We start from the raw sequence: 57,333 nt of genomic DNA on the forward strand, positions 1-57,333 counted from the left end.
GCAGTGCGCACTGCCCAAGATGGACCGACCCTCATTGGAGTAACCCTTTCGTGAAGACCTACCGACACCCGGACGCCACGGCGCCGGGCGCCCGGGCTTGCATGCGCGCCTGCCCCACCCCTTCCCTTGCCGTTCTCCTGCCGCTGGCGGCGGCGCTCGGTCTGGCCGCGTTGTCCGCCAGCCCGACGACTGCGCGCGCTCAGACAGCGCCCGCCGCAAACGCGCCCTCTGCCGCGTCGCGCGCCTATGCGATCGCGCCGGGTCCGTTGAATGACACGCTGGCGGAATTCGCCAGGCAGGCCGGGATTTCGCTGGCGTATTCGTCCGCGCAGTTGAACGGTGCGCGTAGCGCGGGCCTGAACGGCCAGTATGGCGTGGCAGACGGTTTGCGCGCCTTGCTGTCTGGCACGGGTTATCGCGCCGTCAATGTGGATGGCGGCATCCGCATCGAGGCCGAGCCGCAGTCCGCGGCCAGCACGCTGGCGCCGGTGCTGGTGACGGGCGTCTTCAATGCGACCACCGAGAACACGAACTCCTACGCGGCCCGGGCGGCGACCATCGGCAAGACGGAAGAGGCGCTCAAGGACATTCCGCAGTCGGTCACGGTGATCACGCGCCGGCGCATGGACGACCAGAACCTGTCGACCATCAGCGAAGTGCTGGAGAACACGACGGGCGTGACGATCAGCGAAGTGGCCGACGGCGGCCGCAACTTCTATTCGCGCGGTTTCAAGATCACGAACATCCAGTACGACGGCGTGCCGCTGTCGCGCAGCTTCTACGCGGTGGGCAACAGTTTCACGGGCAGCACGGCGTATCTGGATCGCGTCGAGGTGTTGCGGGGCGCGCAAGGCCTGATGGAAGGCGCGGGCCAGCCTGGCGGATCGGTCAACCTGGTGCGCAAGCGGCCCACTGCCGAGACGCAGGTGTTGATGGAAGCGCGTGCCGGTTCGTGGGATCACGTGGGCGGCATGCTGGACGCGGGCGGCGCGTTGAACGCCGACGGCAGTCTGCGGGCGCGGGCGGTGCTGGACTACGACACCAAGGGTTCGTTCATCGACGTGGTGAAGGAACGCAACACCAACCTGTACTTTGCGCTGGACTACGACGTGTCGCCGCGCACGACCGTGGGCGCTGGCGTGCTGGTGTCGCGGGTGCGGGCCACGCCCTTCTTTGGCGGCCTGCCGCGGTACAGCGACGGTCGTTCGCTGGACCTGAAGCGTTCAACGTTTCTGGGCGCGGACTGGAACCAATGGGACCGTGACGAGACCCAGGTCTTCGCCGACCTGACGCATCGCTTCAACAACAACTGGCGCCTGAACATCGCGGGCACCTACGTGAAGGAAAGCAGCCTGACGTCGGCACTGGACGCCACGGGCGCGGTGGACCCGGTGACGTTGATGGGGCCGATGCGCAATGCCTGGAACTACGACAAGTCCGCTGAGCACTTTGGGTTTGATGCCAATGTGAACGGCCGCTTCACGACGTGGGGCATGGCGCAGGACCTGACGGTGGGTGTGAGCATGTCGCGCCTGAAATCCAGCGATCGGATCGAGTACGCGTCCAACTACCTGCCGCTGGATGTGTTCCATCCGGATCCGCATGTACCCAAGCCCGAGAGCTTTCCGGACTCGCAGCGGCTGTCCCGCTATGACCCGCATGTGCAAAAAGGCATTTATGCGCAGTTGCGCAGCAGCCTGACGGACGACCTGACGCTGGTCTCCGGCGGTCGATTCAGTTGGTTTGAAAGCCGCTACACGACGCAGGCCGCAACGTGGAGCGACGTGAGCACCGCGAAAGCCAGCGCGGAGTTCACGCCGTTCCTGGGCTTGGTCTACGCGCTGACGCCGCAGTGGTCGGCCTATGCCAGCTATGCGGATATCTTCGAGCCGCAAACCGCCATCACGCTGGACGGCAGCGTCCTCAAGCCGATCGTGGGCGCCAACTATGAGGTGGGCATCAAGGGCGAGTTGATGGACGGCAGGCTGAACACGTCGTTCGCCGTTTATCGGATCGACCAGAAGAATCGCGCGGTGCAGGACTACGAGGCCGGACCGGTCTGCAATGGCGGCTATTGCTCGCGCGCGGCGGGCAAGGTTCGCAGCCAGGGCTTCGAGGCCGAGATGAGTGGCGAACTGGCGCCGGGCCTGCAAGTGGCCGCAGGCTATACGTTCAACAGCAACAAGTATCTGAGCGACCCGGAGCGTGAGGGCCAGACCTTCAGCGAGGAAACGCCTCGGCACATGCTGCGCGTGTGGAGCGAGTACCGCCTGCCGGGGGACCTGAATCGGTTGAGCCTCGGTGCAGGCGTCAATTGGCAGAGCGCGTTGACCAACACGATCTCAAATGTGCGGCGTCCGTCCTACAGCGTCTGGAACGCGCGCGTCGCGTACGACCTGACCTCGCATTGGACTGCTGCGGTAAACGTGAACAACCTGTTCGACAAGGTCTACTACGAGTACCCGGGCTATCTGGAGAACCGCAACAACTACGGCGCGCCGCGCAGCGTGCTGCTGACGCTGCGGGGAAGGTTCTGACGCGTTCGTCACCCAATTGAAAACGGCCTGCCGGATGTCTCGGCGGGCGTTTCTCTCAAGGTGTCTGACAGCCAGGCGAGATTCGCATCATACTCAGAGCAGCTCCCAAGGGTGTCAGAAGTCGCCTGCCGCAGGGCCGACATCAATCATCATTTAAACGCCAGTGCCCGAAGGGCGGCGCGTAAAGGTCGGCGCGATTCGTCTGAGCGCGGATGACCGGGCCAACTTTGGCTCACGCGGGCCAAAGTTGGCCCGAGTTTTTTTTGTTTGTTTTCAAACCGTTGAAGAATCTCGGGCCACAAATGGCCCGAACTTTCGGTGAAAAAAACACTTTCGCTGCTTTTGCGCCGTTGAGCTCGCCATGTGTGGCGGTGAAGCACGCGTAAGCAGTTGATAAGAAAGAACAACGGAAAAGACGCTTCCAAGTTGGCACAACGTTTGCATTGAGGCGATAGGTCATCACCGACTATTGCCACACTGCGCCAAGCAAAGGAACTTATGAGCGTCAGCACGACCTTGAGTTGGGCGATCCGCCATGCTGTCCCCAATCCTACGGGCACATGCAACGCCTGCGAACGCACTGGCCTGCCAATCCTTCCGTTGCGAACGGCCTACGCGCCTAAGCCCACCGCGACATCAAAGCGGCCGCTTGCCGGCGGCGGCGATCTGGCTGCCGTGCCGTTGCGGCTCGACCAGCCGCGTACCCTACGTGAAGGGTATCTCTATGTGCTGCTCGACAAGCGAGAGTGGCAGGCTTATCAGGTGACGCCCGAAGGGGCGCTGCGTCAGTTCAACCCATTTTCCATGCCGCGGGCAGCCCCAGAGCCGCTGAGCGAAAGATGCATTCACCGGGACCACGATGTCCCCGCTTCGTTCATCAACATCGATACCGAACTGTTCACGACCGCGTGGATTGCATTCTCCAGCGATCCGTGGTCCGAAAACGTATTGAACCGATATCTTCAAAGTTTCACGGCCGAACAGTCGCCAGTGAGCGCCAGGTTTCATAGGCTGGACCTAAAGACTGCCCGCGAAGATCCCGCGAGCGTAGGCATCGCGATGACGGAGCAAAGGCTTCACGTCGATCAGCAGGTGCTGGAATACGCCACACCCACCATCGGCGATTTTGTCAGCGTGCACGGCTTTTGCTCGCGCAATCATCGCTTGAACGCGCTGCAGGGCTTCGTCCGAACTCAGACACAGCGCGAACAGTTGCCGAATGGCGTGTTGGCGCTGGTCCTGCCGGACCCAGTCGGGTTGGTCCAGGAAATCAATCATCAGCGCCTGGGTTGGCAAAGGGAGCGGCAGGCTTACGAGGCAGACCCGCTCAATAACTACAAATTTTTCACCTCCGAAAGCCTCAAACGCCTGCGTGAACTCTGCAAGGTGGCCGCGGGCGACGCCATCGCCGACAGCCCGAATGCCGCCTGGGAGATGATGCCTACCGAGTCCGGCGGCCCGCCGGTTTTCGGCGATCCCGCCCGCGAGCGAGCCGAACAGGTCGAGCACAAGGCTGAGAATCTGCTTGCGCGCCTTGACGAGCGATATGATGAAGCCGCGCGCGCCAGTTGGGAGCGGTCGTTCGAAGCGCACAAGGCGCGGTTGCAGACGCAAGTGGATAGGCTGGCCGCGCTCTACACAGACCAGATCCTCAACAACCCGATGTTCCGTGTGGCTGAGCGCCATGACTACGATGCGCAAAACGCGTACTCAGTATTGGGTTACATCCGCACCATGGAGCTGTGCCTGAGCGGCGGCATCACCGAAGCAACGCCTAAACCAGATTCCGAGGGCAACATTCAAGCCGTCAACGGGCCGTCGGCGCGGGCTTGGGAAGCGTGGATCAAGGATGGTCAGAGCATCGTCTTCAAAACCTTGCTCGCGCTCGACAAGAACCTTATGCAAAGCCTCGTTCCCACGTTCAGCAATCAGGGCGAACTGGATTGGAACGACTTCGGCAAGCTCTATGCCCCGATCACCAAGATCATTACCAGTAGCGACCTGGGCGACAAACTTATTTGGCCGAATGTCCAGGACGCAATCGCGAGTGTGCTGGCAGCTTACAACAGTGCGGTGAGCCGACTGGAACTGAAGGTTGATGCCGGCGTGCGCAACGTCGCCACGCGCGTGAACAGCGCATCGGTCCTGCTGTATTCGCGGACGTACATGACCCAGGTCGCCGTTCAGATGAAGCTGGGCGAGTTTTACACATTGATGTGCAAGCAGATCGGGGAAGACCGCAACAGGCTTGCTGCTGCCATCGCGCAGGCGACCGGAAAGGCGCACAAGCAGGTGCGGTCGGTGCTGACTGCCGGTGTCCTCAGTCTTGCCTTAAGTGACCCCAAACTCGCGGAACAGATGGTTGAAGTGGTGCTCTGGGTCGAAGGAAACGCGAATGACTTGCGAAAGCGCTTTGGCGACGTCGTCAAGGATGCCACCCAGCAAACAGGGGAGGTTATCGGAGACGCCACGCGCCGGGCCGGCGGAGCGCTAAGCGAACTCAAAGTGCTCGCCGGCACGCTGGAGCCGGGGGCGCGCAAGGCCTTGGCCGGTCTTCAGCTAAACGTGGCGCGGGCCGCCGACCTCGCGCAGACCGGATTGAGGGGCGCGCGCAGTGCTGCCGCGATTGCCCGCGGCACGGTCGGAAGCGCTGAACTGCTGCTTGCTGTTGGCTCCACGTACCTGTTATCGCAGGGCTTGCGTAAATCGGTTGAAGCCGTGGATGCCACCTTTGGAGCCAAACACGAGGAAGCCGTGCTGGCGGTGTACTCGGCCTCGATCGGGGTGTTGGGGGGAAGTATTGAGGTGGCGGGAATGACGATGAGGGCCAGCGCTGAGCAAGCGAGGAAAGTTCTCCGCGCGCATGCGTCGAGTGTCGGTGCCATCAGTCAGCTCGCGGATGCTGGTAAAGCACTGGCGCGGTTTGGGGCAATATTGGGCGCGGCGTCTGGGGCTGTTGACGCAGTTGCGGCTTTAGTTGCAGCTGGTCGTGCCGGTGATGCTGGCGGTAAATCAGCAAGATCTTGGTACTTCGGTGCTGCAGGATTATCCGTCACAAGCGCGGGCTTTGCGGTGTACGCCCTCTATTCCGCCTCGACGACAATATTGAGTGCCACCTGGGTGCTTGGGCCTGTCGGGTGGGCAATTCTTGCTGGAATTAGTGCGTTTGTCTTTCTGCAGCTTGGTGGGGAGGCTGAGTCGTCTCCCTTAGAACGATGGGCGTATCGTAGTCACTTTGGACTATCGGAGAGTGATAAGTTTGACGACGCGAATTCGGCAGTTTCCGCATTGAATGCGGCGGTTCTTGGGGTCGATGCGCAGGTGGTGTTTGGTTCTATAGTGCGAGCCGTCCACTACGAAGGGAAGGCTGCCGCCATGGGTGGTGCGGAGGGAGGGCCGGCGGTTATACCGCAATTGCAATATCAAATAGTCATGCCTCGCTACGATGTCTCCCGCGTAGCCTTTAAGTGGCGACTTATCGTAAAGCGGTATTCCGGCGAGCAGATTATGGCGTCCGGTATGCACCCACTCGGTGATCCCAAGTCAAGTGAACATAGCATCCCGCTACAGCGGCTGGATTATGTGCCTGAAAGTAATGCGCCGACTAGCCGCGAGCGCACGGTTACTGCAGTAGAGGAAGGAAAGGAAACCTTCCTTATTGTGGAAGGCTCGATCGAACTCAAAGTTAGTCACGATATCGATGAGGCACGAATCGTTCTAGAGTACCTACCAAACATTCACGACTCAGAGATGATCGCAATCGTGGACGTTTCGGAGGCCAAATGACAACGTCTCCGAAAGCTCTCTTGGACATTCCGACTGCTGGATGGAAAGCTGATCTTCCGCTTCCATGGGCACCACCGGATCATATTTTTCATCCAATCGGCGTCGCACCAAATTACGTGGACGAAATCTACCTTGAGTTGCATACCGCCAAAATATTGAATCGAACGGTGGTTTGCGCTTGTGGCATCTTTATTCTCACGATCGCGTTTCTAATGCTCGTAATGTTGTTGCTTGAGCTTGCAGACGGAGCATATGCATTTAAATCAAATCCATTGGCTTATGTCTTTTTATTGGGAGCAATAATGGTCAGTTTCGTCCTGGGAATAGGCATGTTACGCACAGGTATAGCCGCCCCTCGAGACGAGCCCATTCGTTTCAACCGCAAGCGAGGCAAAGTTTACGTGTACCGATTTCACAGCGGCGGACCGATCAGTCGAAAGGGTTGGGGTGTTCGCCCGGAGGCTTTCGACTGGAGAGACCTCCGAGCCGAAGCCTGGAGCCGCAAGGCGCTGACCCCCAGCGGTGTGCCGATTTTCGCGTGGGGCGTTGATATTGCTGTGGTGGCGCCGGGCACTAATCACGTCATTGACCGCTTCCAATTAGCCGGCAGCAACGCCAACGGCGAGCACATGTGGGCAATGGCGCGCGCGTTCATGAATCAGGGACCCGAGGCATTACCCCAGTATCCAATCCCGCCTCGTGATTGGAACAACGATGTGCCGCCCTACCACTTGGCCTTGCGTTTAGCGCCCAAGGTGGAGTGGCCGGCTGATATGGACGTCGAGTCGCGCACGGGACCGTAATTCGCCTTTGGTCGGTGACTTCGGCCGAGCATGCGGCCGCGGGCTATACGTTCAACAGCAACAAGTATCTGAGCGACCCCGAGCGCGAGGGCCAGACCTTCAGCGAGGAAACGCCTCGGCGCATGCTGCGCGTGTGGAGCGAATACCGCCTGCCGGGTGACTTGAATCGGGTGAGTATTAGCGGGGACGTCATTTGGCAGAGTGCGTTGGTCAACACGATTTCGAACGTGCGGCGTCCGTCCTACAGCGTCTGGAATACGAGCGTCGCGTATGACCTGACTTCGCATTGGACCGCCGCGGTGAACGTGAACAATCTGTTCGACAAGGTCTATTACGAGTACCCGGGCTATCTGGACAACCGGAACAACTACGGCGCGCCGCGCAGTGTGCTGCTGACGCTGCGAGGAAGGTTCTGACGCGTTCTTTACGCAATTGAAAACGGCCTGCCGGATGATTCGGCAGGCCGTTTGCTTTTCGCGTGATCATGCAACGTTGGCGAAGCGCTTTTCAAGGTACGCGATGATGTCGTTGGACTCGTACATCCAGCGCGTGCCGTCGGCGTCTTCGATGCGCAAGCAAGGCACCTTCACCTTGCCGCCGCCCGCCTGCAACGCGGCGCGCGCCTCGGGGTCATGCTTGGCGTCCTTCAGCGTGATCGGCACGTTGAGCCGATGCATCGCGCGGCGCGTCTTCACGCAGAACGGGCAGGCCTGGAATTGATACAGCGAGAGCGCGGCGGCATCCGCGTTGACGGCGGCCTGGCCTTGCGGCGACCGCTTCTGGGGACGCGGACGGGTCAGTGCGTCGCCCAGGACAATGATTTGACCCAGGCCGACACGCAGGGCTTTGACGAGCATGAATGGGGACTCTGAATGGTGAGAGAGGGTGTCAGTCTACTCTGTGCGGCTGCTTTGGCGGTTGTGAACCCTGGGTACGACGGAAGCACATGACCCGTCGCCCGCAAGTGGCGGAAGGCGTCCAGCAGTGCGGCCAAGACGCGGACCGGCGCGTCGCTTCTCATGAACGCTCACCGCGATATCATGCCCTGGCGTCTTCGCCCCGGGGCCCTTTTCGGCCAGATGGGCGGCGGGCGCCGATAGGCTCAACCTCCGAACTCATAAAGGAACGAAGACCGATGACGCTGTCTCGCCGCGTGCTTGCCCTTGTATGCGTGTCCGCCCTGTTCGCCCCGCTTTCCGCGTGGGCACAGTCACCCAGCGATGAAGCGCTACAGGCCGAGGCGGCAGCCATGCGGAAACGGCACGTCGCCAACACCGACGAGCTGTTCGACCAGGCCCGCAAGGACATGGCGATTGTGGTCATCCCGACCGTCAATTTCGATGCGGGAACGCCGCGCAACTTTGATGATGCGGCCACGCGGGATCAATTTACCCGCCAGCACAGCGCGCTCGTGCATTGGCAGCATAAGACCGAAAAGGGCTTTGCGATGACCGTGGGCCAAGGCAAACACAAGTTCGATGTCTCGGATACCGGTCCATTGTTCCAGACGACGCGCGGCGCGCTCGCGTATCAGGTGATTCCGGTGTGGCCTGGCGAGTATCGGCTCAATCGCATTACGTACCGTCAGCCTCGGACGGCGCTGCCGGACTCGGAGGCGCGCGCGAAAACGATGGATTATCTGAAAAACCTCGGCATGGCTACGCTGACTGAGACGATGGCTATCGACTTCAAGAAGGAAGGACCCTGGACGCCGCTCGTGCCCAGCGAGGATGGACTGGGCTCAGGGTGCGAGGTGACGTTGCGCATTGGTGAAGGCTGCAACGAGGCTGCCCGGGAGTATCGCTGGGTGGAAGGGGCCAGGCGCGCGTTCCACAATCGCGAGGCAGAGATGTTGCCCGCTGCCGGCGTTGACACGGAACTGCTCTTCACGCCGTTGGCCACGATTACGCTGGAAGCGGGCGATGTGGTGCTGATGGATGGGTACAAGATGCCGGAGGACCAGCCGGTCATTGTCGAGGATTCGTGCGGGGTGCTGGCTGGGGAATGGGTGTGTTTGCTGGAGTCGGTGACGCTGGAGCGCTTGCCCGCCAGTATTGAGGATTTTCGGAAGGCGCGTAGCGCTGCGAGTTTTGAGTTGCCGAAGCTGGATGCTGCGTTGCAGGACCTGGTTTATCGGGAGCCTAAGTATTACTTTGAGCCGGCGGCTGGGGCGGCGAATCGGTTTGAGATGCGGAAGTAGGTCCTACGTCTGCGCCACCTCATTCCCGTTCAACGTCCTAAGCCGCCTCAACTCAGGGAACCACCGCATCCACAGCGCGGCGACTGCAATCGTCCCAACCCCGCCGATCACTACGGCGGGCACCGCGCCAAACAACTGCGCAGTCAGACCCGATTCAAACTCCCCCAGCTGATTCGACGCCCCGACAAACAAGGTGTTCACCGCGCTGACTCGCCCCAGCATGTGGTCGGGCGTATTCAACTGCACTAGCGATGACCGCACGACAACGCTGACCGCATCGGCCGCGCCGAGCACGACCAGCGCGGCGATCGATAGCGGGATCGACGTCGATAGACCGAACACGGTGGTCGCCAAGCCGAACACGATGAGCGAACCGAACAGCAGCCGGCCGACGTTTTCACCGAGGCTCAATCGCGCCAGCGTCAACGACATCAGCGCCGCACCGCAAGCCGGAGCCGCGCGCAAAGCACCAAGCGCCCACGGCCCGGCATTGAGGATGTCTTTCGCAAAGATCGGCAGCAACGCCGTCGCCCCGCCCAGCAGCACAGCAAAGAGATCCAGCGACAGCGTGCCCAGCAGCAGCCGGCGCTGGAAGATGAAGGTGATCCCGCCAAACAGCGTGCGCCACGTGGTCGGTTCCTTGCGGGGTGGCGCGCGTTCGATGACGAGGGTGGCAATGGCGATGAAGGCCATCAGATACAGCGCGGCGGCGACGCAGTAGATCCACCCTGCTCCGAGGCTGTAGCCGACGCCGCCGAGCGCCGGGCCTGCGATCTGCGCGATCTGGCCGCCGGATGAGGACAGCGCGGTGGCGCGCGGGAGCCATTCGCGCGGGACGACGGCGGGGATCAGCGTGGAGAGCGTCGGCGCTTCGAAGGCGCGGGCCGAGCTCATGATGATGATGGTGGCGTAGATGAGCGTCTTGCCGCCGACGCCATGCAGCGCGGCGATGGCGAGGACCAGCGTGGCCAAGGCTTCGAGGGCCATGCAGATGGCGACGATCTTGCGGCGGTCGTAGCGGTCGGCGACGTGGCCGACGACGAGCGTCAGGGCGGCCATCGGGAGGAACTGGGCGAGGCCGATGAGGCCCAGGTCGAGCGCGCTGCCGGACAGCGCGTAGATCTGCCAGCCCACGGCGACGGAGACGATCTGGAATGCCAGCGATGCCGCGACGCGGCCGCAGAGGAAATGCAGGAACGGCGGACGGGAAAGCGGACTGGGCGTGTCGGCGGACATGGTGGGCGTGGCGCGGGGGGAAGCGCCGATTCTAGGCGAGGGGCGCTGACGGACAGCTAAACCGAGGCGGACCGCAAGAGGTGATCTTCGGTGTCGAAATGATCGGAACCGCGCGGCAATCCGTCACAACGCGCAAGAAGGATGCGCCGGCCGTCCAAGCACGCAGCCAGTACGTGACCTTGAATGCCGGCGCCTTACGCGAATTTTATGAAGCCGCATAAACAAAACGGCTCCCGGCGTTACCGCCGGAAGCCGTCGGGTACGTTCAAACCGCCGTTACTCGATCGACACGAGTTCGGCGCCTTCCGTCACCTGATCCCCCACCCCATAGAACACTTCCCCCACCGTCCCGTCGGCGGTGGCAGAAATGGTGTGCTCCATCTTCATCGCTTCCATCACCAGCAGCGGCTGGCCCTTCTCGACCTTGTCGCCCGCCTTGACCGAAATCGAGATGATCTTGCCGGGCATGGGCGCGGCCAGACCCGCGCCGTGGTCGCCCTGCGTGTCCTGCGAGTGCGTCAACGCGTCATACAGCTCCAGGACGTGCGAGCCGTCCTCGCGGAAGACGTAGGCTCGGTCGCCATGCAGGACGACGGTGCCGGCGCTTTCATGGCCTTGCAGCGTGATGCGCAGGCCATAGGCCAAATTGGGATTGGCGCTGGCGTGCGAGCGCCACAGGAAGGGCCGCGCGCCGTCGCCGGTGTCCAGTGTCCACGCGCCGCCCTGGCGGGCGACGGTGACGTGACGGGTTTCGCCGTTGTCGGTCCATTGCAGTTGACGCCGATACTGGCCGCCTAAGCGCCAGCCGTCGCGCGCGTCCCACGGGTCGGTGGGGCCTTTGCCCGCGCCTTGCGCGCCCGGCTGAGCCAGTCCTTGGCGAACCAACACGGCCGCGGTGGCAAGGGCCAGTGCGTCGGCGTCGGCGGGCTTCGGGTCAGGCAGCAGCGTGGCGCGCTGGCGCTCGATGAGGCCGGTGTCCAGATCAGCGGCCGCAAAGGCGCTGTCCTTCATCAGCCGTGCCAGGAACGCGACGTTGGTCTGCACGCCTACGGCCTGCGTCTGCGCCAGCGCTTGCAGCATGCGGGCGCGGGCCTGGTCGCGATCGGCGCCGTGCACGATGAGCTTGGCGATCATCGGGTCGTAGAACGGGGTGATGGTGTCGCCCATGCGCACGCCGCCGTCGACGCGGATGTCGCCGTTGGCAAACGCCGTGTGCGGCGGCAGGCCCAGGTAGGCGAGCGTGCCGATGGACGGCAGGAAGCCCTTCTCGGGGTTCTCGGCGTAGATGCGGGCCTCGATAGCGTGGCCGTTGATGCGCAGGTCTTCCTGGCGCGCGGGCAGCGGCTGGCCGGCGGCGACGCGCAGTTGCCATTCGACGAGGTCGTGGCCGGTGATCATTTCGGTGACCGGGTGCTCGACCTGCAGGCGCGTGTTCATTTCCATGAAGTAGAAGCGGCCGTCGGGCTCGGCGATGAACTCCACCGTGCCCGCGCCCACGTAACCCACGGCGCGCGCGGCGGAGACCGCAGCTTCGCCCATGGCGCGACGGCGTTCTTCGGTCATGCCGGGGGCGGGGGCTTCTTCGATGACCTTCTGGTGGCGGCGCTGCACGGAGCAGTCGCGCTCGAACAGGTACACGCAGTTGCCGTGCGTGTCGGCGAAGACCTGAATTTCGATGTGGCGCGGCTTTTGCAGGTAGCGCTCGATCAGCACGCGGTCGTCGCCAAAGCTTGAGGCGGCTTCGCGCTGGCACGAGGCCAGTGCATCGAGGAACGCGCCGGAGGATTCGACGATGCGCATGCCCTTGCCGCCGCCGCCCGCGCTGGCCTTGATGAGGACGGGATAGCCGATGCCGTCGGCCTGCGATTTGAGGAACTGCGGGTCCTGGTTGTCGCCGTGGTAGCCGGGCACGAGCGGCACGCCGGCTTTCTCCATGAGGGTCTTGGCGGCGGACTTGCTGCCCATCGCGGCAATGGCGGACGCGGGCGGGCCGACGAAGGCGATGCCGGCATCTTGCGCGGCCTGGGCGAAAGCTTCGTTCTCGGACAGGAAGCCGTAGCCGGGGTGAATGGCGCCGGCGCCGGTGTCGCGCGCGGCCTGCAGAATGGCGTCGGCGCGCAGGTAGCTGGCGCGCGGCTCTGAGCCGCCGATGTACACGGCCTGGTCGCAGGCGGCGACGTGACGCGAGTTGGCGTCCGCGTCGGAATAGACGGCGACGGTGCGCAGGCCCATGCGGCGGGCGGTGGCGGCGACGCGGCAGGCGATTTCGCCGCGGTTGGCAATCAGCACAGTATCGAACATTGCGTTATCCAAGCTGAGTTTGTTTGTTGACAGCGGTGCGGCGAGGGCACTGCCGCTAAATTTCTAACAACCGTTCCCCGCCTGCGCCGGCCCTATCGGGGCACCGCGGATCCGGCTCCGCCGGTCCGCCAGTGCCGCCCCTTTGAGGGGGCGCGCGAAGCGCGTAGGGGGTGGGTCCCATTCACATCCGGAAGACACCGAACTTGGTGTCTTCAATGGGCGCATTCAACGCCGCGGACAACGCCAGCCCCAACACGCGGCGCGTGTCGGCGGGGGCGATGATGCCGTCATCCCACAACCGCGCAGTCGCGTAATACGGATGGCCTTCACGCTCGTACTGTTCGCGGATCGGGGCCTTGAACGCCGTCTCTTCGTCCGCCGACCATTGCCCGCCGCGCGCTTCGATGCCGTCGCGTTTCACCGTCGCCAGCACGCTTGCCGCCTGTTCCCCGCCCATGACCGAGATGCGGGCGTTGGGCCACATGAAGAGCATGCGCGGCGAATACGCGCGGCCGCACATGCCGTAGTTGCCGGCGCCGAACGAGCCGCCGATCAGGACGGTGAACTTGGGCACGTTGGCGGTGGCGACGGCCGTCACCATCTTGGCGCCGTGGCGCGCGATGCCTTCGTTTTCGTATTTGCGGCCGACCATGAAGCCGGTGATGTTCTGCAGGAAGACCAGCGGAATCTTGCGCTGCGCGCACAGTTCGATGAAGTGCGCGCCCTTCTGCGCGGACTCGGAGAACAGGATGCCGTTGTTGGCGACGATGCCGACGGGCATGCCGTGGATGTGCGCAAAGCCGGTGACCAGCGTGGGGCCGAAGCGGGACTTGAATTCGTCGAACTCGGAACCGTCGACGATGCGCGCGATGACTTCGCGCACGTCGTAGGGCTTGCGGGTGTCGGCGGGAATGATGCCGTTCAGTTCGCTGGGATCGAAGCGCGGCTCGCGCACGGGGATCGTGGCCAGCGGTTGCGGCTTCTTGCGGTTCAGGCGCGCAACGGCGTTGCGCGCCAGTTGCAGCGCGTGCATGTCGTTGGCGGCCAGGTGGTCGACCACGCCGGACAGGCGCGTGTGCACGTCGCCGCCGCCCAGGTCTTCGGCGCTGACTTCTTCGCCGGTGGCCGCCTTGACCAGCGGCGGGCCGCCCAGAAAGATGGTGCCCTGGTTGCGGACGATGATGGACTCGTCGCTCATGGCGGGCACGTACGCGCCGCCGGCGGTGCACGAACCCATTACGACGGCGATCTGCGCAATGCCTTGCGCCGACATCTGCGCCTGGTTGTAGAAGATGCGGCCGAAGTGGTCGCGATCGGGAAAGACTTCGTCCTGCTGCGGCAGGTTGGCGCCTCCAGAGTCCACCAGATACACGCACGGCAGGTTGTTCTGCGCGGCGATCTCCTGCGCGCGCAAGTGCTTTTTGACGGTCATCGGATAGTAGGTGCCGCCCTTGACCGTGGCGTCGTTGCAGACGATGACGCACTCGGTGCCGGACACGCGGCCGATGCCGGTGATGACGCCCGCGCCGGGCGCGTCGCCGTCATACATGCCGTGCGCCGCCATGGGTGACAGTTCCAGGAACGGGGTGCCCGGATCGATCAGGTTTTCGACGCGGTCGCGCGGCAGGAGCTTGCCGCGCGCGGTGTGCTTGGCGCGGGCGGATTCGCTGCCGCCCAAGGCCGTCTGCGCCAGTTGCTGGTTCAGATCGTCCAGTTGCGCCTGCATGGCGCTGGCGTTGTCGATGTAGTCCTGCGACCGCGGATTGATGCGGGATTCGATGATGGGCATGGGGTACCACCCGTCCTGCTTGATTGGAATTTGAAGGCGCTCGGTGTGAGCGGGTTGTCTCGCTGCCCGGTGGGCCGGGCATTCTTGTCGATTGGAAAAATCAGGATTTCGTTGCGCCTTTCCTGCATGGCCCGCGACCGACCCGTCGCGGTGGTTGCAATGCCAGAAAGGCGCAGCGAAATCCTGCTTGAGGCACAGGCCGAAGCCCGTGTCTCAAGCAGGCAACGGCTTAGACCATTTCGATGGCCATCGCGACGGCTTCGCCGCCGCCAATGCACAGCGTGGCCACGCCGCGCTTGCCGCCGGTCTTGCGCAGGGCGCCGATCAGGGTGGCCACCAAGCGTGCGCCGGAGGCGCCGATCGGGTGGCCCAGCGCGGTGGCGCCACCGTGGATGTTGACCTTTTCAGGCGAGAGCTTGAAGTCGGTCATCGCGGCCATGGCGACCACCGCGAAGGCTTCGTTGATCTCGTACAGGTCCACGTCTTCGGCCTTCCAGCCGGTCTTGTTGAACAGGTTCTTCAGCGCGCCGACGGGGGCGGTGGTGAACCAGTTGGGTTCCTGCGAGTGCTGCGAGTGCGCGACGATGCGGGCCAGCGGCTTGACGCCGAGTTTCTCAGCGGTGGACGCGCGCATCAGCACCATGGCGGCGGCGCCATCGGAGATCGACGACGAGTTCGCGGCGGTGACGGTGCCGTCCTTCTTGAACGCGGGCTTGAGCGTCGGGATTTTTTCCGGCATGGCCTTGGTGGGCGCTTCGTCGGTGTCGATCACGGTGTCGCCCTTGCGGCCGGCCACGGTGACGGGGGCGATTTCCCACTTGAAGCTGCCGTCTTCCGAAGCGGCGCGCGCGCGGCGCAGCGATTCCAGCGAGAACGCATCCTGCTGTTCGCGCGTGAACGAGTACTTGGCGGCGCAGTCTTCGGCGAAGACGCCCATGGCCTTGCCCTTGTCGTACGCGTCTTCCAGGCCATCCAGCGCCATGTGGTCGTACACGGTGTTGTGGCCGTAGCGGTAGCCCTGGCGGCCCTTGAGCAGCAGGTACGGCGCGTTGCTCATGCTTTCCTGGCCGCCGGCGACGACGATCTCGGCGCTGCCCGAGGCCAGCAGGTCATGACCGAACATCGCGGCCTTCAGGCCCGAGCCGCAGACTTTGTGAATGGTGGTGCACGCCACGCCCAGCGGCAGGCCGGCGCCCAGCGCGGCCTGGCGGGCGGGCGCCTGGCCCTGGCCGGCTTGCAGCACGTTGCCCATGATGACTTCGTCGACCTGCTCGGGCTTGATGCCGGCGCGTTCAACTGCAGCCTTGATGGCGACCGAGCCCAGCTCGTGCGCGGCCAGGCCGGACAAGTTGCCCAGCATGCCGCCCATGGGCGTGCGGGCGACGGAAACGATGACGATGGGATCTGACATGACTTGCTCCTGTGAGGGTCGGGACAGCGATTGAGTTACAACACCGCGTTGCCGTTTGAAGGGCGGTCTGCACGCAAGCGTCTGTCCTTATCGTAAGGGAAAAATTCTTCGATCCGGCCTTGCGCCACGTGGGCGCGGCAGGCCTGCCACCAGTCCGGTTCCAGGAGGTCGGCATGGTGACGCATGAAGGCGCCGCGCACGCGCGCATCGCCCAGCAGGAAGCGGCCGAATTCCTCGGGGAAGACGTCGTTCGGGCCGATGGCGTACCAGGGTTCGGACGCCATCTCCGCTTCTTCATTCGGGGCCGGCGGGATGCGCCGGAAGTTCATCTCGGTCATGCGCTGGATTTCGTCGTAGTCATAAAAGACGACGCGGCCCAGGCGCGTGACGCCGAAATTCTTGTAAAGCATGTCGCCGGGGAAGATATTGGCCGCGGCCAATTGCCGGATGGCGTCCCCGTATTCGCGCACGGCGTGGTCCAGCAAAGCGTCCGGCGCCTGCTGCAGGTACAGGTTCAGCGGCGTCATCCGGCGTTCGATGTAGACGTGGCGGATGACGACGGTGTCGCCGGTTTCCTCGATAAGGCTGGGCACCAAGCGCCGCAGCTCGTCCAGCAGCGCGGGCGCAAAGCGGGCGCGCGGCAGGGCGACCTGTGAATATTCCCAGGTGTCGGCCATGCGGCCGACGCGGTCGTGCAGCTTGACCATCTGGTATTTGCGCCGCACGGTGGCGTGATCCATGCCGTCCTTGTCGATGCGGTCCTTGATGAGCTTGAACACGTACGGATAGGACGGCAGCGTGAACACGCACATCACCATGCCCTTGATGCCGGGGGCGATGTCGAAGGCGTCGCGCGAATGCGCCAGATGATGCAGGAAGTCGCGGTAGAACAGCGTCTTGCCCTGCTTCTGCAGGCCGATCATGGTGTAGAGCTCGGCCTTGGGCTTGCGCGGCAAGAGGCTCGACAAAAAGTTGACCACTGCCGCGGGCGTTTCCATGTCGACCAGGAAATACGCGCGGGTAAAGCTGAAGAGCGTGCTCAGGTCGTCCGCGCCCAGCAGCAGCGCGTCCAGCGTCACCTGCCCCGCCGGATTGCGCGTTAGCGCGATGGCAAAGGGGTAGACGGTGGTCTGGTTGATCAGGCGGCCGACGATATAGGCGCCCTTGTTGCGAAAGAACAGCGACCCCAGCGCGTGGAGCTGGCAGTCCGTGGCGATGCGCCGGCCGACGTGGCGCGGCAGGACCGCGCGCAGCTTGGACACCGCGGCGCGGGCCAGCAATCGCGTGTCGCGCGGCAGGTCTTCGAAAGGCAGCGCCAGGCCGAAGTCGGCCACCATGCGGATCAGGCTTTTTTCCAGGCCGTCGGTCACCGGGTAGTACACGCGGTAGGACGGCACGCTGCTGTCGAGGTAGTCGGTGGCGACTGCCGGGCGTACGAACAGGAAGTCGTTGTGGAAGTAGTCGCGGTGCAGCAGGCGGCACGAGACCGAGTTGAAGAAGGTCTCGGCGCATTCGGGCTGGCGGTGTTCGCCCAGGAGGCCGACGAACTCCTGCTTGATCTGCTGCCAGTACGCGGTCTGCGCGTCGGTCAGGGACGGGGCGGCGGCGCCGTTGCCGTTCTTGGCGGTGTGGTCCGCGCCGTTGGCCGTACCGCCCACCGCGCCCTCTGGCCGGCCGCGCAGCACGCCTTCCAGTTGCGTGGCGCATTCGCGCACACGCATGTCGTAGTACTCGATGCGTTCGCGGGACAGATGCTGGATGCCGTGCCAGTCGCCGGATTCAAACAGCGCCTTGGCACGCTGGGCGCTATAGCGGAACAGCGCGTAGTGCCGGTCAAAGCCCGCCAGGATCAGCCGCGCGACCTCCAGCGGCGAGGGGCCCGGGGCGGGCGCCTGCTCGATGTGCTGGATGTCGGACGTGCGGATCATGGCGCGGGCTGTGGATAAGGCGTCAGGCGGTTTCGTTGAAGAGTTCGCGGCCGATCAGCATGCGGCGGATCTCGCTGGTGCCGGCGCCAATTTCGTACAGCTTGGCGTCGCGCCACAGGCGGCCGACCGGGTATTCGTTGATGTAGCCGTTGCCGCCCAGGATCTGCACGCCCTCGCCCGCCATCCACGTGGCCTTTTCGGCGGTGTACAGGATGAGCGCGGCGCAGTCCTTGCGCACCTGGCGCACGTGGTCGGACCCCAGTTTGTCCAGGTTCTTGCCGACCTGATAGCAGAAGGCGCGGCTGGCCTGCAGCGTCGTGTACAGGTCCGCGACCTTGCCCTGGATGAGCTGGAATTCGCCGATGGCCTGGCCGAACTGCTTGCGGTCGTGGATGTAGGGCACCACCACGTCCATCACGGCCTGCATGATGCCCAGCGGTCCGCCGGACAGCACGGCGCGTTCGTAGTCCAGGCCGCTCATCAACACCTTTACGCCGCCGTTGACCTGGCCCAGCACGTTTTCCTCGGGGATCTCGCAGTCCTGGAACACCAGCTCTCCGGTGTGGCTGCCGCGCATGCCCAGCTTGTCCAGCTTCTGCGCCACGGAAAAGCCTTTGAAGCCCTTTTCGACCAGGAAGGCGGTGATGCCGCGCTGGTGGGCCTCGGGATCGGTCTTGGCGTAGACGACGAGCGTGTCGGCGTCCGGGCCGTTGGTGATCCACATCTTGGTGCCGTTCAGCACGTAGCGGTCGCCCTTTTTGTCGGCGCGCAGCTTCATGCTGACAACGTCAGAGCCTGCGCCCGGTTCGCTCATGGCCAGCGCGCCCACGTGTTCGCCGGAGATCAGCTTGGGCAGGTACTTGGCCTTCTGGGCGGCGGTGCCGTTGCGGTTGATCTGGTTCACGCACAGGTTCGAGTGCGCGCCGTACGACAGGCCGATGGAGGCGCTGGCGCGTGAGATTTCTTCCATGACGACCATGTGGGCCAGGTAACCCATGTTGGCGCCGCCGTATTCCTCGTCGGCGGTCATGCCCAGCACGCCGAGGTCACCGAATTTGCGCCACAGGTCCATGGGGAATTGGTCGCTGCGGTCGACTTCCGCGGCGCGCGGCGCGATCTCGGCCTGCGCGAAATTGCGGACGGCGTCGCGCAGCATGTCCAGGTCTTCGCCCAGGTCGAAGTTCAGGCCGGGAAGATTCATCAGTGTCTCCGTGATAGTAGGTGCTTACATTCATGAACCTGCGCGGACGTGTCTTGGCCGCCGTCGCGGGGGTGATCCATGATGCGCCGTTCATCCGGCGCTGCGCAATGATGCAGTGCAAATATTACGTTTACGTAAACGTAAATTGGATGAGGGTTATCCCTAGCGCGTTGCACACCGCTGCGACAGGGACGATGGGCAATACTTGATATGACCCTTTAATCCTGAAATATCCGACGGAGTCAGCTGTGCTCGAACTTTCCAATCTGGACGACATCGTGGCGTTGCGCCGTGACATTCATATGCACCCGGAGCTTTGCTACGAAGAGCACCGCACGGCCAAGGTGGTGGCCGATACGCTGCGCGGCTGGGGCATCGAAACGCACACGGGCGTCGCCAAGACGGGCGTGGTCGGGGTGATCAAGCGGGGCACATCGGACCGGGCCATCATGCTGCGCGCCGACATGGACGCGCTGCCCATGCAGGAAGAAAACCAGTTCGAGCATCGCTCGCGCCACGACGGCAAAATGCACGGCTGCGGCCACGACGGCCATACCGCAATGCTGCTGGCTGCGGCGCAGCATTTGCAGACGGCGGGCGGCTTCGACGGCACCGTGTACCTGTGCTTTCAGCCGGCCGAGGAAGGCGGCGCGGGAGGCCGCGCGATGATCCAGGATGGCCTGTTTACGCGCTTTCCGTGCGAGGCCGTGTTCGGCATGCACAACTGGCCGGGATTGCCGGCCGGCGCCTTCGGTGTCTGTGCCGGTCCTATGATGGCGGCGGCCAACGGCTTCAAGATCACGGTCAAGGGCAAGGGCGGTCACGCCGCCGCGCCGCAGGACTGCAATGACCCGGTGCCGGCGCTCTTTGCCATCGGCCAGTCGCTGCAGACGATCCTGACGCGCAGCAAGCGTCCGCTGGATGCGGCGGTGCTGTCGATCACGCAGGTTCAGGCGGGCGGCAGCGTCATCAACGTGATTCCCAACACCGCGTGGCTCGGCGGGTCGGTGCGCGCGTACAGCACCGATGTGGTGGACCTGATCGAGCGGCGCATGCAGGAGATCGCGCCCAGCATCGCCGCGGCGCACGGCTGCGAGGCCGAGGTGTACTTCGAGCGCCGCTACCCGGCGCTGGTCAACACCGTGGCCGAGACGGAATTCTGCATGGGCGTGATGCGCGAGGTCGTGGGCGAGGACCGCGCACTCACCATCGAACCGGCCATGGCCTCAGAAGACTTTGCCTTCCTGCTGCAGGAAAAGCCGGGCTGCTACGTATTCCTGGGCAATGGCGACGGCGAGCATCGCATGGCGGGCCACGGCCTGGGCCCGTGCATGCTGCACAACGCCAGCTATGACTTCAATGATTCCTTGATTCCGGCGGGGGCGTCGTACTGGGTTCGCCTGGCGCAACGCTACCTCGCCTGATGTGCTTTACCGCAGTCCGTTTCACCAACGCAGTGCTACGCAACATCACCAGGACGATATGAAAAAGAAGACATTGCTGATCAAGGCCGCGGGGGCGGCCCTGGCAATCATGGCTAGCGGCGCGATGGCGCAGAGCTGGCCGGCCAAGCCCGTTACCGTGGTCGTGCCGTATACGGCCGGCGGCAGCGCCGATGCGATCGCGCGCCGGTTGGGCGACGCGCTGCGCAAGGAAGCCAACATTACGGTCATCGTGGAAAACAAGCCGGGCGCGGGCGCGTCAGTGGGCACGGACTATGTGGCGCGCGCGCAGCCGGACGGCACCACATTGCTGCTGGCCTCGACCAGCCCGCTGACGATCTTTCCGCATCTGGCCAAGACCAATTACGACCCGATGAAGGACCTGACGCCGGTGGCTAGCGTGGCCGTGGCGCCGGTCGCCATCGTGGCGACCAAGGCGTTGCCGGTGAAGGATTTTGCGGGGCTGGTGGAATACGCCAAGTCGCATCCCGAAGGCGTGCGTTATGGCACGCCGGGCCAGGGCACGGTCGCGCATATCGGCATGGCGGCGGTCACCGCGCAGACCGGCACCAAGATGCTGCACGTGCCGTATCGCGGCAACAGCCAGGCGCTGACCGACGGCCTGGGCGGCGTGGTGGAGCTGCTGGTGGTCAACAGCGACGTCGTGCTGCCGCACGTGGCCAACGGCGCGCTCAAGCCGCTGGCGGTGATGGCGCCGCAGCGCCTGGCCGCGTGGCCCGATGTGCCGACGATGGCCGAGCTGAAGTTGCCGCAGGCGCAGTACTACTCGAACTTCGGCATTTTCGCGCCGGCGAATCTGCCGCCCACGGTGGCGCAGCCGTTGCAGGCCGCGTTGACCAAGGCCGTGGCCAGCGCCGAGTTCCAGGAACTGCTGGCCAAGTCGTTCCTGCAGCCGGGTACGGCATCGGGCGAGGCGTTTGCCAAGCAGGTGCAGGCCGAGTTCGCGAACAACGCCCGCATCATCAAGGAAAGCAATATCAAGGCGGAGTGACCGGCGGTTTGTGATGGCAATTGAGCGTGGCGGCGGTCGATCCGCCGCGCGAGATGTGCCGAGACGCAGCCTGCGTCAAAAGACCGGCACCAATGCAAAGCGCGCGGCCCTTCACGGGAACGCGCGCTTTTTTTGCCCTTCCGGCAGGCCGGATCAGGTCCCGCGCGGCCCGAACATGATCACCAGCATGCCGGCCAGGCACAGGCCCACGCCGATCCAGTCGCTCGCGCTGGGCCGCACGCCATCGACCGCCCACAGCCACAGCAGCGCCATGCCGATATACACGCCGCCGTACGCGGCATAGACGCGACCAGACGCCGTCGGGTGAAGCGTCAGCAGCCACGCGAACAGCGCCAGGCTCAGCGCGGCGGGCGCGAGCAGCCAGATGGAGTGGCCCTTGCGCAACCACAGATAAGGCAGATAGCAGCCGATGATCTCGGCCAGGGCGGTCAGGACGAAAAGCCCGATGGTTTGAAAAACAGCCATGCGGACTACGGCTTCTGCGCCAACAGGACGCGGCACTGGCGTTCCTGTTCGCTGATTTCCTGAAGGGTATCGTCGATGTCGCGACGCTGCTGCTCGAGCGTGACGCGATGCTGTTCCAGCACGGACAGATACTGGCGCAACTGCACCTCGGTGTCGCCGGGTCCGTCATACATGTCGATCAGCGTCAGGATCTCGGACAGTTGCAGGCCCAGCCGTTTGCCGCGCAGGGCCAGTTTCAGGCGCGTGCGGTCGCGCGGTCCGAAGATGCGGTTGCGGCCCTCGCGCGCCGGGCTGACGATCCCCTGGTCTTCGTAGAAGCGGATCGTGCGGGGCGTGACGTCGAACTCGCGGGCGAGCTCGGAGATGGTCCAGGTTGACGGGGACATGCGACGTGTGGCAGTTTACGTAAACGTAAATTATGATGACTTGACGTGATCGTCAAGCGTGGAGCGAGAGGCAATGAACCCCAACGAACAGAAGCTTCAGTATCCCTGGGCCGATTTTCAGCCCGAGGCCGGCCGCGCGCATGCGGTGGCGGAGGGCGTCAAATGGATCCGGATGCCGCTGCCGTTCGCGCTGGATCATATCAACCTCTGGCTGCTGCGCGACAACATCGACGGCCAGGAGGGCTGGACCGTCGTTGACTGCGGCATTTCGCGCGACGAAGTGAAGACGCTGTGGGAAGACGTGTTCAAGAACGAGCTGGACGGCCTGCCCGTGCTGCGCGTGCTGGTGACCCACATGCATCCGGACCACATCGGCCTGGCCTACTGGCTGTGCGAGCGCTGGAACGCGCGGCTGTGGATGACGATGACGGACTACATGGTGGCGTCGCTGTGGTCGTCGCGCCGCACGGATGCCGGCGCGGGGCCGGGCGGCCAATCGGCGGTCGAACACTTCGCCCGTCACGGCCTGAAGGACCCGGACGCGCAGGAACAGATCCGCCAGCGCGCCAGCTATTTCCCGAACCTGGTGCCTGCCGTGCCGTCGCGCTATACGCGGATCATGGACGGCGATCAGGTGCGCATCGGCGGGCGCGATTGGCGTGTGATTGTGGGCTACGGTCATGCGCCGGAACACGCGTCGCTGTTCTCGCCTGACCTGGGCGTGCTGATTTCCGGCGACATGGTGCTGCCGCGCATTTCCACCAACGTCAGCGTGTTCGATTACGAACCCGACGCCAATCCCCTGCCTTTGTATCTGCGGTCGCTGCACGGCTATGACGGCCTGCCCCGCGACACGCTGGTGCTGCCGTCGCACGGCCGCCCGTTCAAGGGTCTGCATGAGCGCATCACGCAGCAGCACGAGCATCATCGTGATCGGCTGGCCGAGGTGCTGGAAGCCTGTGCCGTGAAGCCGCAATCGACATCCGACATCGTGCCCGTGCTGTTCAAGCGCAAGCTGGATCTGCATCAGCTGACGTTCGCGATGGGCGAGGCGCTGGCGCATCTGCATGCTCTGTACTTCGAAGGCAAGCTGACGCGCGCGCAGGATGCCGATGGCATCGTGCGGTTCAAGGCGGTTTGATTGGCAGGATGGGCGGCCGGGGGATGCGAGCGTCGCTGCTCGTGTCCGGCTGCCGGTGTCCCGCTGATCGCGTGCCGCCGCTGGTGATCAGCGCCTGCGCGACGATTAGCGGTGCCTAGCGGGAAGCCGTCGCCAGCCTGACGGCCAGCCCGACGAACACCAGCGCGGCAATGCGATTCAACCAGCGCTTGGCCGTGACTGAACGCTGCAGCAATTCCCCGAACGCACCCGAGAAGAACGCGATCGCCCCGAACACCAGCAGCGTCGACACGATAAACACCGCACCCAGTTGCATCGTCTGCAAACCCACCGGCCCGAGCCGCGGCGACGTGAACTGCGGCAGGAAGGCGAAGAAGAACAGCAGCACCTTCGGATTGGTGAGGTTCATGACGATGCCGCGGCGGTACAACGCGCCGGGCCGCATGGGTTCGGGACGTTTGCCGTCTTCGGATTCGACGGGGGCGCGCAGGATCTGCCAAGCCAGATACGCCAGATAGGCCGCGCCCGCCAGCTTTAGCACCGTAAACGCCACGGGCGACGCGGCAAATACCGCGGCCAAGCCAACCGCAACCGCCGCCGTGTGTCCCAGCAGTCCCGTGCACAACCCCAGCACCACGAACATGCCCGCCTTGCGTCCCCAGATGGCGGACTGCATCAGCACAAACAGGTTGTCCGGCCCCGGCGTCAGCGCCAGCAGCACGGCAATGCCAAAGAATGCGATCAGGGTGTCGAGGGGCAGCATGGAGTCTCTTCGGTATCGGAGCAGCGGATGCGACGGGGCGGTGGAAGCGACACGTCCGTTTGGTCAGCGGCGTAGCGTTGAAGCCACTGCGCCACTGGCACGAGGTCAGCGTCGGCCGGACAGCGCCGGACAGCAAGTGGCATGATAAGGGCAAAGCCGACCACGACAGGAGACAGACTGATCATGACCGTTGCCGCTCAGAACGCTGATAACACCAAAAACGCGAACGACGCCCTACCCGATGCCGCGCTCGAAGACTGGCTGCTCGCTCGCCACAGCTGCCGCGCCTTTCTGCCGCAGCCCGTGCCCCGCGCCACCATTGAACGCATCCTGACCCTGGCGCAGCGCACGGCGTCCTGGTGCAACTGCCAGCCGTGGCAGGTGGCAATTACCGAGGGCGACGGCACGAAGCGGTTGCGCGAGGCGCTGGAGCGCCGCGCGCAGGTCGAGGGCTTCAAGCCTGATTTCCCGTTCCCGCGCGAGTACCGCGACGAATACCTGGCCCGCCGCCGCGAATCCGGCTTCCAGCTGTACGGCGCCGTCGGCGTGCCGCGCGGCGACCGCGACGCCTACCGGCGCCAGGAGATGCGCAACTTCGCCCTCTTCGACGCGCCGCATGTCGCGATCATCACGACCGACGAGGCGCTGGGCGAATACGGCGCGATGGATTGCGGCGGGTATGTCGCCAATTTTCTGCTGGCGGCGCAGGCCAATGGCGTGGCGACCGTGGCGCAAGCCTCGCTGGCGATGTATCCCGAGGTCTTGCGCGAACTGCTGGGCATCGCACCTGGCCGGCGCGTAGTCTGCGGCATCTCGTTCGGCTTCGAAGACAAGGCGCATCCGGCCAACAGCTATCGCACCCGGCGCGCGGATTTGTCCGAGACCGTCCGATGGATCGGCTGAAATTCCGGCCGCGTCCTGATATGGTTTGGTTTTCCCGGTTTTGACGCACCTCTACAAGATGCCTACCAAACACATCGATACGGTTCTCCAGCACGCGGGCACCGCCCCGTTCAATCCCGAGACCGGCACGGCGCCGGTGCCGCTGCCGCCCATGCGGGCCAGCACGGTGCGCTTTGCCAATATCGCCGCGCTGGAAAACGCGCAGCGCAGCAAGGCGGCTGGCGGCCGCGCGTCCACGTACGGGCGCATGGGCATGGACACCCATGCCGCGCTGGAAGAGGTCTTCACGCAACTGGAAGGCGGCACACATTGCTATCTGGCGTCCTCGGGTCTGTCGGCCATGACGATGGTGATGATGGCGCTGTGCTCGGCCGGCGACCATGCGCTGATCTCCGACAGCGTGTACGGCCCGATGCGCGAGCTGGACGATGCGGTGCTCAAGCGCATGAACATCGAGATCACGTACTTTGCCGCGGGTGAAGACGTGGACGCTTTGGTGCGGCCCAATACCAAGCTGCTGTACGTGGAATCGCCCGGCTCGCTGCTGTTCGAGATGCTGGACATGGGCGCCATGGCCGCCATCGCGCAGCGCCACGGGCTGGTGCTGGCCACCGACAACACCTGGGGCTCCGGCTATATCTATCGGCCGTTGACGCTGGGCGCGCAGGTCTCGGTCATCGCCGGCACCAAGTATGTGGGCGGACACTCCGACCTGATGCTGGGCGCGGTGGTCACCAACGACGAAGGCATTGCCCGCAAGCTGAACCGCACGCAGTATGCGATGGGTTATTCGATCAGCGCCGACGACGCGTGGCTGGCGCTGCGCGGCGTGCGCACCATGCCCATCCGCATGGCGCAGCATGCGCGCCACGCGATGCAGGTATGCGAGTTCCTGGATTCCCGTCCCGAGACCGTGCGTTTGTTCCATCCGGCCTGGCCCAAGGATCCCGGCCACGAATTGTGGAAACGCGATTGCACCGGGTCGAACGGCATGCTGTCGGCCGAACTGGCCCTGTCCCCGGCCGCCGCGCGCCGCTTTGTCGATGCGCTGACGCTCTTTGGCATCGGCTTTTCGTGGGGCGGCTATGAAAGCCTGGTGCAGCTCGTGTCGCCGAAGGATCTGTCCAAGCATGGCTATTGGGGCGAAGGCGAGAACCCGGTCGTGCGCCTGCACATCGGGCTGGAGTCGCCCGAGGACATCATTGCGGATCTGACGCAGGCGTTTGAACAGGCCGCGTCCATCAAGGAATGATCGCGCAGTAAGCGCGCGCAACTACACTTGAAAGAACTACACGCGGCGGCTGCAAGGCCGCCGCGTTGCATTGACGAACGCGATCACCCCGCCCTGTCGCGTATCCACGCGCCGATGCGTGCGGCGATATCGTCGCTGTTGTCATCCATCATCGGCATGTGCGAATTGCCCGCGATGCCCATATCCGCCAGCCGCCACGTCTGCACCCGCCCGCCATGCCGCGCCAGGTCTTCGGCGTAGGCGGCGCCTGTTGCCGTGAGCTTTTCCCAGAGTGGCGTTGCGTCCAGATAGTCGCCATAGACGAACAGAAACGGCTTGTCCGCCACGCAGTGCGCGATGACCTCGGTGGAAAACCCGGACGGTTCGATGCCGATCACCCCGCGCACCAGATCAGGCCGCGCGTGCAGCGCCCGGTAGGCCACTTCGCCGCCGTGGCTGTGGGCCAGCACGATGCAGGGCCCGACCCGATCCAGCACTGCGCAAAAGCCCTGCAACGCGGCATCGTTGTTGCCCAGCCAGCGCGGCACGGCGTGGCGGATGAAGTCGTCAAAATGCCCAACCGGGAAACGCTGCCCCGCAAACGCCTGTCGCGCAGCAAAATCCTCGGCACGGCCGAAGCGGAACAGCGACCAGCTTTCCTCGGCGTTGCGGATGATGGGCGGCTCGGGCCAGACCTGCGTGAACGGCGCCCAACCGGCGCGCCCGCGCTCCACGTTGTCCACCACATACACCGCATGGCCTTGCCGCAGGAAATGCTGCATCCAGCCGGGCCGGCCGTCGGGCGTCTGCTCCCACATTGCGCCGGTCATCCCGCCGCCGTGCAGCAGCACGATGGGCAGCGGATGTGCCAGGCGCGCCGGGATGAAGTACTGCACGTAGGCCTGCTCAAAGTGATAGAGGCCGTTGGGGTCGTAGGCCAGCGACGCCGTCTGCGTGAAGGCGATATCGCGCTTGGGCTGCCCGTCGATCCGCACGGGCCGCCCGCCCGCATAGAAGCTGCCGAAGTCCGCCAGCGCCAGTTCCTGCGTCATGGCTTGACCAGCGGGCATTGGCTGTCGGACAGCGGCCACGCCAGCGATTCGCCGGGAATGGTGCGCACGATGTTGTAGTAGTCCCAGGGAGCCTTGGACTGTTCGGGCGTCTTCACCTGCGCCAGCATCATGTCGCGCACCACCAGGCCGTCGGCGCGGATGTGCGCGTTCAGGCTGAAGGGGTCGTCAATCGGCATGGACTTCATCTTGGCCATCACCGCGTCCGCATCGACTGAATCGGCCGCCTTCACCGCCTGCAGATAATGGCGCACGGAACTGTAGACGCCGGCCTGCAGGAAGGTGGGCGGACGGCCCACGCGCGCCTCGAACTTCTTGGTGAAGGCGCGGGTGCCGTCGTTCATGTCCCAATACGACGGCACGGTCAGGTAGGTCTTTTGCGCGGCGGCCAGCCCCAGGCTGTGCACGTCCGTCAACAGCAGCAGCATCGCCGCCAGTTGCTGCGTGCCGCCGATGCCGAATTCCGCCGCCTGCTTGATGGCCGAGATGGTGTCGCCGCCTGCGTTGGCGATTGCGATGATCTGCGCTTTGGAACCTTGCGCCTGCAGCAGGAAAGACGCGAAGTCCGACGCATTGAGCGGATGAAAGACGGTGCCGGCGATCTCGCCGCCGTTGGCCTTGACGACCGTTTCCGTGTCAGCGGCAAGCTGTTTGCCGAACGCGTAATCGGACGCCAGGATGAACCAGCGCTTGCCGCCCTCTTTCACGACGGCGGTGGCGGTGCCGCGCGACAGCGCGTAGGTGGTGTAGGTCCATTGCACGCCGTAGGGCGAGCACTGCGCCTGCGTCAGCGCGGTGGTGCCGGGGCTGGAGAACAGCACCAGCTTTTTCTTTTCGCGCGCGATGCCCTGCACGGCCAGCGCGACGGACGAGTTGGGCACGTCCACCACTACGTCCACGCCTTCCGTGTCGTACCACTTGCGGACCATGCTGCTGCCGATGTCGGGGCGGTGCTGGTGATCGCCGGAAACCAGCGTGATCGGCTTGCCGAGCACCGTGCCGCCCATTTCCTCGATGGCCAGCCGGGCGGCTTCCACCGACCCCTTGCCGGTGGCGTCGGCGGTGACGCCCGCCATGTCTGTCAGGACGCCGATCTTGACGCCGTCGGCGGCGTTGGCGTGGGCCAGGCCCGTTGCGAGCGACAGGCACAGGCCCAGCGCCGCGCTGCTGCGCGAGAAGTGCTTCTTCATTTGTCTTCCACCCTTTTGATGCCGTGCGTGCGGCGATTTTTATGGCGAAAGTGTAGCCCGGCACCATGACGGCACGGCTGAATGATGGCTGAAAAAAAACGCCCCGGCTGAACTGACCCCCAGAAGTTGGACGGTCAGCTAAAGCCCGAAGGCCTGAGCTCGGTATTGCACCGGGCTCAGGCCTTTTAGCTTGAGCTTGATGCGATCATGATTGTAGTAACGGATGTACTGTCGGATGCCGGCTTGCAACTGCTCGATGCTTTCGAAGCGATTCAAGTGGAAGAACTCAGCCTTGAGCGTGCCGAAGAAGCTTTCCATAGCGGCATTGTCCAGGCAGTTTCCCTTGCGTGACATGCTTTGCGTCACCGATCTATCTACCAGCATCCGCCTGTAGCTCTGCTGCTGGTACTGCCAGCCCTGATCGGAGTGCAGCACTGGACGCTCCGTCGGCAGCAGCCGCGCCAGCGCCTTCTTCAGCATGCTGCCCACGAGCCTGAACACCGGCCGGCGGCTGGTCTCGTAGGCCACGATCTCGCCGTTGTACAGGTCCATCACCGGCGACAGGTACAGTTTCTCGCCACGCACGTTGAACTCGGTCACATCGGTGACCCACTTCTGGTTCGGACGCGCCGCCTCGAAGTCGCGCGCCAACACGTTGGCCGCCACGTGGTGCGATTGGCCTCGGTAGGACCGGTACTTCTTGGCGCGCACCAGCGACTTCAAGCCTAGCGCCTGCATCAGCTTCTGCACGGTCTTGTGGTTCACTAGCTCACCGGCCTGGCGCAAGACCGCGGTAATGCGGCGGTAGCCGTAGCGGCCCTTGTGACGGGCATAAACCGCGCTGATGCGCTGCTTGAGCTCGGTGTACGGGTCCACGGCTCCGAACGACTTCAGGTGGTAATAAAACGTGCTGCGCGACAGCTTGGCTACGCGTAGCAGTAGTGCCAGCGGATGCTTGGGCCTTAATCCTTGGACCACTTGCGCTTTCCAACCAGCGCCCGGGTCTTCTCCGCTTCGATCAAGGCCTTCATTTTTTTTAGGTAATCGTTCTCCGCGCGCAGATAGGCCAGCTCTTGCTCGAGTTCTTCCTTGGTCATGTCCTTGGACACCGGCTCTGGGGGGTACTTATGCGGCATGCTTGCTCCTCGGCGCTTGCGCGCCAGCGCCTCTATACCCCCAGCATCATACTGGGCGCGCCATTTCGTAATGTGCCCTGTATGACGAATCCCCAGCAACACCGCTGCCTGCGTGTCCGATAGACCTTCGCGCCGGATCTTGATCAGCACCGATTGTTTGAAGGCCGCGCTATACGAGCCAGATTGCCTGCGCAACCCGTTAACGCCATGCGCTCGAAAACTCCCGACCCAGCGCCGCACCATCGAGTGCGGCACTTCGTATCGGCGCGCCACCGATTTGAAGCCGTCCGTGCCTTGCAGGTACGCCTGCACCACTTTGATCTTGAATTGCTCTTCGTACTTCGCCATGTAAAAACCCCCGAAGGTTGGATCAATGTCCAACTTTCGGGGGTCAGTTCAGGCCTGGAAGGCTCGGGGCGTTTTTGATGCAGGTACTGCGCAGATCGTGCGCGGAACCTTGCGAGGTTTACTTCGCGCGCGCCATCGGAATCAGCGCGTTGACTTCCTTCAGCGCGCCTTCGTAGCTGTTGCCCGCCATGACCGGCGAGGTCATGAACTTGCCGCCCACGGCAAACGACGGGGTGCCTTCGATGCGATAGGCCTCGGCCAGCTGGTTGGCGCGTTGCACCTGGGTCTGCACGCTGAACGAATCGAACACCGAGTCGAACTTGGCGCGGTCCACACCCTGGGTGGCAATCCACTCACCCATGGCCTTCTTGTCGAACAGGCGCTTGTGCTCGCCGTGGATGGCCGTGAAGACCTTGGGGTGCAGGTCGGGACGGTCCAGGGCCAGCAGCGTGTAGTACAGCTGCTGCAGCGGCTTCATGCCGGCATTGAAGGCGATGGGAACCTGCTTCAAGACGACGTCGGACGGCGCGGTCTTGGCCCAGTCTTCGACCATGGGTTCCATGGCGGCGCAGTGCGGGCAGGTGTAGGCGAAGAATTCCAGGACCTCGACCTTGCCCGGGGTGTCCGACGGCAGCGGCGGGTTGATCGGCACGTACTGCTGGGCGCCTTGCGCGTGGCTGGCCGGGCTGAAGAACGCCGTGGCGGTCAGCGCGGCGGCTGCCAGGATGCGGATGAGCTTGGGGGACAGCATGGGTGAGGTTCCTGAATAAAAGGCTACAGACAGGCCCGGGGCCAGATTAGTTCAATGCAAAACGATCCGCCGCGCGGCGCTATTGGCGCACCACGGCGGTTTCGATCTTGTTCTCGCCCAGGCGTCCGCGCGCCCGGTTCATGTCGTCCAGGCGGGCAAACGGACCGACCCGGACGCGGTTGATGGGCTTGCCGTTCAATTCCGCCTTCTGTACCGCGACCGGCAGTCCCAAAAGAATGATGCGCGCCTTGAGCGATTCGGCGTCGTTCTCGCCGCGGAAGGCGCCGGCTTGCAGGTAGTACGTGCCGTTGGCGGCGGGCGCAGACGGCTTGGCGGCTGCCGTCGCCGTGGGAGCGGCCTTGGAGATGGGCGTGGGCGCGGACGCCGTTGCGGGGGGCGCCGACGGCGCTGCAGCCGGCGCCCGGGACGTCGGCAGCGTGGCGATCAACGCGCCCAAGTCGTCCAGCTTGGCGGGCGTTTCGTCGCCCTTGGACGGCGCGCCCGCACCCGGCAGCGGGGCCGGCGCGGTGGCGGTGGGACCGGTGGGGGGCGCGCCCGCGGCCCCGTCGCGGCCGTACAGGCCGGCGTTGGGGTCCGGCGCCGAGCGCGGATCGGGCAGTTTGCCCGTATCGCCCTGGCGGCTGGCCCGGTCCACGAAGGGAACGGGCGCCTTGGTGACATAGAACGCGACGACGGCGGCGACGATCAGCCCGATCAGCAGACCGGCCAGCGCCCCGTACAGGGTGCTGCCGCTTTCGCCGGAGGAACGGCGGGTGGATTTGCGCTTGGTTGCCATGAACCGATGTTACATCCGCTCGGGCGCGGAAACGCCCAACAGCGCGAGGCCGTTGGCCAGCACCTGGCGGGTCGTGGCGGCCAGGCGCAGGCGGGCCAGCTTGACGGCGGTGTCGTCGACCAGCACGCGTTCGGCGTTGTACCAGCCGTGGAAGTCCGACGCGCAGTCGCGCAGCCAGAACGCGATGTGGTGCGGCGACAGGTCCTGGGCGGCCAGCGCCACCACTTGCGGGAACTCGGCCAGGCGCTGCATCAGCGCGAATTCGGTCGGCGCCGTCAGCAGCGCGGCGTCGGCCTGGGCCACGTCGGCGGCGGGCATACCCGCGTTGTTGATGACCGAGCAGATGCGCGCGTGGGCGTACTGGATGTAATAGACGGGGTTCTCGTCGCTCTTGGACAGGGCCAGGTCCACGTCGAACACGAATTCCGTGTCGGCGCGGCGCTGGATCAGGAAGTAGCGGACGGCGTCGCGGCCGACCCAGTCGATCAGGTCGCGCATGGTGACGTAGCTGCCGGCGCGCTTGGAGATCTTGACCTCTTCGCCGCCGCGCATCACCTTGACCATCTTGTGCAGCACGTAGGACGGGTAGTCCTTCGGGATGCCCTCTTCCAGCGCCTGCAGGCCGGCGCGCACGCGAGCCACGGTGCCGTGGTGGTCGCTGCCCTGGATGTTCACGGCGCGATGAAAGCCGCGCTCCCATTTGGCCTTGTGGTAGGCGACATCCGGCACGAAATAGGTGTAGCCGCCCTCGCTTTTGCGCATGACGCGGTCTTTGTCGTCGCCCGTGCCCAGCTCGGTGGTGCACAGCCACAGCGCGCCGCCTTCCTCGTAGGTATGGCCGCCGGCGATCAGCGCCTTGACCGTCGCTTCGACGCGGCCGGACGTGTAGAGCGAGCTTTCCAGGTAGTAATTGTCGAACGCCAGGCCGAAGGCCTGCAGGTCCAGGTCCTGCTCGCGGCGCAGGTAGGCCACGGCAAAGGCGCGGATGTCGTCCAGGTTGTCGATGTTGCCGGTGGCGGTGACGGGCTCGCCGTCGGACGCCTGGATGGTCTTGCCGTCCTGGAAGTCGCGGGCGATGTCGGCGATGTAGTCGCCCTTGTAGCCGTCTTCGGGCCAGTCGGGGGAATCGGTGGTCAGGCCGCGGGCGCGGGCCTGCACGCTGATCGCCAGGTTCTGGATCTGGTTGCCGGCGTCGTTGTAATAGAACTCGCGGGTGACGTCCCAGCCCACGGCGTCGTACAGACGGCACAGCGCGTCGCCCAGCGCGGCCTGGCGGGCATGGCCCACGTGCAGCGGACCGGTGGGGTTGGCCGACACGAATTCGACCAAAATCTTCTCGCCCAGGCGCGCGGCGCGGCCGTAGGCATCGCCCTGCTCAGCCACCGCGGCGATCACGGCCTGGCGGGCAGCCGGCGTGATGCGCAGGTTGATGAAGCCGGGGCCGGCCACTTCGGCACTTTCGACCAGCGCGGCGGCGTCGGGATTGGCCATCATGGCGTCGACGATGCCCTGGGCCAGTTCGCGGGGATTGCGGCGCGCGGGTTTCGCGAGCTGCATGGCCACGTTGGTGGCGACGTCGCCATGGGCGGCAACCTTGGGGCGCTCCAGCAGCACGTTGGGCTGGGCGTCGGGAAGGCTCTGCGCGACGGCGGCCTGGATCAGGGAGATAAGCTGTTTTTGTTGCTCGAGGAGCATGGGCGTCTGGCGTGGTTCTGAGTGAGTGACGATGGCGGCACGGCGCTTGCGGCCTGCCGGCGATCCGCGCCGTGCCCGCTGGCGGGCTCGCGGTTCTGTCCGGCGGCGGCGGGCAAGCCGGCGCGCATGTGCCGGAAATCTGGGGCCCGGCGCGGCGCCTGCTGTCACGGGAAACCCCTGAATCATAGTTGATTTGGGGGCGCCAGTTGGCATCATGGGGGCGTTGGGGTAGTGTACGGAGCTAAGGTAATCAATGTAGGAGACCGGAATATGCTGATCACTTTTCACTCCAAGGTCGTGGCCGAAGTCCTGATGCTGACCGACCACGCGGGCGCCCTGTTGCAGGCGGCCGGCAAGCCGGTCGGCGACAAGATCCCCGAGCGCGGCGTCTTCACCGTGGAGCAGCTTGGACCGGCCATCAGCGGCATCGAACGCGCGATCGACGAGTACCAGCACGCCCACGAAAGCCCGGACGAGGACGACGAGGACAAGGCGCCCGTCGCCCCGATGGCGCGCGCGGTCGGTCTGAAGGAGCGTGCCTTCCCCCTGCTGGACATGATGCGCCAGTCGCAGGCCGCAGGCGCCGAGGTCACCTGGGAAGTCTCGCGGGGCTGGTAGGACTATGTCGCCGGACGGACAATCTGTCCGGCTTTTTTTGCCTACCCTGTTGGCCTGACGCCCTCTGACGGAGCCTTATTCCCATGCGCAGCGACATCACCATTGTTTTCGACTCCCGGCGTTCGCTGGACCTTTACGCGAACGTCGAAACCTCCCCGCAACGCCAGGCCGATGCGCGCGACTGGTTTGACAGCGCCTGGGAAACCCTGGGCTGCGAGCCCCTGCGGCCCAGCGGCAAGGTCCTGTTGCTGGACAAGGTGCTGGGCGTGGCCGACGCGCTGGGCTACGACACGCTGTCCACCGACGAAAAGGAAGCCCGCGAGTTCGCCGAGCACCTGGCACTGGCGCTGGAGCGTCCGCGCATCACCGTGGACCTGCCGGGCCTGACTGTCGGGTATTGAACGGCCGAACATCCCGCCACCCGTGAAAAACCCCGCCTGGCGGGGTTTTTTGTGCGCTGCGTTCACGGCGGCGCGATGTGTGCGGCGCGGCGTGCGAACGGATTTCTACCGGATCCCCGCCCGCATGAACGACTGCACGAACTGGCGCTGGAACAGCAGGAACGCGATCAGCAGGGGCGCGGCCGACATCAGCGTCGCGGCGGTGATCACCGACCAGTCGATGCCCTGATCCGTCGACGAGAACACCTGCAGGCCGACCGTCAGCGGCCGGGATTCCACCGAGTTGGTGATGATCAGCGGCCACAGGAAGTTGTTCCAGTGGTGGCTGACCGACACCAGCCCGTACGCCACGTAGATCGGCTTGGCCAGCGGCACGTACACCTTCCAGAGCACCTGCAGCGCGTTCGCGCCTTCCATGCGGGCCGCCTCTTCCAGTTCGCGCGGCACCGTCTTGAAGGTCTGGCGCAACAGGAAGATGCCGAAGGCCGAGGCGAAGTACGGCAAGCCGATCGCAAACACCGTGTCCCGTACGCCCAGAAGGCTCATCGACCGGTAGTTTTCCACCAGCAGCACGTCGGGCATGATCATCAGCTGCAACAGCACCAGCATGAACACGAAATCGCGGCCGCGGAATTCGAAACGCGCGAACGCATAGCCCGCCAGCGTCGACAGCACCAGCTGCGCGGCCAGCACCATCGTGACCAGCACGAACGTGTTCAGGAAGTAGCGCGGAAACGGCGCTGCATTCCAGGCACGGACGAAGTTATCCAGCGTCAGCGGCGCGAAGAGATCGAAGCGGGTGGCGTAGGCGGGCGGATGGAACGCCGCCCACATCGCGTAGGCCAGCGGCAAAATCCACAACAGGCCCAGCGCCCACGCGCCCAGGGTATCGAGCTTGTCTTTCATTGGTAGTGCGTCCTGCGGTCCAGCCAGCGGAACTTGATCAGCGCGGTCAGCGCCAGCACCACCAGCAACACGACGGTCAGGGTGGCGGCATAGGCCGTATCCCAGAAGCTGAATCCCACCTGGTAGATGTAATAGAGCAGCAAGGTGCTCGCGTTGTCCGGCCCGCCGCGCGTCATGACCACCACGTGGTCGACCAGCCGGAACGCGTTGATCAGCGCATTGATCAGCACGAAGAGCGTGGTGGGCATCAGCAGCGGCCACAGGATGCGGCGGAAATACTGCCAGCGCGAGGCGCCTTCCAGCATGGCCGCTTCACGCAGCGACGGCGACACCGTCTGCAGCGCGGCCAGATAGAAGATCATGAAAAAGCCGGCCTCTTTCCAGACGGTCACCAGCATCAGCGCGGGCAGCGCGGTCTCGCGGTTGCCCAGCCAGTTGGGACCCGGCGCGCCGAACCAGCCCATCACCTGCGCGATCAGCCCGTACTGCGGCGTGTAGAAGAACAGCCAGATGTTGGCGACTGCCACCATGGGCAGCACGGTCGGCGTGAAGTAAGCCATGCGCAGGAACCCGCGCCCGGTGAGGTTGCGGTTGACCCATAGCGCCATGATCAGCGCGATGCCGATCGAGGTGGGAATGGTGCCCAGCGCAAACCACAGGTTGTTCCACAGCGACTGCCAGAATACGGGGTCGTCGCGCATGACCGCGTAGTTGTCCAGCCCGACGAAGCGGGCCGGGCGCGCGCCCTTTGGGGTGGAGAAAAAGCTGTGCCAAAGCGTCGCCACCGCCGGGTAATGCGTGAAGGCGGCGAGCAGCACGATGGCTGGCAGCAGAAGCAGCCAGCCATAAAGCGCATTCAAAGAGCGGCTCATCGTGCGTGCGGTCGGTTTACTTGTAGGAACGCAGTATGCGATCGGACTCGCGCTGCGCGTCGGTCAGGGCCTGCTGCGGGGTCTTCGAGCCCGTCAGCGCCGCCTGCAGGGCGTCGTTCAGGGTCTTGGTGACGCGCTGGTTCTCATGCGTCGAGAATTCCGCCACGCTGACTTCCAGCTGGTCGCGCGCGACCGTGGCGGCCGGCACTTCCTGCGCGTACTTCTTCATCTTCTCGGTTTCCCACGCGGCCGGCGTCACGGCCACGTAGCCCGTGGCGATGCTCCAGTCGGCCGCGCGCTCGGGCGTGGTGGCCCACTGCGCGAACTTCAGCGCCGCCGCCTGCTGCTCCGGCGTGCCGCTCTTGAAGATGTAGAAGTTGCCGCCGCCCGTGGGGCTGCCGCCGCGCTTTTGCTGCGGCATCATCGCCACGCCGAACGGGAAGTCCGCGTTCTTGCGGATGTTGGTCAGGTTGCCGGTGGTGGTCCACACCATGGCCGCCTTCTTTTCCAGGAAGTCCTTGGGCGTGGTGCCCCAGTCGATCGTGCCGGTCGGCATGATCTTGTGCTTGGCCGACAGGTCACGCCAGAACTGCGCGGCTTCGACCACCGCCGGCTTGTCCAGGTAGACCTCGTTGCCGGCTTCGTTCATCAGGATCGCGCCGTTGGGCGTGGTCAACGCCTGGAACAGCCAGTACGCGAATGCGCCGCCCGACGGGATCTCGATGCCCCACTGCGTCGTGTTGCCCGAGGCGTCCTGCTTGGTCAGCTTCTTGCCGTACTCGACCAGCTCGGCCCAGGTCTTGGGCGGTTTTTCGGGATCCAGGCCGGCGGCCTTGAAGAGATCCTTGTTGTAGTACATGACGATGGTCGAACGCTGGAACGGCACGCCCCAGGTGTGGCCGCCGGTGCGGCTGTTCTGCATGAAGGCGTCATAGAAGCCGCCCAGCCACTTCTTGTCGGCGTCGGTCTTGGCCAGGCTGTCGATCGAAACGATGGCGTCCTCGTCGATCAGCGTGAACATGTCGGTGGACAGCAGCACCGCGAGCTGGGGCGGGGTGCCGCCCTTGAGCGCGGTCAGCGCCTTGGCGATGGAGTCCTGGTACGAACCGGCGTAGATCGGCTTGATCTTGATGTTGGGATTTTCCTTCTGGAAATCCGTCACCATGTCGTCGACGATCTTGGTGATCGGGCCGCCGACAGCAACCGGGTAGTAGAACTCGACCTCGACGGGCTTGTTCTGCGCCTGCACAGGCAGAGACAGGCAGGCGGCGGCCAGGCTGGCGGCCAGGGTCTTGAGTACGATGCGTCGCATGGGATGTTCCTTTCCTGTGTGTGGGCTATTTTTTCTAGCGCCCGTCGGTGTTGATGACCGCCGAATCGGCGGCGAAGAAATGCTGTTGCCCGTCCGGCCAGGACAGGCGCAGCGACTCACCTGCGCTTGCGCGCAGATGGCCGCCGACCCGGACGGCCACGCCGCCCGTGTCGCCGATGCGGCACACCACGATGGAGTCCGCGCCGAAGTACTCCACGCTTTCGACAGTGGCCGCGATGCCGTCGCCGTCGATTCGAATGTGTTCAGGCCGCACGCCCAGCTTCACGGCGCCGGCGGGCGCGTTCGCGATGGCGGGACCCTGCGTGCCGGCGATCACCGTGGCGCCTGCTTGCTGCGTCAGGTTGATCAAATTCATGGGCGGCGTGCCGATGAAGCGCGCCGCGAACTCGCTGGCCGGACGCGCATACAGGCCATCAGGCGTGTCGTGCTGTTCGATCTGGCCGCCCCGCAGCAGCACCACCTGGTCGGCCATGCTCATGGCTTCGGTCTGATCGTGCGTGACGTAGACCATGGTGATGCCCAGGCTTTGCTGCAATGCGCGGATCTCGCGGCGCATTTCGTGGCGCAGTTGGGCGTCCAGGTTGGAAAGGGGCTCGTCCATCAGGCAGACCGGCGCTTCGGAAATCACGGCGCGGCCCAGCGCCACGCGCTGCTGCTGGCCGCCGGACAGTTGCGACGGCTTGCGGTCCAGCAGATGCGACAGGCCCAGCAGATCGGCCACGCGCTTCAAGCGCCGGTCGAAGTCCTTTGCCGGTTCCTTGCGCACCTTCAGGCCGAACAGGATGTTCTCGCGAACCGACAGGTGCGGAAACAGCGCATACGACTGGAACACCATCGAGATGCGGCGCTTGGCCGGCGGCAGTTGCGTGACGTCGCGGTCGCCGATGCGGATGGTGCCCGACGTGGGCGTATCCAGGCCGGCGATCATGCGCAGCGTCGTCGACTTGCCGCAACCGGACGGACCCAGCAGAACGGTGAAGCTGCCGGCCGGAACCGTGAAGCTCACGCCTTGGATCGCCGCCGCGCCGGCGTACTGTTTGGTGAGGTTATCCAGAACGATGGATGACATGCTGTCTCGAAGATCTAATTGTTAGATCCGCATTGTTGCCTGTTATGAAAACCTTTTCATTGTGCAGCGCAAACATGACGGATATGTGGCAATGCGCGGGTTTCCCGCGCCGGTTTCAACCGAACGGATACGGGCCGGGGTAATCCCCAATAACGGCGTGATGCGTGACCAGGTTGCCGCCCTGCCACCAATGCAGCTGATAGCCGGGCGGTTCCATGATGTATTGCAGCGTCGGGCGCGGACCGAGTTCCAGCGCAAGCTGGTGCGCGGTGCCCGGACAGGTCGATGCGATCGTGCCGCCAAAGCGCTGGAAGATCGTGCGATGGAGGTGGCCGCACAGCACGCGTTCGACGTTGGGATAGCGCGCGACGATGCGTTCCAGTTCCGGTGCGCCGGCCAGCAGGCCGATGTCGTCCATGTGCTCGATGCCGGTCAGGAATGGCGGGTGGTGCATCAGGACCAGCGTGGGCCGGCCGGGCTGTTCGGCCAGGCGCTCTGCCAGCCAATCCAGGCGCGTCTGGCAGAGTTCGCCATGGCTCTTCATCGGCACCACGGTGTCCAGCGCCAGCAGGCGCAGCGGATAGGTCTCGATGGCGTACTGCACGAACTGACCGCCGTCCTGCAGATACGCGTGGGCGGGAAACGCGGCGCGCAACTGGGCGCGGTCGTCGTGGTTGCCGGGCAGCAGGAAGTACGGAATCTCAAGCGCTTGCAGGTGCTCGCGCAGCGTCTGGTATTCGATGGGCTTGCCCAGGTCCGTCAGGTCGCCGGTGATCAGCACGCAGTCGGGGCGCGGCGTCAGCGCATTCAGGGCGCGCACCGCGGGCGCCAGAAACGCGGCCGGATCGATGATGCCGTAGGCCTTGTCTCCCGGGGTGCGCATGTGGAGGTCGGTGATTTGTGCGATGAGCATGGCGATCTGGAAGTTGTCTGAATGGTGGGTAGCGGGCTTAGCGGCGTACGGATGCCGCAGTGCCGCCGACGACGATGCAATGCGGCAGGCGGTTCGATTGCGGTGGCTGACCATGAATCTGCGCCAGCAGGTTCGAGCACGCGGTCTGGCCGATGCCGTCGCTGGGTTGCGCGACGGTGGTCAGCGGTGGGGTCAGCAACGCGCCAAAGCGCATGCCGTCAAAGCCGCACACGGAAATGTCAGCGGGCACCGACAGCCCCAGTCCCACCAGGTCGGCGATGACGGCGGTGGCCAGCAGGTCGTTGGAACAGAAGAGCGCGGTGGGCGCCTGCTTGCCGCGCAGCGCGGCCTTCAAGGCATCCACGTCGCTGCCGGTGTGCGAGCTCATGGCGATGTGCTGGATCGCGTCCAGACCCAGCTTCTTGGCGCTGGCGCGCGCGCCCATCAGGCGTCGGCGCGCGCGGTCCGAGGCGGTCAGCGGGCCGGTCACCAGCGCGATGCGCTTGTGCCCCATCGCGGCCAGATGCGCCACCATGTCGCTTGCTGCGGCGCGATTGTCGACCGAAGCAAACGGATGATCATTGGATTCGTTGTAGACCAGCACGTAAGGAATGCCGCTGCGGTCCAGGTCGTCCAGCGTGGCGCTCTTGCTGACGTCGGCCACGGTCAGGATGAGTCCGTCGACCTGATGGTCGATCAGGCCCTGCACGGCCGCGGATTCCACGGCGGGGTCGTAGCCGGTGGCGGTCAGCATGACGCTGTAGCCCGACTCACGGGCGCGGCGTTCGGCGCCTTCGAAGCACTCGGCAAACACGGGATTGGACAGCGTCGGCAGGATCAGCCCGATGGTGCGCGTGCTGCCTGAACGCAGGCTGCGGCCCACGCGGTTCGGCCGAAAGCCCGCGCGCTTGGCAATGTTGCGGATGTGCGCCAGCGTGTCGGGATGCACGATCTCCGGCTGGTTGAACGCGCGCGACACCGTCGCCGGCGAAACTCCCGCCTTGCGAGCCACTTCGATGATGGAAAAGCGGGGCGACGGGCGCGTAGCCATTGATGGAATCGCTGCAAGTTTGCTGAAAACGATTTCACTTTACTTGAGGAATATGAACTTTGTATTGCACGGGTTTGCGCTATGCTGGTGCGAACGCAACAACACAAAGCCATGGCGCAGCGCGTTATTCGGCGGAAACCCCGTTCTTTCGGTGTTTTTCCCAATTGACGCAACACGCACAACGGCGGGGTCGGTGTGCTGGGCATGACGCTTGCTTTCACAGGCAGGCAGCCACGCCGGGCATACCCTCGGTCAAGGGGACCGGGTGCGCAGTATGTTTTTCCGCGCTCGTCGCGGCACCGGCAAAGAGGAAAGAATCATGTCTACTGCCTTGAACAGACTGGGCGCGGTTGAAGCCGCGCGCAAGCTGCAACGGCGTGAATTGACCGCAGTGCAATTGGTGCGCGCCTGCTTCGCGCGCATCGAACAGCGCGAGAACACCGTTCATGCCTGGACGGCCCTGCAGAAGCAGGTTGCGCTCGACCACGCCGAAACCCTCGACCGCGGCGCGCTGCGCGGTCCGCTGCACGGCCTGCCCATCGGCGTGAAAGACCTGTTCGATACCGCCGACCTGCCCACCCGCTACGGCTCTCCCATCTACGACCGCCATCATCCCGGACTGGACGCCGCCTCGGTGGCGCTGTGCCGTGGCGCGGGCGCCATCGTCATCGGCAAGACCGTCACCACCGAATTCGCCACCTACCAGGCCGGCCCCACGCGCAATCCGCGCAACGAGGCCTACACGCCCGGCGGCTCGTCCAGCGGCTCGGCCGCCGCGGTGGCCGACGACATGGTGCCCTTTGCGCTGGGCTCGCAGACCGCGGGTTCCATCATCCGGCCCGCGTCCTATTGCGGCGTGGTCGGCTTCAAGCCCACGTTCGGCGGGATCTCCCGCGCCGGCGTGAAAAGCCTGGCCGAATCGCTGGATACGGTGGGCGGATTCGCGCGCTCGGTGGAAGACGTGGCGCTGTTCTCGTCGGTATTGATGCGCGATCCGCGCATGCTGGATCTGTCCTATCACGACGCGCCGCGCGTGGGCATGTATCGCAGCCTGCAATGGCGCCATGCGCAGCCCGAAACCAAAGAGGCCTTCGCGCAGGCCGCGGCGATCCTGTCGCGCGCGGGCGCCAAGGTCGAAGAAGTGCCGCTGCCGCCGGAGCATTGCGTGCTGGTGCAACTGCATTCGGACATCATGGCGTTCGAGGCCTCGCAGGCGCTGGCGTACGAACGCGTGGAACATGCCGCGCAGCTCAGTCCCAAGCTACAGGCCATCCTGGAATCCGGCGCGCAGATCAGCGCGGAGCAGCACATCAAGAACCTGGAACGCGCCGCCGAATCGCGCGCGCGGGTCGACACATGGTTCGACCAATACGACGTGCTGCTTGCCCCCAGCGCCAGCGGCGAGGCGCCGTTTGCCGACCTGGGCACGGGCGATCCGCAATTCTCGCGGGCCTGGACGCTGTTCGGCCTGCCATGCCTGAACCTGCCGTTCGCGACGGGACCGCAGGGTCTGCCGGTGGGCTTGCAGCTCGTTGGCGCGCGATATCAGGACCATCGCCTGCTCGCCATCGGCGCATGGATCCATGCGCGGCTGCTGGCCGCCAATGCGCCGGATATCGGCGCGTCCGACATGTGGCCGCGCGGCTGATTGCAATCGCCCCCAATGAAAAAGCCCGCCGGATAAGGCGGGCTTCATTTCATGCCCCGTTGTCGGGGGCTTCAGGCCTGGTCGTGGATCACACGGCTTCGGCGGCTTCCTGTTCGGCGGTGACGGCGCCGGAATTGATGTGGCGGTTCACGGCGCTCAGCACGGCCTGGAACGAGGCCGTCACGATGTCGCGGTCGATGCCCACGCCAAAGCCCGTGGCGGATTCGCCGACGCGCAGTTCGACATAGGACGCGGCGCGCGTGCCGGTGCCGGTGCCGATGGCGTGCTCGTGGTAGTCCATGATGCGCACGGGCACATCCAGCGCGGCCACGAAGGCGGAGATCGCGCCGTCGCCCTTGCCGCTCACGATGCGGCGTTCGCCGTTGAATTCAAGTTCGGCTTCGATGCTGAAGTGCTGGCCTTCACCGGCCGACGGATCGCCGTCGATGCGATGGCGGATCAGCTTCCACGGCGCCTTCTGCTCAAGGTATTCGCGGTTGAAGATCGTGTGCACGTCGTCGGCGGTGACTTCGCGGCCGGTTTCGTCCGTGACGCGCTGGATGGCGCGGCTGAATTCGATCTGCAAGCGGCGCGGCAACACCAGGCCGTGCTCCTGCTCAAGCAGGTACGACACGCCGCCCTTGCCCGATTGGCTATTCACGCGGATCACGGCGTCGTAGCTGCGGCCGAGGTCGGCGGGGTCGATCGGCAAGTACGGCACTTCCCAGACGGCGTCGGTCTTTTGCAATGCGAAGCCCTTCTTGATCGCGTCCTGGTGCGAGCCCGAGAACGCGGTGAAGACCAGGTCACCCGCGTACGGATGACGCGGATGGACCGGCAACTGGTTGCAGTATTCAGCGCAGCGGCGCACTTCGTCGATGTCCGAGAAGTCCAGGCCGGGATGCACGCCTTGCGTGTAGAGGTTGAGCGCCAGCGTGACGAGGTCGACGTTGCCGGTGCGCTCGCCGCTGCCGAAGAGGCAGCCTTCGATGCGGTCGGCGCCGGCCATCACGGCAAACTCGGCGGCGGCCACGGCGGTGCCGCGGTCATTGTGCGGATGGACGCTGAGCACGATGCTGTCGCGGCGGGCCAGATTCTTGTGCATCCACTCGATCTGGTCGGCGTACAGGTTGGGCGTGGTCGCCTCGATGGTGGCGGGCAGGTTCAGCACCATCTTGTGGTCCGGCGTGGGCTGCCAGACATCGGCGACGGCGTCCGAGACTTCCAGCGCAAATTCGGGTTCGGTCGTGCTGAAGACTTCGGGCGAGTACTCGTAGCTCCACTTGGTTTCGGGACGCTGCGATGTGTACTGCTTGATGAGGCGCGTGCCGGTCGTGGCGATGTTCTTGATCTCGTCCTTGGACATATTGAACACGACCTTGCGGAAGGCCGGTGCGCAAGCGTTGTACATGTGGACGATGGCCTGCTTGGCGCCCGCGGCGGCTTCCACGGTGCGGCTGATCAGGTCTTCGCGCGATTGGGTCAGCACGATGATGGTCACGTCATCGGGGATGCGCTTCTCGTCGATGAGCTTGCGCACGAAGTCGAAGTCGGTCTGCGACGCGGACGGGAAACCGACTTCGATTTCCTTGAAGCCGATCTTCACGAGCTGTTCGAAGAAGCGGACCTTGCGTTCCACGCTCATCGGCTCGATCAGCGCCTGGTTGCCGTCACGCAGGTCCGTGCTCATCCAGATCGGCGCCTTCGTGATGCGGCGGCTGGGCCAGGTGCGTTCGGAGAAATCGCGGGTAAAGGGCGCGAAGGGGACGTATTTGGTGGCGGGGTTGGCAAGCATCATCACTACACCTCGATCGGTTTCTTTTGAATCCCGGCGCGTTTTGCGCTCGTCGGCATCGCAACCGGATGACGGTCTTGTGCCAGGGTTTGCCGGGATGGCCGGCAGGATTCAGAGATAAAAGGGGGAAATCGCGTGTGGCAAACGTGGCTGCCGAGCTACCACGGGGACACTAGGCCCGGCAACCGATCGGTAGCAATAGCGATAGCGCGATGAAGGAGGATTGAACGCGCAGGCCGGCGACCGGAGCGGCGGAGCGTCCGGTGGCAATCGCGAGGGGGGTGCGGTAAGCGGCCATGGGGTGCTAGTCAAACATACTTTTTCGGGAAGCGCAAACGGAAAGAGCAAGGGACGGATCAGACCGTGGTCTTTTCCGAAGGCTGACGAATGGGCCTTTGGAAACAGAAAGGCCGCCTTGCGGCGGCCTTTTGGCAGTCTGGATGCGGCCTAGCGGGCCGGGCCGATGCGGGGTTCGACATAGCGCGGTTCGCGCGGCGCGTCGCGGCGGACGTCGTCACGCCGGCCGTCGTCGCGCGGATCGCGGCCGGGGCGGTTGGCGCCCGCTTCCAGGATCCGGGCCTGCTCGGCCACCATGTCGATCTTGCCAATGCGGTTGTGGCGCAATTCCGACAGCGAGCGGCGCAGGTCGCCGACGGTGAAGGGTTCCTGCCGGTCGCCCCAGGTCCAGCGCAGCACGCCTAGCGATTCTTCAGACAGATTGGGCGCCAGTTCGGCCAGCGTATCCGTGCCGACCGGCGTCGCGGCGCCCGAGGCCAGGCTGGCGTAGAACCAGGCGCGCACCGAAAAGAAGACGATCAGGGTCCAGATGCCGGCAACCACCCACCAGAGGTAGGGATTGATCCGCTGCGCCATGTCCTGGGTGGGCTGGCCTAGCGTGTGCAGGAAGTCGTAGTTCATGCGCTTGCCGAAATCGAGTATCCAGGAGGCAACCAGATACCAGACAACGATCGCGACAGCGATGACGATCGCGCGCAAAACGAGTCGGGGAAGCGCCAGTTTGAGCAGGGTCTGGCCGATCAGTCGGCAGTCCTGGCGAACGCTTGCGGGCGAAGTCAGATTCATCATGCAAAATATTGTACCTATGACCCGTCCAATTTTAGAACTGCGGCCTGGCCAGCACCTGACGCTGACCCCACAACTTCAGCAATCGATCCGGTTGTTGCAGCTGTCGACGCTCGACCTTGAAGCGGAAATCTCGCAAGTGCTGGCCGAAAATCCCCTGCTGGACCGGGAGGACGAGCCGTCGTCACCCGAGGCGGAGTCGCGGGCAGAGTCCGAACGCGAGTCCTCGGTGCAGGACGACGAGCCGGCGGCCGAGCGCGATACGCCCATCGACGAGATGCCGGGTTCGGGTGGCGTGTACCCCGATGACGACGCCAGCCTGCCCGAGGCGGCGCGTCCGGACACCTTGCGCGAGCATCTGCTGGGCCAGCTTGCCCTGACCCGGGCGGCGCCGCGCGATGCCGCGCTGGCGTCCCTGCTGATCGACGAACTGGACGAAAACGGATACCTCGGATCGCCGCTGGACGAGATTCTTAGTTGGCTCCCGGCAGAAATGGAGCCGGACATGGACGAGCTGCGCGCGGCGCTGTCGCTGCTGCAGTCGTTCGATCCCGTGGGGATCGGCGCGCGCGACATGGCCGAGTGCCTGCACCTGCAGTTGCGCAATCCCGACCTCGGCCGGCTGCCCGAGGCGGCCGATCCCGCCGTGCTGGCCTGTGCGCGGCGGATCTGCGCCGAACACCTGCCGCTGCTGGCAACCGGCAACGCCGCGCGCGTATGTGCGGCGCTGGGTTGCGACGAACCCACGTTCCGCGCGGCGCATGCGTTGATCCTGCGCCTGGAGCCCCGCCCCGGACGGGCGTGGACTGTGCCGGCGGCCGAATATGCGGTGCCGGACGTCATTGTGCGCAAGACGCGGCGCGGCTGGCAGGCCACGCTCAACAGCGCCGCGGTGCCGCGCTTGCAGATCAATGGCCTGTATGCGCAGATGCTGGGCAACCAGAAGGAATCCGCGCACGCCGGGCTGCAGGCGCAATTGCAGCAGGCCAAATGGATGATCCGGAACGTGGAGCAGCGTTTCGACACCATCCTGCGCGTCTCGCAGGCCATCGTCGAACGCCAGACCGCATTCTTCAGCCAGGGCCCGGCGGCCATGCGCCCGCTGATCCTGAAAGACATCGCCGGCGAACTCGGTCTTCACGAATCGACCATTTCGCGCGCCACGACGCAGAAGTACATGCTCACTCCGTTCGGCACGTTGGAGCTCAAGCGCTTCTTCGGCACGGGCGTTTCGACCGAAGGCGGCGACGCCACGTCGGCGACCGCGGTGCAGACCTACATCCGCCAGATGGTGGCCGACGAGAATCGCGCCAAGCCGTTGTCGGACAGCCAGATCATGCAAAAACTGGCCGATCAGGGGATAGTGATCGCCCGCCGGACGGTGGCAAAGTACCGCGAAGCGCTGCGGATTGCCCCGGCCGCGCTGCGCAAGGCGCAAGCCGCGGCGCGTTGAAATAAGGGACAAGCTTCGGCAAAATTGTCCCTATTTTCAATGGCTTGCGTGACACTTCGGTTGCAAAATTATTTGCGCACAGGGCTTGCCAGGGCCTAAATAATTTTCGATAATCATTCGCATGTACATTTGCGTATGTAATGCCATCACCGAACGCCAAGTCCGCGCCAGCGTGGACGCGGGCGCGACGACGCTTTCCGACCTGCAGTTCGAGCTGGGCGTGGCCACGTGCTGCGGCTGCTGCGCGGCAACCGCCGCCGAATACCTGCCGGGCGGCCGCTGCTCCAGCGTGTGCGACGTGCGCTCCATCGCAGTTCCGGTCAATGCTCCCGCCCTCGTTGAATCGGACACGCCGGCTGCCAACAGCAGCTTCCCGATTCCGCTGGTCGCCATCGCCTGAGCATTGGTGTCAATTCCGGCTCGCTGCCTTCATGCGGCGAGCCGCGTCATTTCCTTCTCGCAAAATTCCCTGATATCCATCGCCAGTTGACGTGCCGCTTCGCGCGCGTTGCCGGCCACGCATAGCGCCAATTCGGACGGCGGGACGGCGGGCAGGCCCACGTCCAGGATCCTGTGCCCGGCCGCGATGCAGCGGCGTTCCAGCAGCGCGATTCCCAGCCCGCCCGCCAGCGCGGCCTGCACGCCCGACAGGTTCGGGCTTTCGTAGGCGATGCGCCAGCGGCGTCCGGCGGCCTCCAGCGCATGGATGGCGCGGTTGCGGTAGATGCAGCCCTGCGGAAACGCCACTAGCGGCACGGGCGCCTCCGGCGTCAGCGGCGCCTGCATTGACGCGCTGCCGATCCAGTGCAGCCGCTCGGGCCACGCGGCCAGCGCCGTGCCCGCGCCGGGCTCGCGCTTGAGCAGCGCCACGTCCAGATCCCCCCGCTCCAGGCTTCGCGTCAGGACCGCCGTCAGGTCACAACGCACCGACAGCTGCACCGCGGGCCTCGTTCTGGCGAAGGCGGCGACGACGGCAGTCAGCGCGTCCACCGCAAAGTCGTCCGGAATGCCCAGGCGGATCACGTCCACGCGCTTGCGGCCGCTGACGGCCTCACGGACCTCGGTGGATAACGCCAGCATCCGCCGCGCATAGCCCAGAAGGCGTTCGCCTTCTTCGGTTAGCTGGACCTGCCGGCCTTCGCGCAGGAAGAGCGGGCATTCCAGCGTCTCTTCCAGCTTGCGGATCTGTTGGCTGACGGTGGACTGGCTGCGGTGCACGCGTTCGCCCGCGGCGGTGAAGCCGCCAGCGTCCACGACCGAGACAAAGCTGTGCAGGAGATCGAGATCGAGCATGACGGCGCCTTCAAGCATTCGAATTTCAAATACTTTCGATCCGAATAAAGAGTTTGTCAATGGATGGCCCGGCGCGCAGAATGCCTCCCATCCCGCCGCGCATGCGGTTGCAGATCTACGAAGCCGGATCAACCATGAAGGCCCTTTCGACCCCTGCCCCTGCCTTGCCCGCATCCGACAGCCCGGGCATCAGCCTCCTGCCGATCGCCGCGTTCTGCTTTCTATGGAGTTCGGCGTTTGCCGCAGCCAAGATCGCCGTGCGCGACTGTCCGCCGCTGACCCTGCTGACGATCCGGTTCCTGATCGCGGGCGCGTTGATGCTGGGCCTGGCGGCGGCCAGCGGTCGCTGGAAGCTGCCCTCGGGCCGCGACCTGGCCGCGCTGGTTCTGCTGGGGGCGCTCAACAACGCGCTGTACCTGGGCTTGAGCTGGTCGGGTATGACCACCGTGTCGTCCGCGTTCACCGCCGTGCTCATCAGCACCAACCCGCTGCTCATCGGCGTGCTGGCGGGTCCGTTGCTGGGTGAGCGGCTGAGCTGGCGCAAACTGCTGGGGCTGTGCCTGGGGTTGGCGGGCGTGGCGCTGGTGTTGCGATCGCGGTTGACCGGCATGCAGGAAGACCTGCACGGCACGCTGCTTGTGACCGGGGGCCTGATTGCGTTGGTGGCCGGCACCCTGCTCTACAAGATGCTCAAGCCCACCTCCGGTCTGTGGACGTCGACGGGCATCCAGTCGCTGGCAGGCGCCGCGGCATTGCTGCCGTTCGCCCTGGCCACGGAAAACCTCGGCGATGCGCGTCTGACGTCCAGCCTGATCTGGAGCATGGCCTACATGATCGTCGCGGTGTCGATGGGCGGTTATTACCTGTGGTTCATGATTCTGGGCCGCGCCAGCGCCACCTCGGCCAGCGCACTGCATTTTCTGATGCCGCCGCTGGGCCTGTTGTTCGGTTGGGTGGTGCTTCGTGAGCCCGTCTCGTGGCTGGACCTGCTGGGCATCGTGCCCATCGCATTCGGCATCTGGCTTGCGACGCGGCGCACCGCGTGAATTGAGGACGGTCAACGCGGCCTGATCCGGTTGCTGATATGCAACGAGCCGGCGTGACGCGTTGGCAGCGCAGATTGACGCGGCGCAGGGGCCGCCGCGCAACATATATGGGGACAATCGCGAAGCCATTTCAGCGCGCCCCGCGTCTGCAGCCCGCGCCGTTGCGTCGCCACGCATGCAAGGCCTCAGACACACATACTCATTCTCATTAGCTTGTCGCTTTCTTGTTGCGCTCCTAAAGCCGTTTACCAAATGCAGAGCAAGGCTAGGCGCGGCCCTGCGGCCAATGGTAGTCTGCATGGGTTGCGTACGCGCGGCATCGTGCGCTCCTTTGTCGCGATGCGCTCGCGTCGCGCCTGACTGCAAGGAGTCCATCATGAAAGGCGACAAAACCGTCATCCAGTTTCTCAACAAGCAACTGACCAACGAACTGACGGCCATCAACCAATATTTCCTGCATGCCCGCATGCTGAACCATTGGGGCTTCGACAAGCTGGGCAAGCACGAGTACGAAGAATCCATCGGCGAAATGAAGCATGCCGATCGTCTGATCGCCCGCATCTTCATGCTGGACGGCCTGCCCAATCTGCAAGACCTGCACAAGCTGCTGATCGGCGAAGACGTGCCGGAACTGCTGGCCTGTGATCTGAAGCTGGAAACGGCCGCTCAGGCGACCGTCAAGGAAGCCATTGCGTATTGCGAATCGGTGCGGGACTACGTGTCGCGCGATCTGTTCCAGGACATCCTGGACGACACCGAAGAGCACATCGACTATCTGGAAACCCAGATCGACCTGATCGACAAGGTCGGCATCCAGAACTACCTGCAAAGCCAGATGTCCGTGCCTGAATAAGGCTGCTGGCAGCAAAAGAAATGGCGCCCCGCGTGAACTGACCCCCAGAAGTTGGACGGTCAGCTAGAGCCGGAAGGCCTGAGCTCGGTATTGCACCGGGCTCAGGCCTTTTAGCTTGAGCTTGATGCGATCGTGATTGTAGTAACGGATGTACTGCCGGATGCCGGCCTGCAATTGCTCGACGCTCTCGAAGCGGTTCAGATGGAAGAACTCGGCCTTGAGCGTGCCGAAGAAGCTTTCCATGGCGGCGTTGTCCAGGCAGTTGCCCTTGCGTGACATGCTCTGCGTGATTGATCGATCCGCCAGCATCCGACGGTAGTTTGGCTGCTGGTATTGCCACCCTTGGTCGGAGTGCAGGACAGGCCTTTCTTCGGGCAGTAGCCGCGCCAGCGCCTTCTTCAACATGCCGCCCACCAGTTTGAACACCGGCCGGCGGTTGGTCTCGTAAGCGACGATCTCGCCGTTGTACAGGTCCATCACCGGCGACAGGTATAGCTTCTCGCCGCGCACGTTGAACTCGGTCACGTCGGTGACCCACTTCTCGTTGGGACGCGCCGCCTCGAAGTCGCGTGCCAACACGTTGGCCGCCACGTGGTGCGACTGGCCCCGGTAGGATCGGTACTTTTTGGCGCGCACGAGCGACTTCAGCCCCAGCGCCTGCATCAGTTTCTGCACCGTCTTGTGATTCACCTGTTCACCGGCCTGGCGCAAGACCGCCGTGATCCGGCGGTAGCCGTAGCGGCCTTTGTGGCGTGCGAAGACCGCGCCGATGCGCTGCTTGAGCTCGGCGTACGGATCCACGGCTCCCAACGCCTTCAGGTGGTAATAGAACGTGCTACGCGATAGCTTGGCTACGCGTAGCAGTAGTGCCAGCGGATGCTTGGGCCTTAATCCTTGAACCACTTGCGCTTTCCAACCAGCGCCCGGGTCTTCTCCGCTTCGATCAAGGCCTTCATTTTTTTTAGGTAGTCATTCTCCGCGCGCAGATAAGCCAGCTCTTGCTCGAGTTCTTCCTTGGTCATGTCCTTAGACACGGGTTCTGGGGGATATTTATGCGGCATGCTCGCTCCTCGACGCTTGCGCGCCAGCGCCTCTATACCCCCAGCATCATACTGGGCGCGCCATTTCGTGATGTGCCCTGTATGGCGAATCCCCAGCAACACCGCCGCCTGCGTGTCCGATAGACCTTCGCGTCGAATCTTGATCAGCACCGATTGTTTGAACGCCGCACTGTACGAGCCAGATTGCCTGCGCAACCCGTCAACGCCGTGCGCTCGAAAGCTCTCGACCCACCGCCGCACCATTGAGTGCGGCACATCGTGTTGGCGCGCCACCGACTTAAAGCCGTCTGTGCCCTGCAGGTATGCCTGCACCACCTTGATCTTGAACTGCTCTTCGTACTTCGCCATGCAAAAACCCCCGAAGGTTGGATTTCGTCCAACTTTCGGGGGTCAGTTCACGCGGGGCGCCATTTTTCTTGCCGTGAAACTGCGTGTGAAGTTGTCGAGGTGACGTCTTTATGGCAGACGTCTTACTGCGGACGGGCCGGGCATTCGGCCATCGTGCCCCAGGCGCGGTTCGGCGCGCAGTACTTGTTGCGCGCGTTCCAGGAACATGAGGGGCGTTCGAAGAAGCCTTGCGTAGCGCATTGGGCCAGTTCACGCCGCAGCGCGTCCTGCCAGCCTTGCGCGCCGGCTGCCGGCGCCGTGTTGGGCGGCGGCGGGGGCGCCTGCACCATCTGCGGCGTGCCGTAGCTGCCGCCAGCGGCTACGCCACCGTTGATGGCGGTTGACGTGCCGGGCACCAGCAGGTCCATCGTGCTGACGTCGGAATTGCCCGACGGCAGCGGCACCTGAGACGAGGCGGCGATTTCGCGGGCCTGTTCGGGGCTGATGCGTTCACGCGAGATCTGGACGGCGGGATCGCTGACAGTGTCGAACAGCGACACCGTGTTGACCTGCCATTCGCGATCGGACGGCTTGTCGGGCACGCCCAACGTGCCGTCGATGCGCGGCTGCGGCGGCTGCGCCACGTACGGACGGCCATTGGCGTCCAGCACGGGCTGCTGGGACGCGGCTGCGTCCTGCCCAGGAGCGGGCGCGGCCGCCGGCGCATGCGCCACCAGCCAGTCACCCAGTTGAATTCCGCCCCATGCCGACGCGCCGAGCGCGATAAGGAGCGTTGCGAATAAAAAACGCCAAGACATTGCTACCCTCAATCTGCCGTGCGGAACCCGAACGGGTCTACGCCTTGTCTCCGAAAACCTTGCCGCCGTGCTCCCGCATGGCGTGGAATTTCACATCGGGATACAGTTCCTCGGCGACGCGCAACTGCGCGGGAGAACCGATCAAAAACGCCGCAGCATCGACGACATCATAGGCGATATGGGCGGCATTGGCATCCATGAACTTGCGCAGCGCCTTGGGGTTTTCAGACGTAATCCAACGTGCCATTGTGTAGCGCGAAGGCAGCATCCGGGCATCCACGCCGTACTCCGTCTTCAGGCGGTGCGCGACCACTTCGAACTGCAGTTGGCCGACCGCGCCCAGCAGCAGCGAGCCGCCGGCGACCTCGGGACGGAACACCTGAATGGCCCCTTCCTCGCCCAATTGGGTGAGGCCGGTGCGCAATTGCTTCGTGCGCAGCGGGTCTTTCACTTCGACCGCCTGGAACAGTTCCGGCGCGAAGAACGGCAGGCCCGTGAACTGCAGCGTCTCGCCTTCGGTCAGCACGTCGCCCAGTTGCAGCACGCCGTGGTTCGGAATGCCGATGACGTCGCCCGCATAGGCTTCGTCCAGCAGTTCGCGGCGTTGCGACAGGAAGGACACCACGTTGTTGGGGCGCATTTCCTTGTTGGTGCGCGCGACCTTCAGGCGCATGCCGCGCTCAAAGCGGCCGGAGCTCACGCGCACGAAGGCGACGCGGTCGCGGTGGGCGGGGTCCATGTTGGCCTGCACTTTGAACACCACGCCGGTGAACTTGGGCTCTTCGGGCTTCACCTCGCGTTGCAGCGCCATGCGTGCGCCCGGGGGCGGCGCCTGATCGACCAGGGCGTCCAGCACTTCCTGCACGCCGAAGTTGTTGATGGCCGAACCAAAGAACACGGGCGTCTGCTTGCCGGCCAGGAACTGGTCGCGGTCGAAGGCGGGCGCCGCCTCGTTGATGAGCTCGATCTCGCCGCTGGCCTGGTCGAACGCCCCGCCGAAGCGCTTGGCGATCTCGGGATTGGTCAGGCCTTCGATGAAGTCGTCGTTGTCGGAACGGCGCTCCTGGCCGGGACGGAACACGCGCATGCGGTCGCGGCGGATGTCGAACACGCCGCCGAACGACTTGCCCATGCCCACCGGCCACGAGAACGGCACGGCGTCCATGCCCAGGTGGCCTTCGATTTCGGACAGCAGTTCCAGCGGCTCGCGCACTTCGCGGTCCATCTTGTTGATGAACGTGATGATTGGCGTGTTGCGCGCGCGGCAGACCTGCAGCAGGCGGATGGTCTGCGGCTCGACGCCGTTGGCCGCGTCGATCACCATCAGCGCGGCGTCCACCGCCGTCAGCACGCGATACGTGTCCTCGGAGAAGTCCTGGTGGCCCGGGGTGTCGAGCAGGTTGATGACGCAGTCGCGGTACTCCATCTGCATCACCGAGGACGCCACGGAAATGCCGCGCTGCTTTTCGATTTCCATCCAGTCGGACGAGGCATGGCGCGACGCCTTGCGCGCCTTGACGCTGCCGGCGATCTGAATGGCGCCTGCGAACAGCAGCAGTTTTTCCGTCAGCGTGGTCTTGCCCGCGTCAGGGTGGGAAATGATGGCGAACGTACGGCGCCGTGCGACTTCGTTGGAAATGCTCATGATCGGAGGATTCTACTTAACGCCGCTTTTCAGGCCGGTGCGGTCCGGTGTCATGCACGAAAACATGTGGGGCACGCGCCATTGCCGGCCCGTGCCCCACGCTTTTAATTTCAGTTGTGGCGGCGGAAGGTTGCCAGGAACACGCCTGCCAGGATGAAGAGCGACCCGAAGGTGCGGTTCATCCAGCGGATGTGCTTGGCGTCGCGCAAGAGGCGCAATACGCGCGCCGCCAGCAGCGTGTACACGCCCATCGCCACCAGGTCGGTAAACGCCAGCGTGGCGGCCAAGGCCGCGTACTGCGGCGTCAGCGACAGCGCCGGATCCACGAACTGCGGCACCACGGCCAGCAGGAAGACGGTGCCCTTGGGGTTCATGGTGTTGATCAGGAACCCGCGCAGGACCAGGTCACGAATGGACGCCTGACGCGGATCGCCGGCATCCACCGCGACCGGCGCGGCATCCGTGCGGATCTGGCGCACGCCCAGGTAGATCAGGTAGGCAACGCCCAGGTACTTGACCACGTTGAACGCCATTTCCGACGTCGCCAGCACAGCGCCCAATCCCACGGCGACCACGACGAACTGGAACAGGATGCCCAGGATCAGGCCTGCCGTGTTCCAGTAGCCGCGCGCAAAGCCGTATTTCAGGCCGGACGACATGGCCGAGATGGCGCCGGCGCCCGGTGAGAACGAAATGGCCCAGGAGGCCAGGAAGAACGTCAACCAGGTGGATAAGGGCATGATGGCGCGGGTCCTTGGATCGCAGTGTCGGGGTTGCGGGAGATATTACTTGCTCAGCAACGCGGCACGCGGCGCGCCGCTCGGACGGCCTTGGCCGGCGCGTCCCTCGGCCGGGCGGCCCGAACCAGCATTGCCGGCCGGACGCGACGACCCTTCGGGACGGCGATTCTGTTGCGGACGGCCCTCGTTGCGGCCGGCGTGAGCCGGACGGTCGGCGGGCTTGCCATCGCGCGAACCGCCGTTGCCACGGCCTTCGCCGGCGCGGGCCGGTGCGGGGGCACGGCCGCCTGCCGCTGCGCGCGGCTGGCCTTGGGCAGGACGCGAGGAGCGGCCCGAGCCGCCGTTGCCGCCGCGGCCGCCATTACGGGGACCGCCGCGCATGCTGCGCGAGTCTTCGTCGCGTTCCTGGCGTTCGAAGGCGGCTGCGCTGGTGGCGGGCGGCGTCCAGCCTTCCACGGGCTTGCGTTCGATCGTCTTCTTGATGAGGCGCTCGATGTCCTTGAGCAGCTTGATTTCGCTGTTGTCGACCAGCGAGACCGCGGCGCCGGTGGCGCCCGCGCGGCCCGTGCGGCCGATGCGGTGGACGTAGTCTTCCGGCACGTTGGGCAGCTCGAAGTTCACGACCTGCGGCAACTGGTCGATGTCCAGGCCTCGGGCGGCGATGTCGGTGGCGACCAGCACGGTCACGCTGCTGTCCTTGAAGCCGGCCAGCGCGCGCGTGCGGGCCGATTGGCTCTTGTTCCCGTGGATGGCGGCGGCGGTCAGGCCGTCCTTCACGAGCTTTTCGGCCAGGCGGTTGGCGCCGTGCTTGGTGCGCGTGAAGACCAACACCTGGTGCCAGCCGCTTTCACGGATGATGTGGCTGATCAGGTCGCGCTTGTGGTGTTGCTCGACGATGTGCACCGTCTGCGTGACCAGCTCGGTGGCGGTGTTGCGCGGGGTGACCGAGACTTCGCCCGGATTGTTCAGCACGCCGCGCGCCAGGGTGCGGATCTCGTCGGAGAACGTGGCCGAGAACAGCAGGTTCTGACGTTGCTTGGGCAGCAGCGCGAGAATCTTGCGGATGTCGCGGATGAAGCCCATGTCCAGCATGCGGTCGGCTTCGTCCAGCACCAGGATTTCGACGCCGGACAGGTCGACCGTCTTCTGGCCGCAATGGTCCAGCAGGCGGCCGGGGGTGGCGACCAGGATGTCCAGCGGCTTGCGCAGCGCGGAGATCTGGGGGTTAATGTTGACGCCGCCGAACATCACCATGGACGTCAGCGAGGTGTACTTGCCATAGGTTTGCACCGATTCGGCGACCTGCGCGGTCAGTTCACGCGTCGGGGTCAGGATCAGGCAACGGGGGCGGCCGGGCTTGCGGGCCTCGGGCTTTTTCTGCGACAGCAGGTGCAGGATCGGCAGCGTGAAACCGGCGGTCTTGCCGGTGCCGGTCTGGGCGGCTGCAAGCAGGTCGCCGCCTTTCAGCACTTGGGGAATGGCCTGGGCTTGAATGGGCGTGGGCGCGGTGTAGCCGGTGTCGGCAATGGCACGCAACAGCGAATCAGCCAGCCCGAGGTCGGCGAAAGGGGAAGTGGTAGTCAAAACAGCTCCAGCGGCAGCCTGTCGCTCTATTTGAGAGACTCCAATCCAGGCGGTCGAATAAGGAGAAAAGGGGAAGCGCCCATCAGGGCGAAGCTTGGCGGCGAAGGGCCTAGCGGACGTGCGCAGATTGGCTTGGCGCACGGAACGGATTGTAGCTGATGTGGCGGCGCAGCAAGCGCTCAAAAGGTCTCTATAGAATCATTAAGCAATATTTTGAATTAAATTAGAACAAAATAAGTGTTTTCCCTAGTCGGCCCTCCCTATAATCCGTCGGCTTTCATCTATTCAAAATAAAAGGGATGCAATGAAGAAATCGGCATTGGTTGGCATCGTCGTCGCGCTGGGCGCGGTCTGGACCGGCACGGCTTGGTACACGGGCCAAAAGGCCGAAGCATTCGTCAAGCAGGCCATCGAGGACTCGAACGTCGAGCTCAAGAAGGTCGCCGACAAATGGGGCATCAATGCCGTCGCCGAGCTGGTCTCGTTCGACCGCGGCGTCTTCACCTCGACGTCCCGCTACCGCATCAAGTTCACCACGCCCGCCGCCGAAGGCAAGCCCGCGCAAGAGCGCGACGTGGTCTTCATCGAGCACCTGAGCCACGGCCCCCTGCCGTTCTCCAACCTGAAGTCGGGCAAGTTCATGCCGGCCATGGTGGCCAGCGACTTCGCGCTGGAAGAAAGCGAGACGGTCAAGGAGTGGTTCGCCGCCGCCAAGGGCGCGGTGCCGCTGTCGGGCCACTACAGCGTCAGCTACGGCAAGGACATCACCGGCACGTTCAACATGGCCCCGGTCGAAGTCGCCAAGGACACCACCAAGCTCGTGTTCTCGGGCATGAAGGGCGACTTCGATTACGCCACTTCCACCAAGCGCGGCATCTTCGACGTGGCCGTCGACAGCCTGGAGCTGTCGGGCCCGTCCGACAACAGCGACATCACCGCCATGGCGGTCAAGGGCATCACCCTGACCAGCGACCTGAAGCCGGCCGCCAATGAGATGTACGTGGGCAGCCAGAAGGTGACGCTCAAGGACTGGACGATCACGTCGCGCGAAAAGCCGCCCGTCCAGCTCAAGGACACGTCGATCGCCGTGGACATGACCGAGAACGGTGCGGCCATGGGCGCCAAGATGGCCGTCGACTTCGGCATGATCAACGTGCAGGCCAAGGACATGGCCGGCCTGAAGCTGGTCATCGACGCGCAGAACATGGACTCCAAGGCGCTGAAGTCGCTGAACGACATCTATGAGGCCGCCTCGCGCCGCATGCTGCAAAGCAAGGGCGAAGAGCAGACGCCGCAATTCACG

The 57,333-nt window shown here is 64.6% G+C and carries 48 protein-coding genes (1 of these 48 cut by a window edge); 18 read left to right on the forward strand and 30 right to left on the reverse strand.

Annotated elements, in window-relative coordinates:
* The first annotated feature begins 50 nt into the window (after positions 1–50).
* The 4 genes from AB3147_RS00515 to AB3147_RS00530 all read left to right on the forward strand — a co-directional run bounded on the left by AB3147_RS00515 (position 51) and on the right by AB3147_RS00530 (position 7,542).
* The gene (locus tag AB3147_RS00515; RefSeq protein WP_367351211.1) at positions 51–2,537 is read left to right on the forward strand and encodes a TonB-dependent siderophore receptor; all 2,487 of its coding nucleotides are present in this window, start codon (positions 51–53) and stop codon (positions 2,535–2,537) included.
* A 498-nt stretch (positions 2,538–3,035) separates the two neighbouring features.
* A complete protein-coding gene (locus AB3147_RS00520; RefSeq protein ID WP_367351212.1) occupies positions 3,036–6,323 on the forward strand; it encodes a T6SS effector BTH_I2691 family protein in 3,288 nt (1,095 codons plus the stop codon).
* 20 nt (positions 6,324–6,343) lie between these two features.
* Complete coding sequence (locus AB3147_RS00525) at positions 6,344–7,126, forward strand: DUF6708 domain-containing protein (RefSeq protein ID WP_279971318.1); 783 nt, start codon at positions 6,344–6,346, stop codon at positions 7,124–7,126.
* 14 nt (positions 7,127–7,140) lie between these two features.
* Positions 7,141–7,542 (forward strand): TonB-dependent receptor domain-containing protein, encoded by a 402-nt coding sequence (locus tag AB3147_RS00530; RefSeq protein WP_367351213.1) that lies wholly within the window; start codon positions 7,141–7,143, stop codon positions 7,540–7,542.
* Positions 7,543–7,608: 66 nt separating this feature from the next.
* Here the strand turns inward: AB3147_RS00530 and AB3147_RS00535 are convergent, their stop codons facing one another.
* Positions 7,609–7,983 carry a glutaredoxin family protein gene (locus tag AB3147_RS00535; protein ID WP_218342409.1) on the reverse strand — a complete coding sequence of 125 codons (375 nt, stop codon included), beginning with the start codon at positions 7,981–7,983 and terminating at the stop codon, positions 7,609–7,611.
* Between the two features lie 278 nt (positions 7,984–8,261).
* Here AB3147_RS00535 and AB3147_RS00540 point away from each other — a divergent pair, with 278 nt between their 5' ends.
* A complete protein-coding gene (locus tag AB3147_RS00540; RefSeq protein ID WP_367351214.1) occupies positions 8,262–9,326 on the forward strand; it encodes a hypothetical protein in 1,065 nt (354 codons plus the stop codon).
* 3 nt (positions 9,327–9,329) lie between these two features.
* Here the strand turns inward: AB3147_RS00540 and AB3147_RS00545 are convergent, their stop codons facing one another.
* From AB3147_RS00545 to AB3147_RS00570, 6 genes are all read right to left on the reverse strand, one after another.
* Positions 9,330–10,562 (reverse strand): MFS transporter, encoded by a 1,233-nt coding sequence (locus AB3147_RS00545; RefSeq protein ID WP_239215018.1) that lies wholly within the window; start codon positions 10,560–10,562, stop codon positions 9,330–9,332.
* Positions 10,563–10,838: 276 nt separating this feature from the next.
* Entirely contained in the window at positions 10,839–12,863 is a 2,025-nt protein-coding gene (locus tag AB3147_RS00550; protein WP_367351215.1) for an acetyl/propionyl/methylcrotonyl-CoA carboxylase subunit alpha, read from the reverse strand.
* Positions 12,864–13,044: 181 nt separating this feature from the next.
* A complete protein-coding gene (locus tag AB3147_RS00555; protein ID WP_218342405.1) occupies positions 13,045–14,652 on the reverse strand; it encodes a carboxyl transferase domain-containing protein in 1,608 nt (535 codons plus the stop codon).
* Positions 14,653–14,881: 229 nt separating this feature from the next.
* Positions 14,882–16,063, reverse strand: a complete 1,182-nt coding sequence (locus AB3147_RS00560) for an acetyl-CoA C-acetyltransferase (RefSeq protein WP_175137022.1) — start codon at positions 16,061–16,063, stop codon at positions 14,882–14,884.
* Between the two features lie 35 nt (positions 16,064–16,098).
* Positions 16,099–17,991 carry a bifunctional isocitrate dehydrogenase kinase/phosphatase gene (gene aceK / locus AB3147_RS00565; protein ID WP_367351216.1) on the reverse strand — a complete coding sequence of 631 codons (1,893 nt, stop codon included), beginning with the start codon at positions 17,989–17,991 and terminating at the stop codon, positions 16,099–16,101.
* Between the two features lie 22 nt (positions 17,992–18,013).
* The gene (locus tag AB3147_RS00570) at positions 18,014–19,192 is read right to left on the reverse strand and encodes an isovaleryl-CoA dehydrogenase (protein ID WP_056327730.1); all 1,179 of its coding nucleotides are present in this window, start codon (positions 19,190–19,192) and stop codon (positions 18,014–18,016) included.
* Positions 19,193–19,440: 248 nt separating this feature from the next.
* Between AB3147_RS00570 and AB3147_RS00575 the strand changes: the two genes are divergently transcribed.
* Both AB3147_RS00575 and AB3147_RS00580 read left to right on the forward strand, forming a co-directional pair.
* Positions 19,441–20,616 carry a M20 aminoacylase family protein gene (locus tag AB3147_RS00575; protein ID WP_239215023.1) on the forward strand — a complete coding sequence of 392 codons (1,176 nt, stop codon included), beginning with the start codon at positions 19,441–19,443 and terminating at the stop codon, positions 20,614–20,616.
* Between the two features lie 58 nt (positions 20,617–20,674).
* Entirely contained in the window at positions 20,675–21,646 is a 972-nt protein-coding gene (locus tag AB3147_RS00580; protein WP_343737749.1) for a Bug family tripartite tricarboxylate transporter substrate binding protein, read from the forward strand.
* Positions 21,647–21,799: 153 nt separating this feature from the next.
* On the opposite strand, the gene AB3147_RS00585 is transcribed toward AB3147_RS00580, so the two are convergent.
* Positions 21,800–22,132 (reverse strand): YnfA family protein, encoded by a 333-nt coding sequence (locus AB3147_RS00585; protein WP_175123957.1) that lies wholly within the window; start codon positions 22,130–22,132, stop codon positions 21,800–21,802.
* A gap of 5 nt (positions 22,133–22,137) precedes the next feature.
* Complete coding sequence (locus AB3147_RS00590; RefSeq protein WP_175123956.1) at positions 22,138–22,518, reverse strand: MerR family transcriptional regulator; 381 nt, start codon at positions 22,516–22,518, stop codon at positions 22,138–22,140.
* Positions 22,519–22,591: 73 nt separating this feature from the next.
* Here AB3147_RS00590 and AB3147_RS00595 point away from each other — a divergent pair, with 73 nt between their 5' ends.
* The gene (locus AB3147_RS00595; RefSeq protein ID WP_367351217.1) at positions 22,592–23,659 is read left to right on the forward strand and encodes an MBL fold metallo-hydrolase; all 1,068 of its coding nucleotides are present in this window, start codon (positions 22,592–22,594) and stop codon (positions 23,657–23,659) included.
* Positions 23,660–23,774: 115 nt separating this feature from the next.
* On the opposite strand, the gene AB3147_RS00600 is transcribed toward AB3147_RS00595, so the two are convergent.
* The gene (locus AB3147_RS00600) at positions 23,775–24,401 is read right to left on the reverse strand and encodes a LysE family translocator (RefSeq protein WP_175123954.1); all 627 of its coding nucleotides are present in this window, start codon (positions 24,399–24,401) and stop codon (positions 23,775–23,777) included.
* Positions 24,402–24,584: 183 nt separating this feature from the next.
* Between AB3147_RS00600 and AB3147_RS00605 the strand changes: the two genes are divergently transcribed.
* Positions 24,585–25,304: a nitroreductase gene (locus tag AB3147_RS00605; RefSeq protein WP_367351218.1), complete on the forward strand. Its 720-nt coding sequence runs from the start codon at positions 24,585–24,587 to the stop codon at positions 25,302–25,304.
* Positions 25,305–25,362: 58 nt separating this feature from the next.
* Entirely contained in the window at positions 25,363–26,556 is a 1,194-nt protein-coding gene (gene metC, locus AB3147_RS00610; RefSeq protein WP_343737747.1) for a cystathionine beta-lyase, read from the forward strand.
* Between the two features lie 83 nt (positions 26,557–26,639).
* Here metC and AB3147_RS00615 read toward each other — a convergent pair whose 3' ends face one another.
* The 6 genes from AB3147_RS00615 to argS form a co-directional block, all read right to left on the reverse strand.
* Positions 26,640–27,605 carry an alpha/beta hydrolase family protein gene (locus tag AB3147_RS00615; RefSeq protein ID WP_367351219.1) on the reverse strand — a complete coding sequence of 322 codons (966 nt, stop codon included), beginning with the start codon at positions 27,603–27,605 and terminating at the stop codon, positions 26,640–26,642.
* Entirely contained in the window at positions 27,584–28,795 is a 1,212-nt protein-coding gene (locus tag AB3147_RS00620) for an ABC transporter substrate-binding protein (protein ID WP_313066679.1), read from the reverse strand. The genes AB3147_RS00615 and AB3147_RS00620 overlap by 22 nt, the downstream gene beginning before the upstream one ends.
* A gap of 138 nt (positions 28,796–28,933) precedes the next feature.
* A protein-coding gene (locus AB3147_RS00625; RefSeq protein WP_370633084.1) for an IS3 family transposase occupies positions 28,934–30,279 on the reverse strand; the annotation gives its coding sequence in 2 pieces (ribosomal slippage) (positions 28,934–29,812 and positions 29,815–30,279; 1,344 coding nt in all).
* Between the two features lie 118 nt (positions 30,280–30,397).
* A complete protein-coding gene (locus AB3147_RS00630) occupies positions 30,398–31,030 on the reverse strand; it encodes a thiol:disulfide interchange protein DsbA/DsbL (RefSeq protein WP_056565750.1) in 633 nt (210 codons plus the stop codon).
* A gap of 79 nt (positions 31,031–31,109) precedes the next feature.
* Complete coding sequence (locus AB3147_RS00635; protein WP_175185540.1) at positions 31,110–31,826, reverse strand: SPOR domain-containing protein; 717 nt, start codon at positions 31,824–31,826, stop codon at positions 31,110–31,112.
* Positions 31,827–31,835: 9 nt separating this feature from the next.
* Positions 31,836–33,521 carry an arginine--tRNA ligase gene (gene argS, locus AB3147_RS00640; protein WP_367351220.1) on the reverse strand — a complete coding sequence of 562 codons (1,686 nt, stop codon included), beginning with the start codon at positions 33,519–33,521 and terminating at the stop codon, positions 31,836–31,838.
* 270 nt (positions 33,522–33,791) lie between these two features.
* Between argS and AB3147_RS00645 the strand changes: the two genes are divergently transcribed.
* On the forward strand, positions 33,792–34,139 hold the full coding sequence (locus tag AB3147_RS00645) for a DUF1840 domain-containing protein (RefSeq protein ID WP_175123949.1): 348 nt from the start codon (positions 33,792–33,794) through the stop codon (positions 34,137–34,139).
* 83 nt (positions 34,140–34,222) lie between these two features.
* Entirely contained in the window at positions 34,223–34,540 is a 318-nt protein-coding gene (locus tag AB3147_RS00650) for a hypothetical protein (RefSeq protein WP_367351221.1), read from the forward strand.
* Positions 34,541–34,645: 105 nt separating this feature from the next.
* Here AB3147_RS00650 and AB3147_RS00655 read toward each other — a convergent pair whose 3' ends face one another.
* The 6 genes from AB3147_RS00655 to AB3147_RS00680 all read right to left on the reverse strand — a co-directional run bounded on the left by AB3147_RS00655 (position 34,646) and on the right by AB3147_RS00680 (position 40,684).
* A complete protein-coding gene (locus AB3147_RS00655) occupies positions 34,646–35,446 on the reverse strand; it encodes a carbohydrate ABC transporter permease (protein WP_076518055.1) in 801 nt (266 codons plus the stop codon).
* Positions 35,443–36,318: a carbohydrate ABC transporter permease gene (locus AB3147_RS00660; RefSeq protein WP_175137034.1), complete on the reverse strand. Its 876-nt coding sequence runs from the start codon at positions 36,316–36,318 to the stop codon at positions 35,443–35,445. Before AB3147_RS00660 ends, AB3147_RS00655 begins: the two co-directional genes overlap by 4 nt.
* Before the next feature lie 16 nt (positions 36,319–36,334).
* Positions 36,335–37,630, reverse strand: a complete 1,296-nt coding sequence (locus AB3147_RS00665) for an ABC transporter substrate-binding protein (protein ID WP_175137035.1) — start codon at positions 37,628–37,630, stop codon at positions 36,335–36,337.
* Between the two features lie 34 nt (positions 37,631–37,664).
* Entirely contained in the window at positions 37,665–38,720 is a 1,056-nt protein-coding gene (locus AB3147_RS00670) for an ABC transporter ATP-binding protein (RefSeq protein WP_218342394.1), read from the reverse strand.
* 115 nt (positions 38,721–38,835) lie between these two features.
* On the reverse strand, positions 38,836–39,633 hold the full coding sequence (locus AB3147_RS00675; RefSeq protein ID WP_218342393.1) for a phosphodiesterase: 798 nt from the start codon (positions 39,631–39,633) through the stop codon (positions 38,836–38,838).
* Between the two features lie 37 nt (positions 39,634–39,670).
* Positions 39,671–40,684 (reverse strand): LacI family DNA-binding transcriptional regulator, encoded by a 1,014-nt coding sequence (locus AB3147_RS00680; RefSeq protein ID WP_105236891.1) that lies wholly within the window; start codon positions 40,682–40,684, stop codon positions 39,671–39,673.
* A 319-nt stretch (positions 40,685–41,003) separates the two neighbouring features.
* Here AB3147_RS00680 and AB3147_RS00685 point away from each other — a divergent pair, with 319 nt between their 5' ends.
* Positions 41,004–42,332: an amidase gene (locus AB3147_RS00685; protein ID WP_367351222.1), complete on the forward strand. Its 1,329-nt coding sequence runs from the start codon at positions 41,004–41,006 to the stop codon at positions 42,330–42,332.
* An 88-nt stretch (positions 42,333–42,420) separates the two neighbouring features.
* Here AB3147_RS00685 and leuA read toward each other — a convergent pair whose 3' ends face one another.
* Together leuA and AB3147_RS00695 are read right to left on the reverse strand one after the other, a co-directional pair.
* On the reverse strand, positions 42,421–44,130 hold the full coding sequence (gene leuA / locus AB3147_RS00690) for a 2-isopropylmalate synthase (RefSeq protein WP_367351223.1): 1,710 nt from the start codon (positions 44,128–44,130) through the stop codon (positions 42,421–42,423).
* 444 nt (positions 44,131–44,574) lie between these two features.
* Positions 44,575–45,213: a hypothetical protein gene (locus AB3147_RS00695; protein ID WP_175123941.1), complete on the reverse strand. Its 639-nt coding sequence runs from the start codon at positions 45,211–45,213 to the stop codon at positions 44,575–44,577.
* On the opposite strand from AB3147_RS00695, the gene rpoN reads away from it, so the two are divergent.
* Positions 45,212–46,663, forward strand: coding sequence for an RNA polymerase factor sigma-54 (gene rpoN, locus AB3147_RS00700; RefSeq protein ID WP_367351224.1), 1,452 nt, complete (start codon positions 45,212–45,214; stop codon positions 46,661–46,663). The two genes, AB3147_RS00695 and rpoN, sit on opposite strands and share 2 nt — an antisense overlap.
* Positions 46,664–46,784: 121 nt before the next feature.
* Positions 46,785–47,063, forward strand: a complete 279-nt coding sequence (locus tag AB3147_RS00705) for a (2Fe-2S)-binding protein (RefSeq protein ID WP_056327752.1) — start codon at positions 46,785–46,787, stop codon at positions 47,061–47,063.
* Positions 47,064–47,092: 29 nt separating this feature from the next.
* Here AB3147_RS00705 and AB3147_RS00710 read toward each other — a convergent pair whose 3' ends face one another.
* A complete protein-coding gene (locus AB3147_RS00710; RefSeq protein ID WP_367353504.1) occupies positions 47,093–47,956 on the reverse strand; it encodes a LysR substrate-binding domain-containing protein in 864 nt (287 codons plus the stop codon).
* A gap of 134 nt (positions 47,957–48,090) precedes the next feature.
* On the opposite strand from AB3147_RS00710, the gene AB3147_RS00715 reads away from it, so the two are divergent.
* Complete coding sequence (locus AB3147_RS00715; RefSeq protein WP_175123939.1) at positions 48,091–49,002, forward strand: DMT family transporter; 912 nt, start codon at positions 48,091–48,093, stop codon at positions 49,000–49,002.
* Between the two features lie 376 nt (positions 49,003–49,378).
* On the forward strand, positions 49,379–49,855 hold the full coding sequence (bfr, locus tag AB3147_RS00720) for a bacterioferritin (RefSeq protein WP_056327755.1): 477 nt from the start codon (positions 49,379–49,381) through the stop codon (positions 49,853–49,855).
* Positions 49,856–49,918: 63 nt separating this feature from the next.
* Here the strand turns inward: bfr and AB3147_RS00725 are convergent.
* From AB3147_RS00725 to AB3147_RS00745, 5 genes are all read right to left on the reverse strand, one after another.
* Positions 49,919–51,264, reverse strand: a protein-coding gene (locus AB3147_RS00725) for an IS3 family transposase (RefSeq protein WP_370632974.1) whose coding sequence is annotated in 2 segments (ribosomal slippage) — positions 49,919–50,797 and positions 50,800–51,264 — 1,344 coding nt in all. Because the reading frame shifts where the segments join, the coding sequence is not laid out codon by codon here.
* Between the two features lie 122 nt (positions 51,265–51,386).
* Positions 51,387–52,061: a hypothetical protein gene (locus AB3147_RS00730; RefSeq protein ID WP_056565702.1), complete on the reverse strand. Its 675-nt coding sequence runs from the start codon at positions 52,059–52,061 to the stop codon at positions 51,387–51,389.
* A 37-nt stretch (positions 52,062–52,098) separates the two neighbouring features.
* Positions 52,099–53,706, reverse strand: coding sequence for a peptide chain release factor 3 (locus tag AB3147_RS00735; RefSeq protein WP_056565700.1), 1,608 nt, complete (start codon positions 53,704–53,706; stop codon positions 52,099–52,101).
* 110 nt (positions 53,707–53,816) lie between these two features.
* Positions 53,817–54,446 (reverse strand): LysE family translocator, encoded by a 630-nt coding sequence (locus AB3147_RS00740; protein WP_175123938.1) that lies wholly within the window; start codon positions 54,444–54,446, stop codon positions 53,817–53,819.
* Between the two features lie 45 nt (positions 54,447–54,491).
* Entirely contained in the window at positions 54,492–56,030 is a 1,539-nt protein-coding gene (locus tag AB3147_RS00745; protein ID WP_191576253.1) for a DEAD/DEAH box helicase, read from the reverse strand.
* A gap of 304 nt (positions 56,031–56,334) precedes the next feature.
* On the opposite strand from AB3147_RS00745, the gene AB3147_RS00750 reads away from it, so the two are divergent.
* Positions 56,335–57,333: the 5' portion of a YdgA family protein gene (locus tag AB3147_RS00750; protein WP_367351225.1), read on the forward strand. 474 nt of this gene lie beyond the right edge of the window; the window shows 999 of its 1,473 coding nt (coding positions 1–999); the start codon lies at positions 56,335–56,337; the stop codon falls past the right edge of the window.

Origin of the sequence: Achromobacter animicus (assembly GCF_040775605.1) — a bacterium.
Classification (GTDB): Bacteria; Pseudomonadota; Gammaproteobacteria; order Burkholderiales; family Burkholderiaceae_B; genus Achromobacter; species Achromobacter animicus.

What these genes read in the sequence shown, in the direction of transcription:
- AB3147_RS00520 (WP_367351212.1), top strand. Translation starts at nt 3,036, where the DNA reads ATGAGCGTCAGCACGACCTTGAGTTGGGCGATCCGCCATGCTGTCCCC.
- AB3147_RS00535 (WP_218342409.1), bottom strand. Translation starts at nt 7,983, where the DNA reads ATGCTCGTCAAAGCCCTGCGTGTCGGCCTGGGTCAAATCATTGTCCTG.
- AB3147_RS00540 (WP_367351214.1), top strand. Translation starts at nt 8,262, where the DNA reads ATGACGCTGTCTCGCCGCGTGCTTGCCCTTGTATGCGTGTCCGCCCTG.
- AB3147_RS00545 (WP_239215018.1), bottom strand. Translation starts at nt 10,562, where the DNA reads ATGTCCGCCGACACGCCCAGTCCGCTTTCCCGTCCGCCGTTCCTGCAT.
- AB3147_RS00550 (WP_367351215.1), bottom strand. Translation starts at nt 12,863, where the DNA reads ATGTTCGATACTGTGCTGATTGCCAACCGCGGCGAAATCGCCTGCCGC.
- AB3147_RS00555 (WP_218342405.1), bottom strand. Translation starts at nt 14,652, where the DNA reads ATGCCCATCATCGAATCCCGCATCAATCCGCGGTCGCAGGACTACATC.
- AB3147_RS00560 (WP_175137022.1), bottom strand. Translation starts at nt 16,063, where the DNA reads ATGTCAGATCCCATCGTCATCGTTTCCGTCGCCCGCACGCCCATGGGC.
- aceK (WP_367351216.1), bottom strand. Translation starts at nt 17,991, where the DNA reads ATGATCCGCACGTCCGACATCCAGCACATCGAGCAGGCGCCCGCCCCG.
- AB3147_RS00570 (WP_056327730.1), bottom strand. Translation starts at nt 19,192, where the DNA reads ATGAATCTTCCCGGCCTGAACTTCGACCTGGGCGAAGACCTGGACATG.
- AB3147_RS00580 (WP_343737749.1), top strand. Translation starts at nt 20,675, where the DNA reads ATGAAAAAGAAGACATTGCTGATCAAGGCCGCGGGGGCGGCCCTGGCA.
- AB3147_RS00585 (WP_175123957.1), bottom strand. Translation starts at nt 22,132, where the DNA reads ATGGCTGTTTTTCAAACCATCGGGCTTTTCGTCCTGACCGCCCTGGCC.
- AB3147_RS00590 (WP_175123956.1), bottom strand. Translation starts at nt 22,518, where the DNA reads ATGTCCCCGTCAACCTGGACCATCTCCGAGCTCGCCCGCGAGTTCGAC.
- AB3147_RS00595 (WP_367351217.1), top strand. Translation starts at nt 22,592, where the DNA reads ATGAACCCCAACGAACAGAAGCTTCAGTATCCCTGGGCCGATTTTCAG.
- AB3147_RS00600 (WP_175123954.1), bottom strand. Translation starts at nt 24,401, where the DNA reads ATGCTGCCCCTCGACACCCTGATCGCATTCTTTGGCATTGCCGTGCTG.
- AB3147_RS00605 (WP_367351218.1), top strand. Translation starts at nt 24,585, where the DNA reads ATGACCGTTGCCGCTCAGAACGCTGATAACACCAAAAACGCGAACGAC.
- metC (WP_343737747.1), top strand. Translation starts at nt 25,363, where the DNA reads ATGCCTACCAAACACATCGATACGGTTCTCCAGCACGCGGGCACCGCC.
- AB3147_RS00615 (WP_367351219.1), bottom strand. Translation starts at nt 27,605, where the DNA reads ATGCCCGCTGGTCAAGCCATGACGCAGGAACTGGCGCTGGCGGACTTC.
- AB3147_RS00620 (WP_313066679.1), bottom strand. Translation starts at nt 28,795, where the DNA reads ATGAAGAAGCACTTCTCGCGCAGCAGCGCGGCGCTGGGCCTGTGCCTG.
- AB3147_RS00630 (WP_056565750.1), bottom strand. Translation starts at nt 31,030, where the DNA reads ATGCTGTCCCCCAAGCTCATCCGCATCCTGGCAGCCGCCGCGCTGACC.
- AB3147_RS00635 (WP_175185540.1), bottom strand. Translation starts at nt 31,826, where the DNA reads ATGGCAACCAAGCGCAAATCCACCCGCCGTTCCTCCGGCGAAAGCGGC.
- argS (WP_367351220.1), bottom strand. Translation starts at nt 33,521, where the DNA reads ATGCTCCTCGAGCAACAAAAACAGCTTATCTCCCTGATCCAGGCCGCC.
- AB3147_RS00645 (WP_175123949.1), top strand. Translation starts at nt 33,792, where the DNA reads ATGCTGATCACTTTTCACTCCAAGGTCGTGGCCGAAGTCCTGATGCTG.
- AB3147_RS00650 (WP_367351221.1), top strand. Translation starts at nt 34,223, where the DNA reads ATGCGCAGCGACATCACCATTGTTTTCGACTCCCGGCGTTCGCTGGAC.
- AB3147_RS00655 (WP_076518055.1), bottom strand. Translation starts at nt 35,446, where the DNA reads ATGAAAGACAAGCTCGATACCCTGGGCGCGTGGGCGCTGGGCCTGTTG.
- AB3147_RS00660 (WP_175137034.1), bottom strand. Translation starts at nt 36,318, where the DNA reads ATGAGCCGCTCTTTGAATGCGCTTTATGGCTGGCTGCTTCTGCTGCCA.
- AB3147_RS00665 (WP_175137035.1), bottom strand. Translation starts at nt 37,630, where the DNA reads ATGCGACGCATCGTACTCAAGACCCTGGCCGCCAGCCTGGCCGCCGCC.
- AB3147_RS00670 (WP_218342394.1), bottom strand. Translation starts at nt 38,720, where the DNA reads ATGTCATCCATCGTTCTGGATAACCTCACCAAACAGTACGCCGGCGCG.
- AB3147_RS00675 (WP_218342393.1), bottom strand. Translation starts at nt 39,633, where the DNA reads ATGCTCATCGCACAAATCACCGACCTCCACATGCGCACCCCGGGAGAC.
- AB3147_RS00680 (WP_105236891.1), bottom strand. Translation starts at nt 40,684, where the DNA reads ATGGCTACGCGCCCGTCGCCCCGCTTTTCCATCATCGAAGTGGCTCGC.
- AB3147_RS00685 (WP_367351222.1), top strand. Translation starts at nt 41,004, where the DNA reads ATGTCTACTGCCTTGAACAGACTGGGCGCGGTTGAAGCCGCGCGCAAG.
- leuA (WP_367351223.1), bottom strand. Translation starts at nt 44,130, where the DNA reads ATGATGCTTGCCAACCCCGCCACCAAATACGTCCCCTTCGCGCCCTTT.
- rpoN (WP_367351224.1), top strand. Translation starts at nt 45,212, where the DNA reads ATGCAAAATATTGTACCTATGACCCGTCCAATTTTAGAACTGCGGCCT.
- AB3147_RS00695 (WP_175123941.1), bottom strand. Translation starts at nt 45,213, where the DNA reads ATGATGAATCTGACTTCGCCCGCAAGCGTTCGCCAGGACTGCCGACTG.
- AB3147_RS00705 (WP_056327752.1), top strand. Translation starts at nt 46,785, where the DNA reads ATGTACATTTGCGTATGTAATGCCATCACCGAACGCCAAGTCCGCGCC.
- AB3147_RS00710 (WP_367353504.1), bottom strand. Translation starts at nt 47,956, where the DNA reads ATGCTCGATCTCGATCTCCTGCACAGCTTTGTCTCGGTCGTGGACGCT.
- AB3147_RS00715 (WP_175123939.1), top strand. Translation starts at nt 48,091, where the DNA reads ATGAAGGCCCTTTCGACCCCTGCCCCTGCCTTGCCCGCATCCGACAGC.
- bfr (WP_056327755.1), top strand. Translation starts at nt 49,379, where the DNA reads ATGAAAGGCGACAAAACCGTCATCCAGTTTCTCAACAAGCAACTGACC.
- AB3147_RS00730 (WP_056565702.1), bottom strand. Translation starts at nt 52,061, where the DNA reads ATGTCTTGGCGTTTTTTATTCGCAACGCTCCTTATCGCGCTCGGCGCG.
- AB3147_RS00735 (WP_056565700.1), bottom strand. Translation starts at nt 53,706, where the DNA reads ATGAGCATTTCCAACGAAGTCGCACGGCGCCGTACGTTCGCCATCATT.
- AB3147_RS00740 (WP_175123938.1), bottom strand. Translation starts at nt 54,446, where the DNA reads ATGCCCTTATCCACCTGGTTGACGTTCTTCCTGGCCTCCTGGGCCATT.